This is a genomic window from Afifella pfennigii DSM 17143, assembly GCF_000688515.1.
Classification (GTDB): Bacteria; Pseudomonadota; Alphaproteobacteria; order Rhizobiales; family Afifellaceae; genus Afifella; species Afifella pfennigii.
Genome location: NZ_JHZK01000001.1, coordinates 279,886 through 336,897, shown reverse-complemented (window position 1 = coordinate 336,897; position 57,012 = coordinate 279,886). Strand labels below are relative to the sequence as shown.

49 protein-coding genes (1 of these 49 only partly in view) are annotated in these 57,012 nt (G+C 66.8%); 21 read left to right on the top strand and 28 right to left on the bottom strand.

Annotation, left to right across the window (positions count from 1 at the left end; translation table 11 throughout):
• The 6 genes from Q331_RS0101655 to Q331_RS0101630 all read right to left on the bottom strand — a co-directional run.
• Positions 1-814, bottom strand: partial view of a succinate--CoA ligase subunit alpha gene (locus tag Q331_RS0101655; protein ID WP_026379234.1) — the 5' portion only. Its footprint begins 50 nt before the window's first position; only the first 814 of its 864 coding nucleotides appear in the window; it begins with the start codon at positions 812-814; the stop codon falls past the left edge of the window.
• Positions 811-1,947 carry a succinate--CoA ligase subunit beta gene (locus tag Q331_RS0101650; RefSeq protein ID WP_026379233.1) on the bottom strand — a complete coding sequence of 379 codons (1,137 nt, stop codon included), beginning with the start codon at positions 1,945-1,947 and terminating at the stop codon, positions 811-813. Before Q331_RS0101650 ends, Q331_RS0101655 begins: the two co-directional genes overlap by 4 nt.
• 8 nt (positions 1,948-1,955) lie before the next feature.
• Positions 1,956-3,383, bottom strand: coding sequence for an acylating sulfoacetaldehyde dehydrogenase (sauS, locus tag Q331_RS0101645; protein WP_026379232.1), 1,428 nt, complete (start codon positions 3,381-3,383; stop codon positions 1,956-1,958).
• Between the two features lie 41 nt (positions 3,384-3,424).
• On the bottom strand, positions 3,425-4,948 hold the full coding sequence (locus tag Q331_RS0101640; protein ID WP_026379231.1) for a tripartite tricarboxylate transporter permease: 1,524 nt from the start codon (positions 4,946-4,948) through the stop codon (positions 3,425-3,427).
• Positions 4,949-4,957: 9 nt separating this feature from the next.
• Positions 4,958-5,452 (bottom strand): tripartite tricarboxylate transporter TctB family protein, encoded by a 495-nt coding sequence (locus Q331_RS0101635; protein ID WP_026379230.1) that lies wholly within the window; start codon positions 5,450-5,452, stop codon positions 4,958-4,960.
• Between the two features lie 163 nt (positions 5,453-5,615).
• A complete protein-coding gene (locus tag Q331_RS0101630) occupies positions 5,616-6,608 on the bottom strand; it encodes a tripartite tricarboxylate transporter substrate binding protein (protein WP_026379229.1) in 993 nt (330 codons plus the stop codon).
• A gap of 135 nt (positions 6,609-6,743) precedes the next feature.
• Between Q331_RS0101630 and Q331_RS19500 the strand changes: the two genes are divergently transcribed.
• Together Q331_RS19500 and Q331_RS19495 are read left to right on the top strand one after the other, a co-directional pair.
• On the top strand, positions 6,744-7,625 hold the full coding sequence (locus tag Q331_RS19500) for a LysR family transcriptional regulator (RefSeq protein WP_051630332.1): 882 nt from the start codon (positions 6,744-6,746) through the stop codon (positions 7,623-7,625).
• 54 nt (positions 7,626-7,679) lie between these two features.
• Positions 7,680-8,777, top strand: a complete 1,098-nt coding sequence (locus tag Q331_RS19495; RefSeq protein WP_051630330.1) for a mandelate racemase/muconate lactonizing enzyme family protein — start codon at positions 7,680-7,682, stop codon at positions 8,775-8,777.
• Here Q331_RS19495 and Q331_RS19490 read toward each other — a convergent pair.
• Positions 8,765-9,952 carry an MFS transporter gene (locus tag Q331_RS19490; protein WP_051630327.1) on the bottom strand — a complete coding sequence of 396 codons (1,188 nt, stop codon included), beginning with the start codon at positions 9,950-9,952 and terminating at the stop codon, positions 8,765-8,767. The two genes, Q331_RS19495 and Q331_RS19490, sit on opposite strands and share 13 nt — an antisense overlap.
• 27 nt (positions 9,953-9,979) lie before the next feature.
• Between Q331_RS19490 and Q331_RS0101610 the strand changes: the two genes are divergently transcribed.
• Positions 9,980-10,768 (top strand): IclR family transcriptional regulator, encoded by a 789-nt coding sequence (locus Q331_RS0101610; RefSeq protein ID WP_026379228.1) that lies wholly within the window; start codon positions 9,980-9,982, stop codon positions 10,766-10,768.
• A gap of 2 nt (positions 10,769-10,770) precedes the next feature.
• Here Q331_RS0101610 and Q331_RS0101605 read toward each other — a convergent pair whose 3' ends face one another.
• Positions 10,771-11,760, bottom strand: a complete 990-nt coding sequence (locus Q331_RS0101605; protein ID WP_026379227.1) for a quinone oxidoreductase family protein — start codon at positions 11,758-11,760, stop codon at positions 10,771-10,773.
• A 153-nt stretch (positions 11,761-11,913) separates the two neighbouring features.
• On the opposite strand from Q331_RS0101605, the gene Q331_RS0101600 reads away from it, so the two are divergent.
• Together Q331_RS0101600 and Q331_RS0101595 are read left to right on the top strand one after the other, a co-directional pair.
• A complete protein-coding gene (locus Q331_RS0101600) occupies positions 11,914-12,987 on the top strand; it encodes an amidohydrolase family protein (protein WP_026379226.1) in 1,074 nt (357 codons plus the stop codon).
• Positions 12,984-13,358 carry a Rieske (2Fe-2S) protein gene (locus tag Q331_RS0101595; protein WP_026379225.1) on the top strand — a complete coding sequence of 125 codons (375 nt, stop codon included), beginning with the start codon at positions 12,984-12,986 and terminating at the stop codon, positions 13,356-13,358. Before Q331_RS0101600 ends, Q331_RS0101595 begins: the two co-directional genes overlap by 4 nt.
• Positions 13,359-13,367: 9 nt before the next feature.
• Here Q331_RS0101595 and Q331_RS0101590 read toward each other — a convergent pair whose 3' ends face one another.
• On the bottom strand, positions 13,368-14,252 hold the full coding sequence (locus Q331_RS0101590) for a DUF1206 domain-containing protein (protein ID WP_051630325.1): 885 nt from the start codon (positions 14,250-14,252) through the stop codon (positions 13,368-13,370).
• Between the two features lie 317 nt (positions 14,253-14,569).
• Here Q331_RS0101590 and Q331_RS0101585 point away from each other — a divergent pair, with 317 nt between their 5' ends.
• The 5 genes from Q331_RS0101585 (at position 14,570) to Q331_RS0101565 (ending at position 20,773) form a co-directional block, all read left to right on the top strand.
• Entirely contained in the window at positions 14,570-15,361 is a 792-nt protein-coding gene (locus Q331_RS0101585; protein ID WP_026379223.1) for a GntR family transcriptional regulator, read from the top strand.
• A 103-nt stretch (positions 15,362-15,464) separates the two neighbouring features.
• Positions 15,465-16,499 (top strand): TRAP transporter substrate-binding protein, encoded by a 1,035-nt coding sequence (locus Q331_RS0101580; RefSeq protein WP_051630323.1) that lies wholly within the window; start codon positions 15,465-15,467, stop codon positions 16,497-16,499.
• A 37-nt stretch (positions 16,500-16,536) separates the two neighbouring features.
• Positions 16,537-17,037: a TRAP transporter small permease gene (locus tag Q331_RS19485; protein ID WP_026379221.1), complete on the top strand. Its 501-nt coding sequence runs from the start codon at positions 16,537-16,539 to the stop codon at positions 17,035-17,037.
• 63 nt (positions 17,038-17,100) lie between these two features.
• Positions 17,101-18,372 (top strand): TRAP transporter large permease, encoded by a 1,272-nt coding sequence (locus Q331_RS0101570; protein ID WP_026379220.1) that lies wholly within the window; start codon positions 17,101-17,103, stop codon positions 18,370-18,372.
• 79 nt (positions 18,373-18,451) lie between these two features.
• Complete coding sequence (locus Q331_RS0101565) at positions 18,452-20,773, top strand: DUF3604 domain-containing protein (protein ID WP_084174595.1); 2,322 nt, start codon at positions 18,452-18,454, stop codon at positions 20,771-20,773.
• Between the two features lie 31 nt (positions 20,774-20,804).
• Here the strand turns inward: Q331_RS0101565 and Q331_RS0101560 are convergent, their stop codons facing one another.
• From Q331_RS0101560 to Q331_RS0101500, 13 genes are all read right to left on the bottom strand, one after another.
• Positions 20,805-21,962: a M20 family metallopeptidase gene (locus Q331_RS0101560; protein ID WP_034490584.1), complete on the bottom strand. Its 1,158-nt coding sequence runs from the start codon at positions 21,960-21,962 to the stop codon at positions 20,805-20,807.
• Positions 21,952-23,610: an FAD-binding protein gene (locus tag Q331_RS19480; protein ID WP_051630319.1), complete on the bottom strand. Its 1,659-nt coding sequence runs from the start codon at positions 23,608-23,610 to the stop codon at positions 21,952-21,954. Before Q331_RS19480 ends, Q331_RS0101560 begins: the two co-directional genes overlap by 11 nt.
• A gap of 27 nt (positions 23,611-23,637) precedes the next feature.
• Positions 23,638-24,795 carry a M24 family metallopeptidase gene (locus Q331_RS0101550; RefSeq protein WP_034490582.1) on the bottom strand — a complete coding sequence of 386 codons (1,158 nt, stop codon included), beginning with the start codon at positions 24,793-24,795 and terminating at the stop codon, positions 23,638-23,640.
• Positions 24,796-24,813: 18 nt separating this feature from the next.
• A complete protein-coding gene (locus tag Q331_RS0101545) occupies positions 24,814-25,692 on the bottom strand; it encodes a polysaccharide deacetylase family protein (protein WP_026379216.1) in 879 nt (292 codons plus the stop codon).
• Positions 25,693-25,699: 7 nt separating this feature from the next.
• Positions 25,700-26,833 (bottom strand): mandelate racemase/muconate lactonizing enzyme family protein, encoded by a 1,134-nt coding sequence (locus Q331_RS0101540; RefSeq protein WP_026379215.1) that lies wholly within the window; start codon positions 26,831-26,833, stop codon positions 25,700-25,702.
• Positions 26,830-27,615, bottom strand: coding sequence for an ABC transporter permease (locus Q331_RS0101535; protein WP_026379214.1), 786 nt, complete (start codon positions 27,613-27,615; stop codon positions 26,830-26,832). Before Q331_RS0101535 ends, Q331_RS0101540 begins: the two co-directional genes overlap by 4 nt.
• Entirely contained in the window at positions 27,615-28,526 is a 912-nt protein-coding gene (locus tag Q331_RS0101530; RefSeq protein ID WP_026379213.1) for an ABC transporter permease, read from the bottom strand. The genes Q331_RS0101535 and Q331_RS0101530 overlap by 1 nt, the downstream gene beginning before the upstream one ends.
• Positions 28,523-29,776: an ABC transporter ATP-binding protein gene (locus Q331_RS19475; protein ID WP_051630317.1), complete on the bottom strand. Its 1,254-nt coding sequence runs from the start codon at positions 29,774-29,776 to the stop codon at positions 28,523-28,525. Before Q331_RS19475 ends, Q331_RS0101530 begins: the two co-directional genes overlap by 4 nt.
• Positions 29,777-29,854: 78 nt before the next feature.
• Positions 29,855-30,928, bottom strand: a complete 1,074-nt coding sequence (locus Q331_RS0101520; RefSeq protein WP_026379212.1) for an ABC transporter substrate-binding protein — start codon at positions 30,926-30,928, stop codon at positions 29,855-29,857.
• A gap of 395 nt (positions 30,929-31,323) precedes the next feature.
• Positions 31,324-32,295, bottom strand: coding sequence for an NAD(P)-dependent oxidoreductase (locus tag Q331_RS19470; protein ID WP_051630314.1), 972 nt, complete (start codon positions 32,293-32,295; stop codon positions 31,324-31,326).
• A 28-nt stretch (positions 32,296-32,323) separates the two neighbouring features.
• Complete coding sequence (locus Q331_RS0101510; RefSeq protein ID WP_026379211.1) at positions 32,324-33,112, bottom strand: SDR family oxidoreductase; 789 nt, start codon at positions 33,110-33,112, stop codon at positions 32,324-32,326.
• Positions 33,113-33,124: 12 nt separating this feature from the next.
• Positions 33,125-34,429, bottom strand: a complete 1,305-nt coding sequence (locus tag Q331_RS0101505) for a Zn-dependent hydrolase (RefSeq protein WP_169738451.1) — start codon at positions 34,427-34,429, stop codon at positions 33,125-33,127.
• Between the two features lie 4 nt (positions 34,430-34,433).
• On the bottom strand, positions 34,434-35,621 hold the full coding sequence (locus tag Q331_RS0101500; protein WP_322786480.1) for a M24 family metallopeptidase: 1,188 nt from the start codon (positions 35,619-35,621) through the stop codon (positions 34,434-34,436).
• A gap of 261 nt (positions 35,622-35,882) precedes the next feature.
• On the opposite strand from Q331_RS0101500, the gene Q331_RS19465 reads away from it, so the two are divergent.
• The 4 genes from Q331_RS19465 (at position 35,883) to Q331_RS0101480 (ending at position 40,008) form a co-directional block, all read left to right on the top strand.
• The gene (locus Q331_RS19465) at positions 35,883-36,890 is read left to right on the top strand and encodes a GntR family transcriptional regulator (protein WP_084174589.1); all 1,008 of its coding nucleotides are present in this window, start codon (positions 35,883-35,885) and stop codon (positions 36,888-36,890) included.
• 174 nt (positions 36,891-37,064) lie between these two features.
• Positions 37,065-38,240 carry a M20 family metallopeptidase gene (locus Q331_RS0101490; protein WP_026379208.1) on the top strand — a complete coding sequence of 392 codons (1,176 nt, stop codon included), beginning with the start codon at positions 37,065-37,067 and terminating at the stop codon, positions 38,238-38,240.
• A 43-nt stretch (positions 38,241-38,283) separates the two neighbouring features.
• Positions 38,284-39,210: a dihydrodipicolinate synthase family protein gene (locus Q331_RS0101485; RefSeq protein WP_026379207.1), complete on the top strand. Its 927-nt coding sequence runs from the start codon at positions 38,284-38,286 to the stop codon at positions 39,208-39,210.
• Between the two features lie 12 nt (positions 39,211-39,222).
• Positions 39,223-40,008, top strand: a complete 786-nt coding sequence (locus Q331_RS0101480) for an SDR family oxidoreductase (protein ID WP_026379206.1) — start codon at positions 39,223-39,225, stop codon at positions 40,006-40,008.
• Positions 40,009-40,075: 67 nt separating this feature from the next.
• On the opposite strand, the gene Q331_RS19460 is transcribed toward Q331_RS0101480, so the two are convergent.
• Genes Q331_RS19460 through Q331_RS0101465 form a run of 3 tightly spaced genes read right to left on the bottom strand, consistent with a single transcriptional unit; the run spans position 40,076 to position 43,376 of the window.
• A complete protein-coding gene (locus Q331_RS19460; protein WP_051630312.1) occupies positions 40,076-41,290 on the bottom strand; it encodes a carboxylate--amine ligase in 1,215 nt (404 codons plus the stop codon).
• Entirely contained in the window at positions 41,280-42,458 is a 1,179-nt protein-coding gene (locus Q331_RS0101470; RefSeq protein ID WP_026379205.1) for a glycosyltransferase family 4 protein, read from the bottom strand. The genes Q331_RS19460 and Q331_RS0101470 overlap by 11 nt, the downstream gene beginning before the upstream one ends.
• Positions 42,459-42,515: 57 nt before the next feature.
• The gene (locus Q331_RS0101465; protein WP_026379204.1) at positions 42,516-43,376 is read right to left on the bottom strand and encodes a hypothetical protein; all 861 of its coding nucleotides are present in this window, start codon (positions 43,374-43,376) and stop codon (positions 42,516-42,518) included.
• A gap of 579 nt (positions 43,377-43,955) precedes the next feature.
• On the opposite strand from Q331_RS0101465, the gene Q331_RS0101460 reads away from it, so the two are divergent.
• The gene (locus Q331_RS0101460; protein ID WP_026379203.1) at positions 43,956-45,218 is read left to right on the top strand and encodes a lipopolysaccharide biosynthesis protein; all 1,263 of its coding nucleotides are present in this window, start codon (positions 43,956-43,958) and stop codon (positions 45,216-45,218) included.
• Positions 45,219-45,317: 99 nt separating this feature from the next.
• On the opposite strand, the gene Q331_RS19455 is transcribed toward Q331_RS0101460, so the two are convergent.
• The gene (locus Q331_RS19455; RefSeq protein WP_156953231.1) at positions 45,318-46,940 is read right to left on the bottom strand and encodes a glucosamine inositolphosphorylceramide transferase family protein; all 1,623 of its coding nucleotides are present in this window, start codon (positions 46,938-46,940) and stop codon (positions 45,318-45,320) included.
• Between the two features lie 232 nt (positions 46,941-47,172).
• On the opposite strand from Q331_RS19455, the gene Q331_RS0101450 reads away from it, so the two are divergent.
• The 5 genes from Q331_RS0101450 (at position 47,173) to Q331_RS19440 (ending at position 53,031) form a co-directional block, all read left to right on the top strand.
• Entirely contained in the window at positions 47,173-48,414 is a 1,242-nt protein-coding gene (locus Q331_RS0101450; protein WP_156953230.1) for an O-antigen ligase family protein, read from the top strand.
• 132 nt (positions 48,415-48,546) lie between these two features.
• The gene (locus tag Q331_RS0101445) at positions 48,547-49,260 is read left to right on the top strand and encodes an RraA family protein (protein ID WP_084174572.1); all 714 of its coding nucleotides are present in this window, start codon (positions 48,547-48,549) and stop codon (positions 49,258-49,260) included.
• 46 nt (positions 49,261-49,306) lie between these two features.
• The gene (locus tag Q331_RS19450) at positions 49,307-50,386 is read left to right on the top strand and encodes a hypothetical protein (protein WP_051630305.1); all 1,080 of its coding nucleotides are present in this window, start codon (positions 49,307-49,309) and stop codon (positions 50,384-50,386) included.
• A 35-nt stretch (positions 50,387-50,421) separates the two neighbouring features.
• Positions 50,422-51,486 (top strand): Ldh family oxidoreductase, encoded by a 1,065-nt coding sequence (locus Q331_RS19445; RefSeq protein WP_169738459.1) that lies wholly within the window; start codon positions 50,422-50,424, stop codon positions 51,484-51,486.
• 480 nt (positions 51,487-51,966) lie between these two features.
• Positions 51,967-53,031 carry an Ldh family oxidoreductase gene (locus tag Q331_RS19440; protein WP_245615491.1) on the top strand — a complete coding sequence of 355 codons (1,065 nt, stop codon included), beginning with the start codon at positions 51,967-51,969 and terminating at the stop codon, positions 53,029-53,031.
• 79 nt (positions 53,032-53,110) lie between these two features.
• Here Q331_RS19440 and Q331_RS0101420 read toward each other — a convergent pair whose 3' ends face one another.
• Positions 53,111-55,366, bottom strand: coding sequence for a GumC family protein (locus Q331_RS0101420; RefSeq protein ID WP_026379200.1), 2,256 nt, complete (start codon positions 55,364-55,366; stop codon positions 53,111-53,113).
• Between the two features lie 608 nt (positions 55,367-55,974).
• On the opposite strand from Q331_RS0101420, the gene Q331_RS0101415 reads away from it, so the two are divergent.
• On the top strand, positions 55,975-56,337 hold the full coding sequence (locus Q331_RS0101415) for a hypothetical protein (protein ID WP_026379199.1): 363 nt from the start codon (positions 55,975-55,977) through the stop codon (positions 56,335-56,337).
• A 254-nt stretch (positions 56,338-56,591) separates the two neighbouring features.
• Here Q331_RS0101415 and Q331_RS0101410 read toward each other — a convergent pair whose 3' ends face one another.
• Positions 56,592-56,933, bottom strand: a complete 342-nt coding sequence (locus tag Q331_RS0101410; RefSeq protein ID WP_156953229.1) for a hypothetical protein — start codon at positions 56,931-56,933, stop codon at positions 56,592-56,594.
• Positions 56,934-57,012: the final 79 nt, after the last annotated feature.

The following is a 57,012-nucleotide window of genomic DNA, read 5'->3' as shown; positions in this document are numbered from 1 at the left end:
CGACACCGGCCGCTTCCAGGGCGCGCCGCTTGGAGGCGTAGTCGCCCTTGCCGCCGGAGACGATGGCGCCGGCATGGCCCATCTTCTTCCCCGGCGGCGAGGCGCGCCCAGCGATGAAGGCGGCCACGGGCTTTGCCATGCCGCTGGCGTATTCGGCCGCTTCCTCCTCGGCCGATCCGCCGATCTCGCCACAAATGACCACCGCGTCGGTGCCCTCGTCCTCATCCAGGAACTGGAGCGCCTCGCGCGGCGTCGTGCCGATCATCGGATCGCCGCCGACGCCATAGAAGACGGAGACGCCCATGCCGGCTTGGACCAGATTGAGACAGAGGAGAGTGCCAAGGCTGCCGGAGCGCGAGATGACGCCGACGCGGCCCGGCTTGAAGACGCGCTCGTTGAAGGCCGGCATGATGCCGGCGAAGCTCTCGCCCGGCGTGACGAGGCCGGCCGTGTTCGGCCCGACGATGCGCGCTCCGCTCGCCTTGGCCGCGGCATGCATCTCCATGACGTCGTGGGAGGGGATGTGCTCCGTCAGGCAGACGATGAGCCTGGCGCCGGCCTCGCAGGCGTCGATGGCCGCCGCCCGGGCGCCCATCGGCGGCACGAACATCAGCGCCACGTCGAAGGGCTCTGCTGCCGCCGCCTCGCGAGCGCTGGCGAAGACCGGCCGGCCGAGATGTTCCGTGCCGGCCTTTCGCGGATTGACGCCGGCGACGACGTCGGCGCCGTAATCGATCATGGCCTCCGTCCAGAAGGTGCCCTGCTTGCCGGTCATGCCCTGAACGAGGATTTTGTGATGCTTGCGCAAGATCATGCCGCGGCCTCCCGCGCGGCGGCCACAGCCTGACGCACCGCGTCGTCCATGAGGTCGGCCGGCTTGATGCCGAGCTCGCGCTCCACCAGCGCCACCGCCTCTTCCTCGCCCGTGCCGTGGATGGTGAAGAAGACCGGTATGTCCGGGTCAAGCGCCTTCCAGGCCTTGACCACGCCGTCGGCCATGACGTCGGTGCGGGCGAAGGCGCCGCAGAAATTGACCAAGAGGCTGCGGATATCGGGGTTCTTCAACAGGATGGAGAGCGCCACCTCGGCCTTGGTATAGGCCTCGCCGCCGATCTCCAGGAAATTGGCCGGCTCGCCGCCGAAATGGGTGATGGCGTCCATCGTCGTCATCGTCAGGCCGGCGCCGTTGGCCAGGACGCCGACGGAGCCGGAGAGCTCGATGTATTTGAGGCCGGCGGCGGCGGCCTCCGCCTCCAGCGCCGTCGTCTTCGGCGGGGCGGCCTTCTTCGCCAGCTCTTCCTGGCGCGGCGCGGCGGCATCGTCGAGGGTGAGCTTGCAGTCGAGGGCGACGAGCTTGCCGTCGGCGGTGAGGCAGAGGGGATTGATCTCAACGAGCTCGGCGTCGACCTTGCGGTAGAGGGCGTAGAGCTTCGTCAGCACCTCGGCGACGGCGGCCTCGGCCCCGTCGAGCCCGAGGCCTTCCAGCCCCGCCTTCGCCGCTTCCAGCGACAGGCCCTCGTTGATGTCGACCGGAATGCGGCGCATGGCGTCGGGGTCGCGTTCGGCCGCCTCTTCGACGTCCATGCCGCCCATGCGGGAAAAGAGAACCACCGGATTGCGCGCGGCGGTGTCGTCGAGAACAGCGGCGTAGAATTCGCGGGCGATCGGCACCTGTGCCTCCACCAGCAGGCGCTCTATCGGCCAGCCGTCGATCACCATGCCGAGAATGGCCTCGGCGTAGCGCGCAGCTTCCTCGGGGCTCGCGGCGAGCTTGATGCCGCCGGCCTTGCCGCGCTTGCCGGTCGGGGCCTGCGCCTTGACCACGCAGGGACCGATCGCCTCGGCGGCGGCCGCCGCTTCCCGCGGCGTGGCGACGAGACGGCCCTTCGGCGTTTCGATGCCGGCTTCGTTCAAGAGCGGCTTGGCCGCGTGTTCCTCAAAGTTCATGTTCGCTCTCAAGCCCCGTATTTCTTCCAATAGGCGCCGAAGAGCTCCTCTTCGGACGGCTTGTCCTCGGCAATCGTGGTGACGAGGTGGGTGACGTTGATGAAATGGCGGACATTGAGGTTCTCCGAGATGGAGTTGTTCGCCCAGGTGCCGCCGCCCATCGACAGGGTGAAGGGCAGGCAATTCTCGAAACTGCCGCCATTGCCGAAGGTATGGGCCTGGTTGACGAGGACCCGCACCACGTCGGTGCTCGCCGCCAGCTCGTGCGGGCGCTGCGGGTCGGCGGTGTGGATGCCGACGGAATGGCCCTTGCCCTTCACCTCCAGGATGGCGCGCACGATGCGCCTGGCGTCCTCAAAGTCGCTGGCGCGGTAGACGGTGAGGACGAGGGAGAGCTTCTCGTCGGCGAAGGAGTTCCGCCCGCCGACCTCATCCTCCTCCACCATGAAGAAGCGGGCCCTCTTGGCCTCCTCCGGCAGGCCCATCGCCTCGGCGCTGACATCGGCGTCCTTGGCGATGACATGGCGGTTGAGATGGCCGTCCTGCCACAGGGTGGCGGCGATCTTGGCCTTCTCCCCCGGCGAGGCGCGCCAACCGCCGACGCGCTGCAGCGCGGCCATCGCCTCCTCGTAGACGGCATCGAGGATGACGACGGAGTTTTCCGAAGAGCAGGAGGTGGCGTTGTCGAAGACCTTGGAGGCGCAGATTTTCTCGGCCGCGTCGTCAAGGTCGGCGGTCTCGTCGACGATGACGGGCACGTTGCCGGCGCCGACGCCGATCGCCACCTTGCCGGAGCGCATGGCGCGCTGCACGTTGTTCTGGCTGCCGGTGACGACGACGAGATCGGCGCGCTCCATCAGCGCCTGCGTCGATTCCTTGGAGACGGGCGCGGGCAGGATCTGCACCAGATCCTCCGGATGGCCGCATTTCGCCAGCTCCCGGCGCATCAGCTCGACGGTCCGCGCCGTGGTCTTGGCGCCGGCGGGGGAGGGGGCGATGATGACGGCGTTGCCGCCTTTCAGCGCCATCATCGCCTTGTTGACCGGCGTCGCGGCGGGATTGGTGGAGGGGCAGATGGCGGCCACGACGCCCACCGGCTTGCCGTATTTGACAAGGCCGCGCTCCGGAGCCTCCTCGATGATGCCGACGGTCTTCGCGCGCATCAGGTCGCGCAGCGTGCCGAATGTCTTGCGGGTGTTCTTGACGATTTTGGAGTCCACGTCGCCAAGCCCCGTATCGGCGACGGCGAGCTCGGCGAGAAGGCGGGCATGCTCCGGCTTGTAGATCGACCAGGCGAGCGCGGTGACCGCCTCGTCGACGCGCGCCTGGTCATCGTTCTCGTAGGCGTCCATGGCGCGCCGGGCCCGCGCCAGAAGCTCGGTGACGACCTGCACGGGGTCATCGCGTAGGGGAACGGTCTTGGTTGCGGTGGCCACGTATCTTTCTCCTTCGTCTGTCGCGAAAGGCTCCGGCTCCGTCAGTCCAGGAGCGCTTTCTGGATCTCCTTGCCGCGGATCTCGCTGACGATGCTGGTGACGATCGCCGCCAGGCCGAGCAGGATGAGGATTGCCGCGATCGGCCGCTCGAAGAAGCCGAGCAGGTTGAAGTCCATGAGCTGCATGGATTTGGCGAAGGCGGATTCGCCGAGCTTGCCGAGGATGAGGCCGAGGACGATGCCGGCGGCCGAATAGCCGGTGGCGCGCAGGAAGTATCCGACGACGCCGGCCAGAAACATCACCCAGACATCGATCATCAGGTTGCGCAGGCCGAAGGCGCCGACGGTCGCCAGCATGAGGATGCCGGGCGCCAGCCAGCGGAAGGGAATGCGCAGGATATGGACGACGGTCTTGGTCTGCACCCAGCCAAGGCCGATGATGGCGACATTGGCCCAGAACATCGCCGCGAAGGTGACCCAGACGAGATCGCTGGAATTGATGAAGATGAGCGGCCCGGGCTCCATGCCGTGGATCTGGAAGATGCCCATGATCATCGCCGTCAGCGCGCCGCCCGGCAGGCCGAGGGCGAGAAGCGGGATCATCGCGGCGCCGGTGGCGGAATTGTTGGCGGTCTCGGAGGCGACGACGCCCTCCAGCTCGCCCTTGCCGAAATTCTTGCCATTCTTCGACCAGCGCTGCGCCTGGCTGTAGCCGAGGAAGGCGGCGAGGGTGGCGCCGATGCCCGGCAGAACGCCGGAGAAGAAGCCGATGACGATGGAGCGCAGCATGGTGAAGCGCACGCGCCAGAACTCGGCCAGGCTGGGAAAGTCGAGTGCCGCCTTGGGACGCTCGCGCGTGCCCTTGGAGATGTTGATGGACTGGGCGAGCACCTCGGAGACGGCGAAGAAGCCGAGGATCATCGGGATGAAGTGGATGCCGGCGGACAAATAGTAGGACTGGTATTGAAGCCCGAAGAAGGAACCCTCGTTGAAGCGCGGCACGCCGGCCACCGGATCGGTGCCGACGGTGGCGATGAGCAGCCCGGCGAAGACGGACAGCCAGCCCTTCCACAAGGTCTTGGCGCCGATGGAGGCGGAGACGGCGAGGCCGAAGAAGATCAGCGCGAAGATTTCCGGCGGCCCAAAGGAACGGATGGCGAAGCTGGCGACGAGGCCGGTCGCCGTCATCATCAAAATCGCCGAGGCGACACCGCCGACGGCCGAGCACATGACGGCGGCGCCGATCGCCTTGCCCGCCTCGCCCTTCTGCGTCATCGGATAGCCGTCGAAGCAGGTCGGAGCGTTTTCCGGCGCGCCAGGGATGTTGAACAAGATGGCGGTGATGGCGCCGCCGAAGACGCCGGCGCAGTAGATGACGGAAAACAGCATCACCGCCTCGGTCGGGTCCATGGTGGCGGTGAAGGGCAGGAGCACGGCGCCGAGCGTCAGCATGTTGACGCCCGGAATGGCGCCGAAAAGCATGCCGCCGACAAGGCCGAGGGCGAAGATGAGACTGGTGTGAAAGCTGCCGAAAAGGGCGAGCGTGCCGCCGAAGAAAAGGTCCATGGCGCGCCCCTAGAGCCCGGTGCGCGCGATGGCGATGATCGCGTTGTTGAACTCGTAGAAGCCGTCGAGGCGGCCGTTGGGCAGCGCCACATAGAAGAAGCGCGTGAAGATGAGCAGAATGAGGATGTAGACGATGCCGGTGACGCCCGCGATCACCAGTGGCGAGCGTACCTCCAGCAGCAGAAGAAGGGCGACGATGAAAACCGGCGTGGCGACGTAAAAGCCGATCAGCGGCGTGACGTAGAGATAGACAAAGGGCAGGACGAAGATCGCCGCGCGCTGCGCCAGACGGTGGCCACCGTCCTGGGTGGCGGCGCCGGTGGCGGAGGACGGCTCTTCGGCCTCCTCGCCGCGGCCGGCGAGCTTATAGACGAGCTGGCAGGTGGCGCCGAGGGCGATCAAGAGGCAGATGGCGCGCGGCCAGCCGGTGGCGCCGAAAGAGAAGTTGGCGATGTCCTCGTCGAAGAAGCGGGTCTGGGAGTAGGCCAAGCCCGCGATCGCCATCCAGATCAGCCACTCGATGACGGGCCCGCTATGACTTGCGAGCGTTGCGGGCGAATTTCCGGCACCCGAACGAGCATTGCTCAACTTCGTTTCCTCCTTGTCGTCGCACAGGCATAAGAAAAGCCGGCAGAGCGCATGCCCCGCCGGCTTCTTTCCCGCTCGCTCAGTTGCTCATTTCGGCGAATTTTTCCTTGTAGGTCTGAGCGGCGTTGTTGATCAGCTCCACCGCGCCCTCGCGATCGCGATAGGAATCGATCACGTCCATGAACTTGTCCTTGTTGAAGTTCTGGAAGCTCTCGGTGTTGAAGCCCGCCTCGCAGACGGCCTCCAGGTAAGCGACGCGATCCTCAGGCGTGCCGGCCTTGACGTAGAAGCCGCGGAAGCGGGTCAGCGGCTCGAACTCGGCGCCCACCTCGCGGATGGTCGGGGTGTCGGAGAAGAGTTCCGGACGCTCGTTGAGGAAGGTGACGATCGGCTTCATCTGGCCGGCCTCGAGGAAGTTGCGCACGTCGCCGGGCTGCTCGAAGAGAGCGTCGACATGGCCGCCGATCAGGGCGCCATAGCGCTCGGCGGGCTTGTCGAAGGAAATCTGCTTGGTCTCGATGCCGACCACTTCCTCCAACTGGTCCATGCTGATGCGCTCCATCGACTTGGCCTTGCCGACATTGGCGATGGAGACCTCGCCCGGATTGTCCTTGGCGTAGGCGACGAAGCTCTCCCAATCGGAGAAGCGCTCGTCGTCGCTGCGGATATAGAGCTGGTTGAAGGTGATCTGCGCCATGCATAGCGGGATCCAATCCTCAGCCGGATTTTCCCTGATCTCGCCGGAAGCATAGGCGGAGACGGCATCGTCGATGGCTTCCATGATGGTGTAGCCGTCGGCGCGCGCCAGCATGAAGTCGGGGATGGCCGCCGTGCCGCCGCCGCCGGGCTTGTTGACGACCTGGAAGCTGAGGTCGGAGACTTCCTCCATGGCGCTCGCCATGGCGCGGGTCAGCTGATCGGAGCCGCCGCCGGCGCCGTAGGGCACGATGATGGTGATGGGGCGATCGCCAAATCCGTCCGGCTTGGCCATTTCCTGCGCGATAGCCGAGCCGGCCGTCAGGGCCAGCAGACAGCCGCCGGCAATCGCAGCCCGCGATAGAATGCTCGTCATTGGAGCTCCTCCCTGTTGAGCCGCTTGTTCTTGGCGCGGCCTAATTGTTGAATTTTGATGCTAACAAGGGTTTGTCCCTCCGAGGAAGTGGAAAAACTTGGTATTAAATTCAGAATTCGTGAAGAAAGGGACGGGATGTCCATTCGACAATGCCGGGCGGTGCGCGCCATCGCCGATCACGGCTCCTTCGCCGCCGCCGCAAGGCGTCTCAACATCACCCAATCGGCCATCAGCATGCAGGTGACGAGCTTTGAGGAACGCCTCGGCGTGACGCTCTTCGACCGCACGCATCGTCCGCCGCGGCTGACGGAGGCCGGACGCCTCGTGCTCGCCCATGCCCGCGCCATCGTCGGCGAATACGACGCCATGCTGGAGGCCTTGTCGGAGGATTACGCGCATGGCGGCGCGCTGAGGATCGGCGTCATCCCGACGGTGCTCACCAGCCTGCTGCCGGCGGCGCTGATGGTGCTGCGCAATCGCGGCGCGACGGCGCCGACGGTGACGGTGACCTCGGCGCTTTCGGGAGACCTCGCCACCTCCGTGGAGCATGGCGAGCTCGATGCGGCGCTCATCCACCGGCCGAAGGAGCTGCGGCCGGGCCTTGTCTGGCGCGAGATCAAGCGCCAGAAGATCGTCGTCATCGCGCCGGGCAGCACGCGCGAGCCGGACCTTGCCACGCTGTTCGCCGCCCAGCCCTATATCCGCTTCAACCGCGCCGCCTGGGTGGCGCCCCTCATCGAGCGACGGCTGAAGGAGATGGGCCTGGAGCCCAACACCACCGCCGAGTTGCAATCGATCGACGCCATTCGGCTCCTCGTCGGCCTCGGCTTCGGATTTTCGATCATCCCCTCCGTCACCGACGGGGCCGACGATCCCTCGCTGCGCATGATGGAGTTCGGCGATCCGCCGCTCTACCGCACCATCGGCTTCGTCATGCATGCCTCGCTCGCCGAAAGGCCGGTGGCCCGCATCGTCGGGGACGCCTTTGAGAAGGCGGCGCATCATCAATCGTCTTGAAAAACGAAACGATTCTGATCATTTTCCCGGCCCCACAGCCCGGAAAGGCCCGGAATGCTCTCGCGACAACAGCCGTCCGACCAGGCGTCGATCGCGCGGATCGAGCTCTATCGGCTGCATGTGCCGCTGAAGGTGCCCTATCGGCTCGCCTTCGGGCCGCAGCACGGCTTCGACTGCGTGCTGGTCAAGGTGACGGACCGGGAAGGCCGGTCCGGCTGGGGAGAGGCGACGCTCCTGCCCGGCTACACCGAAGAGACGGCGCAAAGCGCCTTTGCCCTGGCCTCGGAGATCGCCCCCTATCTCATCGGCTGCGCCGGCGATGAGGCCGAGCGCAGGATCGCGCACCTGCCGGCGAAGCTTTCCTTCACCGCCTGCGCGCTGCGAACGGCGCTGGAGCAGACCGCCGAGCATCCGATTCTGGGCACCGCCGGGCGGGCGCGGCTTCTCGGCGCCATCAACGAAAAGCCGGAAAACCGGGCGGCGCTGGAGGCGGAGATCGAACGCCTCATCGGCGAGGGCTACACCACCTTGAAGATGAAGGCCGGCTTCGATTTGGAGCGCGACCTTGCGGCGGTGGCGCTCGTTCAGGAAATCGTCGCCGGACGCGCCATGCTGCGCATCGACGCCAATCAGGGCTTTACGCGCGAGGAGGGCGTCGCTTTCGCCGCGGGCGTGGCGCCGGAGGGGGTGGAACTCATCGAGCAACCCTGCCAGGCGAGGGACTGGGAGGCGGCGGTGGCGGTGAAGCGGGCGGCCAAGGCGCCGGTGATGCTGGATGAATCCATCTACGGGCTCGCCGATATCCAGCGCGCGGCCGAGCTCGGCTGCGCCGACTTCATCAAGCTGAAGCTCATGAAGATGGCGGGGCTCGACCGGCTGATCGAGGGGCTGGCGATGATCCGCGCCTGCGGCATGCAGCCGGTGCTCGGCAATGGCGTGGCCACCGATCTCGGTTGCTGGATGGAGGCGGCCGTGGCCGCCGTGCATATCGACAATGCCGGCGAGATGAACGGCTTTTTGCGCGTCGTCGACGGCATCATGGACCCACCTTTGCTCGCCGAGGGGCCGGAAATCCTCCTCGACGGGAGGCGGCGTGTGCCCGATCCCGACAAGCTTGCCGCCTATAAGGTCGCCGAGGCTCAATTCGCCTGAGGCAGGGGCCGCGCGGCAAGGCGCGTCAGCAGAAGGGTTGCGGTGCCGGCAAGCGTGGCGGCAAACGCGAAACCGCCCCAATAGGCGCCGACGAGCATCGTCGCGGAAGCGAAGAGGCCCGGCCCGAAAATGCCGCCGAGGAAGACGAAGGTCATGGTGCCGGCCGTCGCCGCGCCGACCTCGCTCGGTTCCGCCGTCGCCGCCACTTCGGCGAGATAGACGCCGTTCCAGCTGAAGGCGCCGGTGGCGAGCACAATGAGAGAAGCGGCGAGGGGCAGGAAACCCAGCTGAAGAACCCCGCCGGCGGCGAGAGCGCAGATGAGTGCGGCGGCGGTCATGACGAGCGCCGTGGCGCGCAGGACCGGGCCGCCGCCCAGCCGGTCGGCAAGCGCGCCGAGGCCGATGCGCAGGGCGATGCTCGCCGCCATGGCGAGCGAGAAGGCGATGCCGGCGCGGTGGAGGCCGGCATCGGAGGTCCCCACCAGGAAGGTGACGAAGACGGCGGAGAGCGCGAACTGGATGCTGGCGAGGCAGGCGGCGACGACGGCGAGCAGCCGCAGCGACGGTTCGCGGGCGATGAGGCGCAGCGGCGTCAACGGGCTGGCGGCGGCAAGGCCGGTGCGATGCGCATCGAGGCGCGCGCGCCAGGGCTGGACGGCGAGCGCAAGCGCAAGGCAGATGCCGGCCATGGCGAAGAGCGCCACGTTCCAGCCGAAACGGGCGGCAAGAAAGGGCAGGAGGATGCCCGCCGTGGCGCCGCCGATCGGCACGGCCGTCTGCTTGATGGAGAAGAGGAAGCCGCGGCGGCTCGGCGGCGTCACCGCCAGAAGCAGGCTGGAGCTTGCCGGATTGCCCGGACCGTAGGCGAAGCCGATGAGAAGGGCGCCGAGAGCGATGCCGGCGAGCGTGCCGGTGCCGGAGACGAGAAGCGCCAGCGCGGCGATGGCGGCGAGCGCCTGGCTGAGGCGTACCGAGCCATGGCTGGCGATGAAGCGCGGCGCCATTTGACCCGATATCAGGGCGCCGATAAAGACGAGCGAGGTGTAATAGCCGACAAGTTCCGGTCGGAAATGGAGCGCCTCGGTCATCTGTGGCGCCAGGACCGGCACGGCGAGCGAAGCCGCCACCACCGCGGCCTGGGTCACCAGCATGACGATCAGCGCCGAGAGGGTCATGGCCCCCGCCAGAAAGAGACGAGCGTGATGGCGCAGGAGACGGGCGAAAGGGACGAGCCGCGCTCCGCCAGCGCCGTCAGCAAGGCGTTCAGGCTCCTGGAAATCCTCGCCGCGGCGGAGGAGCCGCTGCCGCTCCACGAGCTGGCGAGCCGCGCCGGCATGCCGAAACCCTCAGCGCTGCGCATGCTGGCGCAGCTCGAGGCGTGCGGCACGGTCAAGCGCGACCTCACCGGCAAGCGCTACGCGGTGGGCGAGACCCTGGCCGCGCTCGCCTCCACGACGATTGCCACGCTGGCGCGCCAGGGCAGCGCGCGCGACATCCTGCGCGGGCTTGTCGCCCGTACCGGAGAGACCTGCAATCTCGGCGTCCTGGAAGGCGACAAAATCCTCTATCTGGAGCGGGTGGAATGCGAGGAGCCGCTGCGGCTGCATCTTGGCGCCGGCTCGCGAGTGCCGCTGCATGCCACGGCCGTCGGCAAGCTTTTCCTCGCGCTTCTGCCGGAGGAAAAGCGGCGGCTGCTGCTGGAGGGGCTGGCAATGCCGAAGCTGACGGCCAAGACGCTGACCCGCAAGGCGCTGGAAGCGCAGCTGCCGGAGATCGCCCGCGCCGGGGTGTCGCTCAATCTGGAAGAGGCGAATATCGGCGTCATCGGCGTCGCCGTGCCGGTGCTGGACCGGCGGGGCCGGATGATGGCGGGGCTCGCCATCCATGCGCCGATTTCGCGCTTCGGCGAGGAAAGGGCGCGCGCCAGCGTGCCTGCCTTGCGCGAGGCAGCGGCGCAGATCGCCGCGAGCTTTAAGACGGGGACGCGGTGAGCTCACGCGATCTCCAATAACAGCTTGCCGCGCGTGGTACGGTTCTCCAAGGCGCGGTGCGCCTCGGCCGCCGCCTCGAGCGGGAAGGTGCGGTCGATGACGACATTGAGGCGGCCGGAGCGCAACATGGCGAAGAGATCGGCGGCGCGCCCGGCGATCTCCTCCGCGCTCGCCATGTAATCGGCAAGGTGCGGACGGGTGAAGAAGACCGAGCCGGCCTCGGCGAGCTCCAAAGGCTCGATGCTTTCCACCGCGCCGGAGGCGCCGCCGAAGAGGATGCAGGTGCCGCGGCGCCTCAGGCTGCGCAGGCTCCCTGCAATGGTGTTGCGGCCGACGCCGTCATAGACGACGGCAACGCCCTCGCCGCCGGTCAGCTCCATCACGCGCTCACGGAAATCCTCCTTGCGGTAGAGGATCGCATGGTCGGCGCCGCGGGCCCTGGCGATCTCCGCCTTGTCCTCGCTGCCGACGGTCGCCAGCACTTCGGCGCCGCGCGCCTTGGCGAGTTGCACCAGAAGCTGGCCGACGCCGCCGGCGGCGGCATGGACGAGGCAGCGCTCGCCCGGCCGCAGAGGGTAGGCGGAATGGGTGAGATAATGTGCCGTCATGCCCTGCAGCATCAGCGCGGCGGCCGCCTCGTCGGAAATATCGTCGGGAAGCCGGGCGAGGCGCCAGGCGGGCACGGCGATGAAATCGGCATAGCTGCCGCGGGCGAGCGAGAAGGCGACGCGCTCGCCGGCGCAAAGCCCTTCGACCCCCTCGCCGATGGCCTCCACCGTGCCCGCTCCCTCCATGCCCAGCACCATGGGCAGCGGCGTCTTGTAGGTATCGGAGCGTTTGTAGACGCCGGAGCGCATGTAGACGTCGATGTAATTGACGCCGGCGCGCCTCAGCCGGAGAAGCGCCTCGCCCGGTCCAGGGCGCGGCGGCTCCACGCTTAGGGCCTCGATCGCATCGGCTCCGCCGAATGCCCTCACGCCCATCGCGCGCATGCGACCTCCTCTCCAGTTTACGCAATGTATCGTTTCAATTTTTCACGTTAGTGCAAAGGCGCGCAGGGGCACAACCGCTCGCATTGGCTTGAGAAGAATTCCAAGAAACGATACGCTTCGTTCCGTTTTTCGATGTTTCAGGCGGGAGGCGTCATGCCGCTGATCGATACCGATGTCCATGAGAGCTTCGCCGGGGTGAAGGATCTCGTGCCCTATCTGAAGCCGCCCTACAAAGACTGGATCGCCGCCGGCGCCTGGCGCGGCTTCAGCCAGCCCTTCGCCTATACCTCGCCCGGCAACGGCAACCGCGCCGACGTTACCAACCCCGACGGCTCGGCCTCGGTTTCCGATCCGGCGCTGATCAAGCGCGACGTGCTCGACGCCTACGACGTCACCTATGCGCTTCTGACCGGCTACTTCTATCCGACGGGCCTGAAGATGCAGTACGGCCTCGCCTCGGCGATGGCGGCCGCCTACAACGACATGGTCGCGGAGAAATGGCTCTCCTTCGACGACCGCCTGCGCGGCTCCATCCAGGTGAACGCCCGCGATCCTGAGGCCGCGGCGCGCGAAATCGATCGCATGGCGACGCATCCGGCGATGGTGCAGGTGATGCTGCCGGTGGTCGACGACATCGCCTACGGCCATCCCTACTACCGGCCGATTTTTGCGGCCGCCGACCGCAACGACCTCGTCGTCGCCTTCCACCACACCGTCTTCGCCGAAGGGCCCTACGGGATGGGCCTCAGCTATATGGAGCGGCATTCGCTCATCCCGCTGGCCATCATGGGGCAGGTGATCAGCATCATTCTCAACGGGGTGTTCGACGCCTTCCCGAAGCTGCGTTTCATCATGCTGGAAGGCGGCTTTTCCTGGCTGCCGCATGTGATGTGGCGGATGGACCGGGAATACCGCCAGGGCAGGGTGGAGGTGCCGTGGATCAAGAAGCTGCCGAGCCAGCATGCGCGCGAGCGGCTGCGCCTGGCAACGCAGCCGAGCGAGGATATCAGCAACGAAGCGTTCTTGAAGGTTGTCGACCTCATCGGCACGGACGAGTTGCTCGTCTTCGCCACCGACTATCCGCATTTCGATTTCGACGACCCCGACGCGGCCGTGCCGAAAGGCCTGCCGGAGGAATTGCGCCAGAAGATTTTGTGGAAGAACGCGGCGAGCCTTTACGGCTTCGACGTTCCGGGCGCGGGCGCCGTCGCGGAGGCGGCGGAATGAGCGCGGCGACACGCTACGATGTCTGCGCGGCGGAGGAGGTGAGGGTCGGGGCGCTGACGCCGGTGCCCTTTGGGCGCGCCACGCTGGTTCTGACGCGGCTTCCCTGCGGCAGCCTGAGGGCGCTCGCCGGGCGCTGCCCGCATCAGGGCGCGGCGCTCCAGTTCGGTTGCGTGACCGGGCTGATGGAGGGCGAGTGCGACGGCGCGATAGCGGAGAGCCGGGCCGGCGAAGTGCTGCGCTGCCCCTGGCACGGCTTCGAGTTCGACCTAGCCAGCGGAGAGCCGGTGGTGGCGCCGCCGGCGGCGAGGCGCATGCGGCTGCGCTTCTTCGATGTCAGCGAAGAGGCCGGGCGCGTCATCGTCAGCAAGTAGACGAGCGCCTCAGGCGAGGTCCAGCATCTCGGCGACGAGCCGGCCCGTGGCGATCTGCCGATAGCCGGCTTCCACGAAGCAATAGCCGGAAAAGGCGAGAAGGCCGAGCGCCGTCAGAACGAACAAAATGCCGCCGAAGGGCAGATTCTGAATGGCGACGAGCGCGTCCTCAAGACCGGGGGCGCTGGTGGCGTCGTAGATGCCGCCCGCATAGAAGGCGAGGACGCCGATCACCACGAAAATCAGTCCGCGGGCGATAAGGCCGAAGGAGCAGACGGGCTTCAGGAAGGGCGCGCTGCCGGGCTCAAAGACGATGTACTTCTCGTAGCCGGCGCGCCAGCCCTTGGCGATGTGTGCAAGGCCGACGCCGATCGGCACCAGCGACAGGGCCAGCGCCGCCCAGCGCCCGCCCTTGTGGCCGAACAGCCATTGCAGCCAGCCGCTTGTGGGATCACCCGAACCGCCGCCGGAGCCGCCGGAGCCGCCGGAGCCGCCGATGGCGACGATGAGGCTGACGACGAAGACGGCGAGCGCAAGGTGGATGACGCCGCTGAAGAAGAGGGCAAGACGGATGACGAGCGCCCTCGGATCGGTGCCGTGGCGGTCAAGATCGGCCAGCGACTGGGCGAAGCGCCAGAGCGCGAAGGCGACGAGACCGAGGCCCAGAAGGGAGACGAGAAGGCTGCCGAAGGGCTGGCCCAGCAAGGTGCGCAGAGCACCATGCGTGCCTTCGGTGCTGCCGGCGCCGATGGCGGCGAGAAAGGCGAGGCCGCCGACGAGCAGATAGACCATGCCGCGCGCCGCATAGCCGGCGCGCGCGCCCCATTTCAGCCTTCGCGATATCTCCGTGCCGATGGCGTCTCTCCCTGCAAGGTTGAGGCAACGCCGGGCCATCGGGGCGGTTCCGCGGCGCGCCGCCGGCGCGCCGGGCCAGGCACGGCGGCCGGGCGGCAAACTCCAAGTCCTATAGATGAATGTTGCCGATCATCGCGGCTTCGGCGCCACGCCTGCAGTCGACCGCACCGCTCTATCCTGCGAGACAAGCTCGATTTTGCGAGGAAAGAGACGAAGTTTGACACAACCGTGCGGGCCTGTCGCGCAGAGGCGAGGGCGACAAGTAGAATTTCCTATAGAGGAATTGACATGACGGTCGTCGTGCGTAACCTGAAAAGGTTCCCATTCCCTCAGAGGACTGAGAACAGGGAGGCAGCATGAAAGATAAGGCCGCGAGCCATAAGCTGCTTGAAAACACCGCATCGACCGCCAAGCACCGGCTGATTTCCGACCGATTGCTGAGCGAGATCGAGGTGGGCAAGTGGCGTCCGGGCGATCAGCTGCCTTCCGAGGAGCAACTCGCCGCCGATACGCAGGCAAGCCTCGGAACCGTGCAGCGGGCCCTGCGGAACCTCGTGGAGATGGGCGTGGTGGAGCGCCATCACGGGCGCGGCACCTTCGTGTGCGGGGCGCGGGCGCCGGAACGGCATCTGACGCATTTCCGCTTTCTCGCCGAAGGCGGCAAGCAACTCCTGCCGGTCTATTTCAACATCCTCGACATCGACACGATCGAGGAAACCGGGCCCTGGCAGGACTTCCTCAAGGAGAGCGAGGGGCGCTTCGTGCGCATCCGCCGCATCGCCTCCATCAACCACGAATTCGAGGCCTTCAGCGAGGTCTATCTGCCGGCCGAGCGTTTCGCCGGCGTGGCACGCATGAAGCGCGCCATGCTCGACGGCGTGTCCATCCGCGACATGCTCGCCGAGCGCTTCAACGCCCCCACCATCAAGATCCGCCAGACGATGCTGTGCCAGGCGCTGCCGCCGCGCGTGACGCGCCTCATCGGCGTGCCGGCCGGCCAGTACGGCATCGTCTGGTCGATCGGCGCGATGAGCTACCGCGACGCGCCGATCACCTGGCAGCGCATCTTCCTGCCGCCGAGCGACCGGGTCCTGGAGATCGCGCCCGGTCCGGCCTTCGAGATGGCGACGAAAGCTGCAAGCAACTGAGAAGGCCCTGGGCCCAAAAACGAGAGCAGGCAAGGCGAGCCTGCCGAGAATGCCCGACCCGCCGTGCCGGCGGTTCCCACAGCCTGCAAGAGGAGAAATTGCAATGAGTTCTTCCCATCCGCTGCGCCTTGGCTCCGGCCTGACGCGGCGCCTCGCCATCCTCGCCGGTGCCGCCCTCATCGCCTCCGCCTCGCTCGGCGGGGCGCTCGCCCAGGACATGCCGGAGATGGAGCTGAAATTCGGGCATCCCTATAACGAGGATCACCCGCTGGCGAAGGGCGCGCAGCGTTTCGCCGACACCGTGGCGGAGCGCAGCGGCGGTAAGCTCACCGTCACCGTCTATCCCAACAGCACCATCGGCTCCTCGCGCGACCTGGTGGAGGCGATGCAGATCGGCGTCGTCGATTTCGCCCTGGTGCCAACGACGAATGTGGCGAGCTTCTATGCGCCGCTCGACATCTTCTATCTGCCCTTCCTCTTCCGCGACCGCGAGCATGCCTACGCCGTCTCCGACGGGCCGGTCGGCCAGAAGCTCTACGCCGATATGCTGGATAAGATCGGCATCCGCACGCTGGCCATGTTCGAGAGCGGCTTTCGCACCATCACCACCCGCGACAAGAAGATCGAGAAGCCGGACGACATGAAGGGCGTCAAGTTCCGCGTCGTCAACAACCCGCTCAACCTCGCCACCTTCAAGGCCCTCGGCGCCAATCCGACGCCGATGGCGCTGTCGGAGGTCTTCACCGGCCTGCAGCAGGGCACCGTCGACGGCCAGGACAACCCGATCGGCAACGTCAAGGCCTTCGGTTTCGACAAGGTGCAGGACTACATCACCCTCTCCAATCACCAATGGGCCGGCATCATGTTCCTGGCCGACGAGAAGATGTGGCAGGAGCAGCCGGAAAACGTGCGGGCCCTGTTCCAGGAAGCGGCGCTGGAAGCCCAGGAATGGGAGCGCAAGGCGCTCAACGAGCAGGAGGGCGAGTATCTGAAGGAGATGCAGGCGAACGGCATGACCGTGACGCGCCTTTCGCCGGAACAGAGCAAGGCCTTCCAGGACGCCATGGCGCCGGTCTGGGAGGAGTACCGCGCCAAGCTCGGCGAGGAGCTCATCCAGAGCGCGGTCGAGGCGAAATAGCGGGCCGTCGCCCGGCCGGCTCAGCGGAGACAATCCTATGGCGCTCCTTCGCAGGCTCTTCGACCTCTCCGAGGTGGCCCTGGCGGCGATCTGCGTCGTCATGCTGGCGGTGATGGTGGCGCTCGGCATCGCCACCGTCTTCTTCCGCTTCGTCCTGGAAAGCTCGCTCGCCTTCCCCGAGGAGCTCATCCGCTACCTCTTCGTGTGGATGATCTTCCTGGGGGCGGCGATCGCGCTGAGGCGCGGCGCGCATGCGGCGATCGGCGTCTTCGTCTCTCACCTGCCGAGGCCCTTCCAATACGCCGCCCTCTACCTTGCCGCGGCGGTGAGCGCCGGCTTCTTCATGGTGCTCTTCGTCAAGGGCATCGCCCTATCCAGGCGGGTGGTGCCGCAGATATCGCCGGCGCTGGAAGTCTCCATGGCATGGGTCTATGCGGCCGTGCCGGTCGGAGCCGCCTTCATGCTCCTCTACACGCTGGAATCCTTCCTCAAGCAGCGGCGGATGACGGTGGCGGAGCTGGAACGGGCGGGAAGCTAGCTTGACATTCTCATCCCCCCTGCCGGCGGCTCGTGCCGGCGACAGCCCCGAAGGCCTCACCGCATGACGACGACAGCCATCTTCCTGGTGCTGCTCGGCCTGATGTCGATCCGCACCTCGATCGCCGTCTCGCTCGGCATGGCGAGCCTCGTCGGCCTGCTGCTCAGCGGCATCGACCTGGAGATTATCGTGCAGCGGATGGTCGCCACCAACAATTCCTTCCCGCTTCTGGCCATCCCCTTCTTCATCCTGGCCGGCGAGATCATGTCGACGGGGGGCATGTCGCGCCGCCTCGTCGATTTCGCCGGCTCGCTGGTTGGGCATCTGCGCGGTGGGCTGGGGGCGGTGGCCATCCTCGGCTCCTCCTTCTTCGCCGCGCTCTCGGGTTCCAACGCAGCCACCGTGGCGGCCATCGGCGGGGTGATGAACCAGCCGATGGCGGAAAAGGGCTACCGGCCGGCCTATACCGCCTCCACCATCGCGGCGGCGGGCGTGACCGGCATGATCATCCCGCCGAGCATCCTGCTCATCCTTTACGGCGTCGTCACCGGCGTCTCCATCGCCGACCTTTTCCTGGCCGGCGTCGGGCCGGGCATCCTCATTTGCCTCAGCCTGCTGTTCCTCAACTGGTTCATCACCCGGCGCGAGAATGTGGAGAAGGTGCCCTTCCAGGGCATTGGCGAGATCTTCCGCACCTTCCGCGCCGCGATCCGACCGCTGCTCATGCCGGTCATCATCCTTTCCGGCATCTATGGCGGCGTGTTCACGCCGACGGAGGCTGCCGTGGTGGCCGTCGGCTATGGCCTTTTGGCCAGCTTTCTCTTCGGCGAGCTCACCTTCGCCTCGCTCTACCGCGCCTTTCTGCGCGCTGTCGTCTCCTCCGCCGTCGTCATGTTCATCATGAACTGCGCCGGCGTCTTCGCCTGGCTCATCACCATCAACCAGATACCGCAGGGCATCTCCGCCTTCCTCGCCTCTGCGACGGCGAGCCCTCTAGTCTACCTCCTCTTCGTCAATCTGTTCCTGATCTTCGTCGGCTGTCTGATGAATGCGGCCGCGGCGATCGTCATCTTCACCTCCATCCTCTATCCGGCGGCGATGAGCTTCGGCATCGACCCGGTGCTGTTCGGCATCATCATGGCGGTGAACCTGTCGATCGGCACGGTGACGCCGCCGCTCGGCGTCGACCTGTTCATCGCCTCGGCGATCACCAAGGTCTCCATGGAGCGGATCGTGGCGGTGATCTGGCCCTATGTCCTCATCCTCATCGTCGATCTTCTTCTCATCACCTACTTCCCGCCGATCTCCACCTTCCTGGTGAACGTCTTCAAGTGAGCCCGGTCAACGCGACCGCCATCGATGCGGGCGGGCGCCGCGCCGCCGCCCGCAAGCCCAGCAAGAGGTCTTAAGCCAAGTGACAGAGAAAACCGCCGAGAGCCGACAAGCCCGCCCCTGGGAGGAGATGGATAGCGGCGTCATCCGCCACCCGATCCCGGTCGACCAACTCGGCCATGCCAGGATCGAGCCGGCCGGCGCCTTTACGGCCGGCTCCTATGCCTCCTTCACGCTGACCTATACGGCCGGCACCTTCGGTATCGACGATTCCGGCAGCCTGCGCGTCTGCTTCCGCTTCGCCTCCGACCAGGGCAACCCGCAATTCGACGATCCCGCCGGCGCCAATTACTGCACGGTGGAGGCCTCCAACGGCGCCGTCCTGCAAGTGCGGTGGGATCCCAAGGGCAATGTCCGCCCCTGGGACCGCACGTTGTGGATCAAGGTCGTGAAGGGCTATCTGAAGGAAGGCGACCAGATCGTCATTCGCTTCGGCGTCACCGACCATGGCGGGAAGGGCATGCGGCTGCAGACCTTCTGCGAGGACACCTTCGAGTTCCGCGTCCTCGTCGATCCCATCGCCACCTTCAACTTCCAGACCCTGCCGGAACAGCCTGCGATCGCCATCGTGCCGGACGCACCGGAGCGCTACGTGGCGGTGCTGCCGACGCGGCGGCGGCCAGGCGAGAAGTTCTCTCTGAAGGTGAAGGGCGAGGACAAATGGGGTAATCCCTCCGACCGCTGCGATGCCGTGCTGACGGTGGAGGCGAGCAGCAAGATCGACGGGCTGCCTGACGCCATCGAGATGAAGCCCGGCCCGTTCGCGTTCGAGCTCGAAGGCCTTTCGGTCGCCGAGCCGGGCGAGGTTTCCGTGTGCCTCAAGGACGCAGCGGGCCGGCTCGTGGCGGAGACCAATCCGCTTGTCGTGGAGGATGTGCGCCTCATCCATTTCTGGGGCGATCTGCACGGCCAGTCGGAGGAGACGATCGGCACCGGCTCGGCGCGCGCCTATTTCGCTTTCGCCCGCGACCGCGCCTTCGTCGACGCCTGCGGCCATCAGGGCAACGACTTCCAGATCAGCGACGCATTCTGGGCCGAGCTCGGGCGCATCACCCGGGAGTTCGACGCGCCGGGCAGCTTCATCGCCCTGCCGGGCTACGAATGGTCCGGCAACACCGCGCTCGGCGGCGACCGCAACGTTTTCTTCCCGGTCGAGGACCGGATCATCCGCCGGTCCTCGCACGCCCTCATCGAGGATCGGGCGACGGCAAAATACGATTGCACGACGGCCGGCGAGCTTTTCGAGGCGTTCGCGGAGGCGGGCGAGTTCGACGTCGTGTGCTTTGCCCATTGCGGCGGGCGCTACGCCGATATCGGGATCGCCCATGACGGGCGGTTCGAGAAATCGGTGGAGGTGCACTCCTCCTGGGGCAGCTTCGAATGGCTTTTGCACGACGCGTTCGCCTTCGGCTACCGCGTCGGCGTCGTGTGCAATTCCGACGGCCACAAAGGCCGGCCGGGGGCAAGCTACCCCGGCGCCGGCAAGTTCGGCGCCATCGGCGGGCTAACCTGCTATCTGATGGAGGAGCTGTCGCGGCCGGCGCTGCTCGACTGCCTCGCCAAGCGCCGCCACTACGGCACCACGGGCGGACCGTGCGGGCGGCCGGTGATCGACCTCAAAGCCAGCTTCAGCGAGGAGGGCACGCTCTATCACGACGATCCGGCGCTCGGCCCGGCCGAGGGCAGACCGGCGCGCGAGGCGCTGATGGGCGACATCGTGCATCTGCCCGCGGGCGAGCTCGAACTCTCCGTGTCCATCGCCGCGAACTCCTCGGTGGAGCGCGTCGACATCTTCAACGGCAGGGAGCTGGTTGAGACGGTGCGCCCCTACGGAGAGAAGGATCTGGGCCCCCGCATCCGTCTTCTGTGGGAAGGCGCGGAATATCGCGGCCGCTTCCGCGAGGTGATCTGGGACGGCACGGCGCGCTTTGAGGGCAACCGCATCCTCTCCGCAAGGCCGGTCAATTTCCTCAACCGCGACAAGAGCCTGGTGCAGGAAGGGCCGGACAAGCTCTCCTGGAAGGCGCTGACGACCGGCAATTTCGGCGGTTTCGACGTCGATCTGGAAAGCGGCGAGGCGGGGGGTCTCAGCCTGAAGACGCCGCTTATCTCCTTCGACCTGCCGCTCGCCGAGATCGGCTACGAGGACAAGGTCTTTGATGCCTCCGGCGAGCTGCCGCGCTTCGTCACCGTCTTCCGGCTGCCGGCCGAGAACGCGCATCGCCATCTTGCCTTCACCCGCAAGGTGGCGCTCAGCGAGAAGGGCGACAACGCCGTCTATATCCGCCTGACGCTGGAGGACGGCACCCGCGCCTGGACGAGCCCGATCTACCTTTATCGCTGAGTAGGCTTCGCCCGCCCCTGCCGGGCCGGGACTATTCGGCTTCGGCGAGGCGGGCGAGGAAGGCGGCGAGCACCCGGCATTTGCCCTCCAGGCTCGCCACCTCGATATATTCCTCGTCGCTATGGGCGCGGGCGCCATGGGCGCCGAGCCCGTCGAGGGTCGGGGTGCCGGCGGCGGCGGTCAGATTGCCGTCGGAGGCGCCGCCGGTCTCGGCCGTGGCGAGCGGGTAGCCGACCTCCTCGGCGACCGCCTGCATCTTCTCCACATAGGCGGCCGCCGCCGGGCTCAGCTCCATCGGCGGACGATGGAAGCCGCCGGAAAGGCGGGTCCTGGTGCCCGGCACGTAGGCGATGCGCACCGCCGCCTCGATGCCGGCAGTGACGCGGGCCTGCTCCTCGGCGTCGGTGACGCGGCAATCGACCGAAAGCGTGGTGCGGCCGGGCACGACATAGGGCTTGGTGCCGCCCCGGATGACGCCGGGCGTCACCGTGGTGCCGGCGGTCTCCTCGTTGAGGGCGTTGATCGCCAAGACCTTATAGGCGGCCTCCACGATGGCGTTGATGCCGTTCTCCGGCTCCGCCCCCGCATGAGCCTCGCGGCCGGTAATCTCCAGCTGGAAGATGGCGACGCCCTTGCGGGCGACGGCGATGGCAGGGCCTTGCCGCCCCGGCTCCAGGACAAGAGCAAGGTCGTGGCGCCTCGCTTCCCTCTCGATCAGCTTGCGCGAGGCCGGCGAGCCGATCTCCTCGTCGCTGTTGAAGATGAAGGTGACTGGCAGCGGCACCTCGCCGAGCGCCTCTCGTAGCGCCTGAAGGGCGAATAGGCCGATGGCGAGGCCCCCCTTCATGTCGAGCACGCCGCAGCCGGTGGCGCGGCCCCCGTGGACGCGGAAGGGGCGCTCGGCCGTGGTGCCGGCGGCGTAGACGGTGTCGAAATGGCCGACCATCAGAATGCGCGGGCTCTTGCCCTTGCTCTCCAAGCGGCACACGCGGTTGTCGGCGAAATCGCTCTGCTTGTCGCGCCGGCAGGTCATGCCGAGGCTTTCCGCCTTCTGTTGCAGAATATCGCCGACGCGGTCGGTGAGCTCCTTGTCCTCCGTCGGGGAATCGAGATTGACGATTTCCTCCAGGAAGGAGACGAGTTCCGGCTGAAGCGCCTTCACGGCGCCGGTGATGGCCTCAAGCTGCATCTTGTGCCCTCGCCAGGGATTTGAAGCGGAAACGAAGACTGCCATCCTCGCCGCGGCTCAGGAAGAGGCTGCCGCGCCATTTGCCATCCTCGCGCACGGGAAAATCCTCGCGGAAATGCGCCCCGCGGCTTTCGGTGCGGGCCGCGGCGGCGGCCAGCGACAGCTCCGCGGTCGCCGCCAGGGAGAGAAGCTCGTGCCAGGGCCGTTGGGCCTTGAGGCTTGCCGGGCGGGCGGCGGCCATCTCCTCGCGGAGCGCGCGCACCTCGTGGAGCCCGGTCTGCAGCGCCTTTTCGTTGCGGATGATGCCGAGGCTGCGGTCGGCGATGCGGCGGAGACGGGCGAGCTCGTCGGCAAGACGGGTTTCGTGAAGATCGCCGTCGCCGCCGAGCCGGGCCCTCTCCTCGCGCAAAGCCGCCTCGATGGGTGCGGCCTTCGGCGCGCGAGCCTTCTTGGCGGCGTCGCGCCCGGCCCTGGCGCCGAAGACCTGGGTCTCCGGCAGGGCGTTGGAGTTGAGGCGATTGGCGCCGTGGATGCCGCCCGCCACCTCGCCGGCGGCATAGAGCCCGTCGATGCTGGCGCGGCCCTGCGCGTCGACGGCGACGCCGCCCATCCAGTAATGCGCTTCCGGGGCGACGATGAAGGGGTAGCCGCGGTAGTCGATGTCCAGCTTGGCGAGATACTTCACCAGCTTGGGGTTGGAGCGGGCGAAATCCTCCTCGCCGAGCGGCGAGAGGTCGAGGCGCGCGCCGCCCTTCACGCCGCGGCCGGCGCGGATCTCGTTGAAGATGCCGCGGGCGGCGACGTCGCGGGTGGTGATTTCGGCGCCGTCCGGATTGAAGGCCTGCATGAAGCGCTCGCCGGCCGCGTTGTAGAGCCTGGCGCCGAGGACGAAGGTGGAGGGCTGCACCGACACCCGCGCTTTGTCGAAGGGGTCGATGCAGCGCCAGGGATAGAATTGGACGAACTCCATATCGCGCAGCGCCGCCCCGGCCGAGGCGGCAAGGGCGAAGCCGTCGCCGGTGACGTCGTTGGGGTTGCTGGTGACGGAAAAGAGCCGGCCCGCCCCGCCGGTCGCAAGGAGGACGGCGCCGGCGGCGATGCCGAGAAGCTCGCCCGTCTTCTGGTCGAGGGCCAGGGCGCCGGCGATGCCGGCATCGCCGAGAACGAGCCGGGTGACCATGAGGTTTTCCAGCGCCGTGATGCCGGCCTCGCGCGCCCTTTCGGCGAGCGGCAGCGTCAAATCCGTGCCGAGATGGTTCGGGGTGAGGAGGACGCGGGCGCGCGAATGGTCGCCGCTCGGCGACAGGCGGAAGCCGCCGTCCTCGCGCAGGAAATGCCCGCCGAAGCCTTCCAGAGACAAGGCCTCGGCCGCCGCCTCGCCGCAAAGGGCGGCAACCAGCGCCGGCTCGCCGATATCGGCGCCGCCGGCAAGCGTGTCGGCGGCGTGGCAGGCGGGGCTGTCGCCGGTTCCCTCCAGCGCGGCGGCGTAGCCGGCGGTGGTCATGGCGGAGGCGCCGCTCTTGCCGAGCTTACCCTTGACGGCCAGCGTGACGCTGGCACCGGCGGCGCGCGCGGCGATGGCGGCGCGAAGCGCGGCAAGGCCGCCGCCGACGATGAGGATATCCGTCTTGAGGATGTCGCCCGCCATTGCCGTCCCCCTATCGCCTTTGCCGCCTCAGCACCGGGCGAGCTCGCGCGGGGCGGAGGTGAGCGCCTCCACGCCGGTCTCGGTGACGAGCACGGTGTGGGAGAAGCCAAGGCCCGCCTTGCCGTAGAGACGCAGCGCGATGGGGATGTGGAAGGTCATGCCCGGCTCCAGCACCGTCGGGTCGTCTTCCTTGAGGCTGGCGATGGCCCCCTCCACCCAGCTGGAGAAGCCGATGCCGACGGAATAGCCGGCGCGCTTGCGGTAGTTCTCCCAGAGGCCTTCGCGGACGATGATGTCGCGCGCGGCGCGGTCGACCTCGGCGGAGGTGGCGCCCGGCTTCACCGCGGCGATAGCTGCCTGAAGGGCCTCCAGGCAGACCTTCGCCATCCTGTCGACTTCCGGCGAGGCATCGCCGACGACGGCGCCGCTCATCAAGGGGGCGTAGTAGCGGTTATAGACGCCGGACAATTCGATGAGCACCGCGTCGCCCTGGCGGAGCGTGCGGCGCATATAGCAGGTATGGGGGATGCCGGAGCGCTCGCCGGTGGTGACGATCGGATCGCGGGTGAGGTATTCCGAACCGGCGCAGGTCATGGCGTCAAAGGCGGCCGCGGCGATGTCGTTGTCGGTATGGCCCTCGACGATCTGCGCAATCGCCGCTTCCGTCCCGATGTCGGAGAGGCGGGCCGCCTCGCGCATATAGGCGATCTCCTCTGCCGATTTCTTCGCCCGGCAAGGCTCCACCAGGCCGGAGCCGTCGACGAGGCGGGGCAGCGCCGCCGTCAGCTTGAGATAGGTGGCGACCTGGAAGAAATAGCTTTTCTGCTCCACACCGACCGTGCCCGCCGCGAGGCCGCGGCTCTCAAGCTCGCGCAGGGTGACGGCGACGGGGTCCTCGGTGTCGTCCCAGGCGACGATGTCGGTCACCCAGGCGTAGCGATAGGCGAGCATCGTCTCCAGGTAGCGCAGGATGAGGAAGGGCTCGCCCTCAAGCGGCACGACGAGAAGCTGGTAATTGTGGAAGCCGAAGGTCTGGTAGCCGGAGACGTAATAGATGTTCTCCGGACCGGCGAGCATCAGGGCGTCGACACCGCGCTTTGCCATCTCATTGCGCAAAGCGGCGAGGCGGCCATCATATTCCTCCATTGAGAAGAACAGCTCTTTTTCGATCTTGTCGAAGGGCATCGGCGGGTCCTGGCGCTGTCAGGCGGGAAGGGGGCGTGCGGGCGTCGGAGCGGGTCCGTGCAGGCGCAGGGCTTCCTGCGCAGAGAGCAGGCGCACGCCGCGTGCCTCGGCGTGACGCAGGAAGGCAATCGCCTGCCTGCGCCAGGTCGGATCGGCGATGCCGAAGCCGTGGGCGAGGAAGTTGACGAGCTCGGGTCGGCCGCGCGCGGCGCCGCGCGCGGAAATGGCGTCAAGGACGCGGATGAGACCGGCAAGATCCGTGCGCTCGTTGAAGAGGTAGTTGCGGTCAAGCTCGGCGTTCTCGCCGTCCCAGCCGAGCGGCACTTCCAGGACCGGCAGGCCCTTTCTGGAAAAGAAGTCCGGCTCGGCGGCGGCAGCTGGCCAGTCGATGGAACGGCGCTTGTCGAAAAGGCCCGGCCCGGCGGAAAGATCGAGACCTATTCCCGCCTCGGCGAGGATCGCGGGAAGGGCGGGATGGAAGGAGAAGCTGCCGGAGCGGAAGGCGGCGAGGGGGATCTGCGCGGCGCGGGCGCGTTGCAGCGAGGCGGCAATGACCTGCCGCAGATGCTTCTCGTCGTCGTAGAAGGTGGTGCCGTTGGCGCGCTCCTCATGCGGATGCAGCGCCAGCGCCAGGCCCGCCGCCACAAGGCGCCGCCAGATCGCCGGATAGGGGCCCTGGAAGAAGTCGCTGCGGTAGCGCGGGCTAGTATGCAAGGTGACGACGGCGCGCCCGCCCGTCTCGGCGACCGCGACGTCATGGATCGTCTCAAGGCGGGTGCGCATCAGCGTCGCGTCGGGCGGCGCGGTGCTGGCGGAAGCGGGATAGAAGCCCTTGCCGCCGCCTGCCTCGCTCGGCGGGTCGGCGTCGATCAGCCAGATGAGATGCACCTCGCCCATCGCCGCCTCAGCCTGGCGGGAAGTCGGCGATGGGGGTCAGCGCGGCCTCGTCGACATCGATGCCGAAGCCGGGCGCGTCCGGCAGAACCATGGCGCCGCCTTCCACCTTGAGGCCGGTGAAGGGCTGGGCGGCGACGCGCTGATAGCCCCAGAGCTCGCAGGAAAAGGGGTTTGCGGCGGCGGCGCAGTTGAGGCCCGCCGCCGTCGCCAGCATGCCCTCGTCCATCTGGCCGATCATGTAGGGCATGCCGGCCGCCTCGGCGGTGGCGATCATGCCCATCAGCCGGCGGATGCCGCCGGCCTTGCAGAGCTTGAAATGGAAGCCGTCGACGGCGCGGGTCTCAATCAGGCGCAGAAGCTCCTGCGGCGTGCCGCAGGATTCGTCGGCGATGACCGGGGCGGCGACCGCCTCCTTCACCGCGCGCATGCCGGCAAGGTCTCCGGCGGCCACCGGCTGCTCAATCCAGGCAAGATCGAAGCGCTCAAGAAGCCGCAGCGCTCCGATCGCCTCTTTAGGTCGCCAGCCCTGATTGGCGTCGACGGCAAGAAGCGCGTCCTTGCCGGCCGGGTGGTCGTCGAGGACCCGGCGGATGGCTTCCAGGCGCGCCAGGTCGCGCTGCACCGGGCGCAAGGCGACGCGCACCTTGATCTTGGTGACGCCGGCATCGAGATAGCGCCTCGCCTGGTTCGCCGCTTCCTCTGGCGGGCAGAAGGGCAGGGTGCCGTGGAAGCGGATGCGCCGCGCCGTGCCGCCGCCAAGAAGCGCCTGCACCGGCACGCCGAGCCGCCTGGCGATGACGTCGTGCAGGGCTACATCGACGACGGCCTTGGCGGTGGCATTGCCGAGGATCGCCTTGTCCATGAAGGCCAGCACGTCGGCGAGGCTGGCAAGGCGGGCCTCAAGCAGGCGCGGCGCGAGCACCTCCGTCAGCGCGGCGAGGACGCGGCCCGGCGTCTCGCCGGTGACATAGGGAACGTTGCCGCGCATCTCGCCCCAGCCGGCGATGCCGTCCGCATCGGTCAGCTTGACGAGGATCTCCTGGAGGCGGTCGATACGGCCGGAGGAGGCGTGCTCGAAGGGCTCGGCCAGGGCGAGGTCGGCGCGGAAGATTTCGATGCGCGCGATCGGGGCGGGGCTCATTTGCCGCCGCCGAGAAACTTGAAGACGCCGACGGTGCGGTCGAGCGCCACGAAGAGGACGACGCCAGCCAGCGCCAGCATGAAGGAGATGGCAGGGATCGCCGGGGTCATGCCGCCCACATACATGCGCTGGAACATCTCCACCGGCAGGGTGCGCTCGCCGATGGAAGACAGGAAGAGCGCCATCGTGACGTTGTTGAAGGAGAGGATGAAGGTGAAGATGAAGGCCGCGATCATGCCGGTCTTGAGCTGCGGTGCGATCACCTCGGCGAAGGTCCGCGAGGGGCCGGCGCCGAGGATGGCGCTGCTCCATTCCAGCCGCTTGTCGAGCGAGGTGACGCTGACCAGCACCGTGCGGAAGGCGAAGGGTATGGTGATGATGAGATGGGCGACGACGAGGCCGAGGAAGGTCTCCGCCAGACCAAGTTTCTCGAAATAGACCAGCAGCGCCAGGACGAGGACGATCTGCGGGATCATCTTGGGCCCGATGATGAGCGTTTCCATCGCCGTCTGGCCGTAGAGACGGCCGCGCTCGATGGCGAAGGCGCAGGGCAGGCTGATGGCGACGGCGGCGATGGCGGCGGTCAGGGCGAGGACGAAGCTGCGCAGGATGGATTGGACCAGCAACTCGTCCTGGAAGGTGGCGAGGAACCATTGCAGGCTGAGCCCCTCGGGCGGGAAGCGGATGATCCCGGCGGAAGTCAGCGCCACCGGCAGGCTGATGAGGACCGGGGCGGCCATCAGCGCAACGACGAGATAGACGAAGATGCGCAAGGCGAGCATCACACCATCTCCCATTCGCCGCGCCGCGTCAGCCGGTTGGTGAGGGCGATGAAGGCATAGGTGATCACCGCCACGACGATGAGCAGCAGAAAGGCGAGCGCGGAAGCCATCGGCCAGTTGAGAAGCTCGCTGGCGAAGGAGAAGATCGACAGCGGGATGACCTGGGCGCGCGGGCCGGCGATGAGGATCGGCACCAGATAGGAGGAAACGGAGAGCGAGAAGACCAGGATGGCGCTCGCCACGATGCCCGGCATGGTGAGCGGCAGAAGCACGGTGCGCAGGATCTGGAAATTGGAGGCGCCGGCGATGCGCGCGGCGGCGATCTTGTCCGCCGGCACGTGCTGCAGCGAGGAGACGAGGATGAGGATGGCGAAGGGCAGATGCTCCCAGGTGAGCACGGCGACAAGCGCCCAGAAGCTCCTCAGCCAGCGCAGCGGCCCGTCGATGAGGCCGAGCGCGGTCAGCGCCTGCTGAAAGACTCCGAAGGGCAGAAGCAGGATGTACCAGCCGAGGATGCCGACGATGACGTTGACGAAGATCGGCAGAATGCAGGCGACGGAGATGAGGGTGCGCTCCCAGCCGCTGGTGCGCGAGAGATAGAAGGCGACGGCGTAGCCGATGAGAAGGGCAAAGACGGTGCTGTAGACGCCGAGCTGCACGGAGTTCCACATCATCTGCAGATAGAAGGGATCGCCGAGGATCTTGGCGTAGTTGGCGAGGGTGAACTCGCCCGCCTCGCCGCGCGGCCCGCCGGTGAAGGGCGCAAAGCTCACCGACAGAAGATCGATGAGCGGGATGACGAAAAAGACGACGAGCAGAAAAAGCAGCGGCGCCAGAAAGGCGAACCAGCCAAGACGCAGGCGCCGGCGCGGCGGGGTCTCGCCGGGCAGGACGCCACCGGCACTCGTCACGTCCCGGCCTCCGTTTCCTCGGGCGCGTTGAGCGCGATGACGCTCGCCTTGGGAACGACGATCTCGGCGGCCTCGCCGCGCCGAAAAACGCGGCCGTCCGGCTGGGGCAGCGCCAGAAGATGGATTTGCGCATCGCCGGCGGAAAGCTCGTAGGTGATCGAACTGCCCTTGAAGATGCGGTCGGTGACTTTCGCGCTCCAGCGGCCCGCCTCGGCGGCATCGGCTCCGCCCGGCTGGGAACCGGCAGCGGCGATGGCGAGCGATTCCGGACGCAGCGCGATCACCGCCTCGCCGCCTTCGCGCCACCAGGGCGCGGCGGGGGCGACGAGCGACAAGGGGCCGATGGCGAGCTTCGCCTCGCCGGCCGACAACGCCTCCACTCTCGCCGTCAGAACATTGGCGTCGCCGACGAAGGTGCAGACGAAGCTGGTGCGCGGATCGGCATAGACGTTCATCGGCGTGTCGATGCGCTCAATGCGCCCACCGCGCATCACCGCGATGCGGTCCGACATGACAAGCGCCTCTTCCTGGCTGTGGGTGACGAGAAGGGTCGTCACGCCGAGGCGCTCGTGAATGCGCTTCAGCTCCACCTGCATCTCCTTGCGCAGAGCCGCGTCGAGATTGGAGAGAGGCTCGTCGAGGAGGAGTAGGTCGGGCTCGGTGACGAGCGCGCGGGCGAGCGCCACGCGCTGCTGCATGCCGCCGGAGAGCTGGGAGGGGAACTTCGTTTCGGTGCCGGGCAGGCGGACGAGATCGAGCATCTCGCCGACACGCCGGCGGAGGGTCGTCTTGTCTCCGGTGCCGGCCATGCGCAGGCCGTAGGCGATGTTGTCGGCGACGCTCATATGCGGAAACAGCGCCCAGGACTGGAAGACCATGCCAAGGCGCCGGCGCTGCGGCGGCAGGTCGTTGGCGATGATGCCGCGCAGGCAGACGGTGCCGGTGTCGGGCGCGAGGAGACCGGCGACGATGTTGAGCGAGGTGCTCTTGCCGCAGCCGGAGGGGCCGAGCAGGGTCAGAAACTCGCCCTCGGCGATCTGAAGGTTGAGATCCTTCAGGACGGGGAGGGCCTGGAAGGACTTGCTGACGTTGTGCATGCGCAGGATCGGCCGGGCGGCCGCTTCCGGCGCCGATGACCGGGGCTCGTTCAAAGCCGGGGCGCCGGCGCCCGGCGCCTGCCGCGCCTGTGTGTCCGGGCGAGCAAGGCCGGTCAGAGGAGAGCGCAAGGCGGCCGTCTTCGTGGATGGCATCTTTCGGCCCCGGATATCATGCGAGCTGCGGGCAAGGGACCCGGCCGATTGTCCGGCCGGGCCGTTTGTCAGGCGCGGCTATTGCATCTCGCGCTGCCACCTCTCGATCCATTCGGGGCGGTGCTTGGCGATCTCGCGCCAGTCGAAATTGACCAGCTTGTCGAAGTCGTTCGGGCCGAGGTCCATGTTCTGCCTGTCCTCGTCCGACAAGGCTTCCCAGGCCGCCGGCAGGGGGCTGGCGAGGCCGCCATTCTTGATGCGCTGCAGCTGGAAGTCCTCGCTGTAATAGAGATTGAGGTACTCGTAGGCGGCATCCTCGCAGGGGGCGCCCTTGACCAGGGAGACGCCGCCGCCGACGAGCGGCCCGCCTTCCTCGGGCATCACCCAGCGCAGCGGCAGGCCCTGGGCGCGCAGCGCCGGCGCCATGTTGGAGCCGGTCGTGCCCATCCAAACCTCGCCGAGCTGCATCAGATTGGAGAGCTCGGAAGACCAGGTGTGGACGGTGTGCATGTTGTCCATCAGCGATTTGGCCTTGTCGAAGCCGGCCTCAATGTCGCTCTCGCCGCCGCCTTGCATCTTCGACCATTGGACGAGGGCGGCGGTGCCCCAGGTGCTGGCGGGGGCGGTGATGGAGATGCGGCCCTTCAGCTCCGGGCGCGACAGGTCCTCCCATGAGGTGGGGGGCGGGATGTCGTTCTTCTCAAACTCCTCCGCGTTGTAGAGAAGGCCGACGCCGATGACATTGGTGGCGAGGATGTTGGTCTCGCCCTCCGGCGTCTTGGTATAGGCCCAGTCGTAGAGGTTTTGCGCGTTCGGCGCGCGCGACAGGTCGATGGGCGTGCACAGGCCCTGGTCGCAGGCGGCGATGCCGACGGCGACGTCCCAATGGGCGATGGTGATGCGCGGCTGCGGCATCTGGGCGGAGATGCGCTCCACCATATTGGCCGAGCCGATGGCTTCGGCGACGAGGTCGACGCCGGTCGCCTCCTTCAGCCGCGGGGCGATGTAGTCCATCACATCCTCGCGGTGGTTCGGCGAAATACTGAGAAAGACCTGCATTTCGGTGCAGGCGTCCTGGGCCTTGGCCGGCGCTATGGAGCCGGTGGCGGCTGCGAGGGCCGCGGTGGCAACAATGGCAGTAGCGATCTTCATCGTGACACCCCTCTCGGTGGCTTATGCCTTTATTCCCGCAGATATTTAACGGCAGGCCGGACAGGCCTGTCCAGAGAGATTTTGCATTTTATTGAGCAAATGCGCCAATCAATGTACGTTGCCGCGGTCGTGTTCGCGGTCGAGACGGGACGATTCGACGGTTGCTCGGCCGGCAAGCGGAAGCGACGAAAATGCTTCACAAGTAGAGTATTATTTCACGCATCTAATGCATATTTCTTTGTCGTGGCTTGCGTAAAACAAGAGCTTCTGCTCACCGATTGGGCGGAAATATGCTTCCTGGAGTGGCGGCCGGCCCATCGGGAGGGCAGGAAATGAATTGTACTAAAATCGTAAATTAATACAATGAATGATGCCGATGCCGGCGGCGCGCTCGGCTAACGGTCCGAGCGCGGCGAGGCCCGGGGACCGTCGAGCTGGGCGGCCTCGCCAGCAAGAACAGCGACAATGCGCCCCGCGATCTCCTCCGCCGTGCCTCGCAGAGCGGCTTGCGAGGAGCCGGCGATATGCGGCGTCAGGATGCAATTGGGGGCGCGCAGCAGCGGGCAATCCTTCCGCATGCCTTCCTGCGCGAAGACATCGAGGCCGGCGCCGGCGAGCCGGCCCTGCCTCAGCGCGTCGGCCAGCGCCGCCTCGTCGAGGAGATCGCCGCGTGCCGTGTTGAGGAGGATGGCGCCGGGGCGCATCGCACGGAGTTCTCCTTGCCCGATCATGCCGCGCGTGGCCGGACGCAAGGTCCGGTGCAGGCTGACGATATCGGCTTCGGCGAGGAGGGCGTGGAGGGAGGCGGCGCGGCGAAAACCGGCAGCTTCGATCTCGCCCTCGCCGGCGCTGTCGCTGAGGACCAGCACCTTCATGGCGAAACCGGCCCGGCCGATCGCGGCAACGCGCCGGCCGATGCCGCCGAAGCCGACGACGCCGAGCACCTTGCCGGCGAGGTCGCCAATGGAGGCGTGGTGCTTGAAGGCGAAATCGCCGCGCCGCGCGGCGGCATCGGCGGCGGCAAGCCGCTTGGCAAGGGCGAGCATCAAGGCGAAGACGTGCTCGGCCACCGCCTGGCGGTTGGCCTCCGGCGAATTGACCACGGCGATGCCAAGGCGGGTGGCGTGCGCCACGTCGATGGCGTCGGTGCCGACGCCATGCGAGCCGATCACCTTAAGGCGCGGTGCCCGGTCCATCGCCTGCGCGGCAAGGCCGAAGCCACGGGTGATGACGGCATCGGCCTCGGCGATCTCGGCGGCGACGATTTCCGCCTCGGGGCGCGTTGCAAGGCGCACCGCAATCCCGGCCGCCTCAAGACGCTCGATGCCTGCCGGGTGGATCGGCTCGGTGAGGAGGCAAAGGCTCATGGCATCGCCCGCATTTGGCCCCCGCCGTTCAGAGGATCGAGCGGCCCCTGCCGCCGTCGATGGCAAGGGTGGAGCCGGTCATGAAGCCGGCCTTGCGGGAGGCGACGAAGGCGACGAGCTCGGCGAACTCCTCAGCCGTGCCGATGCGCTTCAACGGCATGTCGCCGGCGATGCTTGCCGTCGCCTCTGCCCGCGACAGGCGCTCCTGGCGCATCAAGGCGTCGATGCGGGCGGCGACGCGGCCGGTGTCGAAATAGCCCGGCGCGACAGAGTTGACGCGGATGTTCTCGCCGGCATGAGCCTGCGACAAGGTCTTGGCGAGCCCGGCCACGCCAAGGCGCATGGTGGTGGAAAGAAGCAGATGCGGCGGCGGCTCGCGGATGGTGGCGGAGGTGAGGAAGACGATGTCGCCGCCGCCGGCCTGGCGCAGCAGGGGCAGGGCGCCGCGGCTGAGGCGTACCGCGCTCATCAAAAGGAGCTGGAAGGCTTCCTGCCAGGCCGCCTCGTCAAGCTCCTCCAGGCCGCCATAGGCGATATGGCCGGAATTGACGATAAGGATGTCGATACGGCCGAAGCGCTCGGCGATATCGGCGAGGAAGCGCTCGATATCGGGCCCGCAGGCGAGGTCGGCCGCAACCGCCAGGACCTCGCCGCCGAGGCCCTCAAGCCCGGCGCGCGCCTCGGCGAGCGGACCGGCGCTGCGCGCGCAGATCGCCAGACGGCAGCCCTCGCGGGCGAGGCGCTCCGCGCAGGCATAGCCGAGGCCCCGGCTTGCCGCCGTCACCACCGCCACCTTGCCGTGAAGACCGAGATCCATGCCGTCGCTCCTTCACGCGATCCGCGCCACGCCCTCGGCCAGAAGCCGGGTGGCGGCGGCGAAATCGTCCATCTCCATCGCCTCGTCGGGATTGTGGCTGCCGTTGCGGTTGCGCACGAAGAGCATCAGGCTCGGCACGCCGGCGCCGGCGAAGGTGGCGGCGTCGTGGCCGGCACCGCTCGGCATGACGAAGCGCTCCAGGCCGAGCGCGTCCTTGGCCGTCAGGAAAGTCTGTATGAGCGTTCTATCCATGAGGGCCGGGGTGGAGCCGGTCGGCGGCCCGGTGTCGATGCGCACCCCGTGCTCGGCCGCCACCTCGTCGACATGGCGGTGGGCGAGGGCGCGCGCCGTCTCCAGCGTCTTCGCCTCGTGGCTGCGTATATCAAGCGACAGGCTGACCTCGCCGGCGATCTTGCTGAAGGCATGCTGGGCCGGGTCGGTGTAGAACTGGCCGAAGGTGAGGGTGAGGTCGCGCCCCTCAGCCTCCAGGCGCAGCCATTCGCGGTGAAGGCGGGTGACGAGATCGGCGGCGGCGACCACCGCGTCGTGGCGGTACGCGCGCGGCACGGCGCCGGAATGGGCGTATTCGCCGAGAACGCGCATCTGCCGATAGCGGAAGGAGCCGCGGATCCCGTCGACGAGGGCGACGGGCCGGTCCGCCTCAATCAGCACCGGCCCCTGCTCGATATGCAGCTCGACATAGGCGCGGATCGTCTCCGGCCGGATCTGCGGCACGCCGGCGGCGACCTCCTGCGGCCGCAGGCCGAGATCGCGCATATGCTCGGCAAGGCTGCTGCCGGTATCGGAGCGCGCAAGCTCCAGCGCCTCGGGCGGCAGCAGGCCGAGCGCCATCCTGGAGCCGATATAGGAGAAGGGGAACCAGTTGCTCTCCTCCGCGCGCAGGGCGAGGACGGCAAGGTCGTCGGCGAGGCTGCAGCCCGCCCGGCTCCAGGCGGCGGCGATGGCAAGACCGGCGAACACGCCGGCGGCGCCGTCGTAATTGCCGCCCATCGGGACCGAATCGAGATGCGAGCCGAGCAGGATCGTCCGCCCCGTCGCGCCGTGGCCGGGAAGGGTGAGATAGAGATTGCCGCCGGCGTCGACGTGCTTTCGCAGCCCCGCCGCCTCCCCCTCGGCGGCGACGAGATCATGGGCGCATTGCTCGCCTTCGCCGAAGGCGGCGCGGGTGACGCCGCGCCCGTCGGCCGTCTGACGGCGCAGGCGCTCGAAGAGGCGCTCGGCGAGGCCGATATCGGGCTCCGGCGCGGTGGCGCCAGGCACCGCCGCGGCGGTCGGGATGCCGGCGCCGCCGCCCACCGCCTCAGACCTCGACCAGATCGCGCGCGATGGCGCTGAGGGTGCGCGGCGCGCCGTCGCGCACAAGCACCGTCTCACTGACGGCGACGGTGAACTTGTTGTAGGCGCGCAAGGTGATCGGCACATGGAAGGCCATGCCCGGCTGGAGCGGCACGTCGACGCCGCGGAAGAGGCTGAGAATATTGCCCTCGCCCCAATCGGGGGCGAAGGAGATGCCCATGCTGTAGCCGCTGCGCTTGCGGTAGCCCTCCGTATAGCCGGCCCTGTCGACGACCCTCTGCACGGCGTTGTGCACATCGGCGCAGCTGTTGCCGGGGCGCAGCTCGTCGATCGCCGCCTGAAGGCCCTCGGCGCAGACCTTGTACATGTCGCGGGCAAGCTCGGGCACCTTGCCGACGGCGACGGTGCGGAAGAGGGCGGCGTGGTAGCGGTTGTAGCTGGCGGCCGTCTCCAGGACCGCGATGTCGCCGGGCTCGATGCGCCGGCGCAGCCAGGTGGTGTGCGGAATGCCGGAGCGCGGGCCTGAGGTGACGAAGGGCTCCATGCCGACATATTCGGAGCCGGCGGCGATCGCCGCGCCCATGATGGCGGCGGCGATGTCGTTCTCGCTGGCACCGGCGAGGGTGGCGGCCAGGCCCGCCCGCATGCCGGCATCGTTGGCGCGGCCGGCCTCCTCCAGCTGGGCGATTTCCAGCGCCGACTTCACCCGGCGCAGCGGCTCCACCAGGCCGCTGCCGTCAAGGAGCGGGCCGCATTCTTCGACGAGGCGCTCGTAGAGAGCGACGGTGAGGAACCAGGCATTGCGATCGATGCCGACCTTCCTGCCGAGCCAGCCGCGCTCTCTCAGGGCGGCGGCAAGCGCCTCGGCGGGCGCCACGTCGTCGGCATAGCCGGAAATGTCGGCGAGGAAGGTCTTGAGGCGCGCATTCATCGCTTCCAGGCCGCGCAGGACGAGGAAGGGGGCGCCGGAGGCCGGCACGCAAAGCGCCTGGAAAGTGTAGTAACCGGGCGTCTGCTGGCCGCAGAGATAAAAGATGTTCTCCGCCCCGCACAGAACCAGGAGGTCGAGGCCGCGTTCGGCCATCGCCTCGCGCAGGGCGCCGAGGCGCCGCTCGTACTCCTCTGGCGGGAAGACGGATTCGGCGCCCTGCGGCACCTCCTTCATGAGCTCGGCAAGTTCGCTAGAGGGCACGGAAAGCTCCTATGTGCGCGGCATGGCGGGAGATTTGACGACCTTTCATCCGATAAATTGTATCAAGATGTTGTAATCGTGCAATTTGGCTCGAATCGATAACGGGTAGAGGTTGTAATTTGAGCTTTTCGATATGTGCGTGTCGATGCCTTTCAAATTGCTCGCGGCGCGTCGCCTTGGCAATTGCGGGAAAAAATGGGAGCGTATATCCAGGGTAGAATCTTCTATTCAGGGGCGAAAGTCTCACCTGCGAGGAAACGAATGGCTCCGCAAAAGAGGGCGAAACACAACCGAAGCGGTCCCGACAGCCGGTACGTTCTTGCCAATCAGATTCTGGATATCGTGCGCGACCGCCGCCTGGAGAAAGACGAGCGGCTGGCGGAGGTGGCGCTTGCGGAGCAACTCGGCGTGTCGCGCACGCCGGTTCGCGCCGCGCTGAAACTCCTGGCGCGCGAAGGCATCGTGCTCGCCCGCCCCAATCAGGGCTTCTCGCTCCAGAAGGGCTGGACGGAGCTGAAAAGCACCATCCTGGCGGCGCCCAGCAGCAGCGAGGACGAGCTTTATTTGAAGATCATCGGCGGGCGGCTTGACGGCACCATCCCCAAAAGCGTCACCCAGGCGAGCCTTCTGGAGCAATTCGACGTTAGTCGCGCGGTCTTGCTGCGCACGCTCTCGCGCATGGCCGAAGAAGGGCTCGTCACCAAGAACAAGGGCCGCGGCTGGACCTTCCTGCCGGCCATCGACACGGCCGTGGCGCTCAGGAACAGCTACGATTTCCGCCTGGTGGTGGAGCCGGCCGTCTTCGAGCTGGAGACCTTCGAGATCAACATGGTGGCGCTCGATCGCGCCCGCTCGCGACATCTGTGGCTGTTGGAGCAGGGCGACGACCTCAACGCCACCAGCCAGCAATTGTTCGAGGTCGACGCGCAGTTCCACGAGATGATCATGGGCTTTGCCAATAACAGCTTCTTCCTGCAGGTGGTGCAGCACCAGAACCGCTTGCGGCGGCTCCTGGAATACCAGGGCTATTGGGATCTGCGGCGGGTGCGCACCTGGGTGAGCGAGCATCTGGAGATCCTCGACGCGCTCTATGCGCAGGATCTGAAGAAGGCGGCGGAGCGGATGCGCAAGCATCTTGGCAACGCCTATAGCGCCGCGGTGAAGCTCGGGGTCGCCAAGGGCTCGGAGAGCGCCGGCCGCAAGGGCGAGCGCCGGCCCGCGCGGCGGAGCGTCAAGACGCAGCAGGCGGTCGCCGGCGGCCGAACCTGACGACATTCGCGGCCCGGCGCGAGGCCGCCCGCCGTGGCTTGACAGGCGCCGGCGGCGTTGTACCGTCTGCGCAATAAAGCACAATTCGGCGGGAGCTCCCTATCAGGAGAAGCGGTCCGCCGGCGGCGGGGCTCCGATACGGGGTCGGGCACGGTGCGGCTCGAAGGGGGAGGCATGGCGGAAGAGCTCGATGCGGCACGCATGAAGGGCGATCTCGCCCGGCTGGTGGCCATCGACACGCAGAACCCGCCCGGCCGCGAACGGGAGGGCGCGGCGTTTGTCGCCGATCTCCTGCGCGCGGCGGGATACGAGGTCACGCTCGACGAATTCCGACCCGGCCGCAGCAATGTCGTGGCGCGGCTTGCCAACGGCGCCGGGCCCAGCCTTGCCTTCAACACCCATATCGACGTCGTGCCGGCGGGCGAGGGCTGGAGCGATCCGCCCCTCAAGCTGACGGAGCGCGAGGGGCGCCTTTACGGCCGCGGCGCCTGCGACGCCAAGGGACCGCTCGTTGCCATGGTGGAGGCGATGCGGATGCTGGCGGGCGAACGCGCGAGTTGGAGCGGCACGCTCATCGGCGTCTTCGTCGCCGACGAGGAGGTGGCGAGCGCCGGCGCCCGGCATTTCGCCGCCGGCGCGCCGCGCATCGACTATGCCGTCATCGGCGAGCCGACCGGCAACGCCACGGTGATCGCCCATAAGGGCAGCATGCGGCCGATCGTGCGCGTGCACGGCGTCTCGGCGCATTCCGGCACGCCCGATCTCGGCACCAACGCCATCTTCCAGGCCGGGCGCCTCCTGCCTCTCATCGAGGCCTTCCACCACGACGTGGTGCGTCATCGGGCGCATCCGCTGGTCGGCCAGGCGAGCCTGACGGTGACGCGGATGAATGGCGGCGTCGCCGACAATGTGGTGCCCGATCGCTGCGAGATGATGCTCGACCGAAGGCTGGTTCCCGGCGAGGACGAGGAGACGGCGAAAGCGGAGATCGCCGAGCTTCTGGTGAAGGCCGAAAAGAGCGAGGGCATCCGCGCGGAAATCGTGGAGTGGCGTCCGACGACCGGCGGGGCGGCGGAAACCGATCCCGGCGAGCCCATCGTCGCCGCCAGCCTTGCGGCCGGCCGCCGCCATGGCGCCAAGGTCCTGGAGCCGCTCGGTTTCGCCGGCGGCTGCGACCTGGTGCATTTCAATGCCATCGGCGCCAGGGGCGTCGTCGTCGGGCCAGGCTCCATCGCCGCCGCGCACAAGCCGGACGAGTTCGTCCCCATTGAGGAGTTCGTCGCCGCCGCGCGCATCTATCGCGACATCGCAGCCGCCATGCTTTGCGGCAGCCCAGCAAGAGCTTCTTGAAGCTTTGGCCCGCCGGCCCGGCGGGAAAACGAAGGATTGCGACATGAAGGATATCGCCGAGAGCCAGGAAAGACTGAAGGGCCTTTTCAATATCGCCGTCACGCCCTTTGCCGATGACGGGACGATCGACTTTTCCGCGCTTGAGGAAAATCTCGGCCGGGTCATCGACCTTGGCTATGACGGCATCCTCATCGGCGGCACCTATGGCGAGTTTCCGACGATGCGCCTTGAGGAGCGCGCCGAGCTCTTTGGCCGGGTGATGGAGCTCGTCGGAGACCGGCTGCCGGTGATGCTGTGCACGGCCGATTCCGATCCGCGGGCGGTGGGCGAACTGACCGAGCTCGCCAGCTCGCTCGGCGGCGCGCCGATGGTGACGGCGCCCTATGTCTCGGAAGTGACGGAGGACCAGATCGTCGCCTTCTTTCAGGCGATGGCGCCGCGCTCGCGCACCGGCATCGTCATCTACAACGCGCCGGGCATCGGCATCACCCTGTCGCCGGGCGTGCTGGAGCGCCTTGCCGAAATCGACGGCATCGTCGCCCTCAAGCAGGGCGATCTGTCGCCGACGGCCATCGACGTCCTCGCCAGCCGCCTGAACGGCCGGCTGCGGCTTTTCTGCGCCTCCGACCTGGCCTTCCTGGGACCGCTCAGCGCCGGCTTCGACGGGCTGAGCTCCACCAATAGCTGCGCCTTCCCCGAACTGATCCGGGCCGCCTATGCGGCGCTCGCAGCGGACGAGGCGGCGCGCGCGGGCGAGTTGCAGCGCCTTTGGTATCCGTTTCGCGCCATGGCGCGGCGCCACGGCCAGCCGCAGAGCACCAAGGCGGCGATGAATCTGCGGGGCTTTCGCGGTGGGCGGGTGCGCCCGCCGCTGCGCGACCTGGATGCGGGGGCAAGGCAAGAACTGGCGCCGGTCGTGGCCGCCATCGCGGAAGCCTCCGCCGGTATCGGCCGCAGCAACGCGGCCTGAGGGAGCGATAAGATGGATCTGGGAATCGGCGGCAAGACGGCGCTGGTGCTCGGCGCCGGCGGCGGGCTCGGCGGCGCCATCGCCACGACCCTGGCGGAGGAGGGGGCCAAGGTGGCCCTTGCCGACCACAGCGAAGATACGGCGAAGGCGCATGCGGAGGCGATCGAAAGGGTGGGCGGCACGGCCATGGCGCTCTCCTGGGAGCTCGCCGATCTCGCCGCGATCGACGCCAAGGCGCGGAAGGTGGAAGAAGCGCTCGGGCCCGTCGATATCCTCGTCAACATCACCGGCGGGCCGCCGCCGACGCCGGCCGCCGGCAACGAGACGGAGCTGTGGCGCAGCGAGTTCGAGGCGATGATCCTATCCGTCATCGCCATCACCGACCGGGTGCTGCCGGGCATGCGCGCGCGGGGCTGGGGCCGCATCGTCACCAGCGCCTCCTCCGGCGTCGTCTCGCCGATCCCCAATCTGGGCATCTCCAACGCCCTTCGAATGACGCTTCTCGGCTGGTCGAAGACCCTGGCACGGGAAGTGGCGGGCGAGGGGGTGACGGCCAATATCGTGGTGCCCGGCCGCATCGCCACGAAAAGGGTGCGCTTTCTCGACGAGAAAAAGGCCGAGCGGGAGGGCCGCACGCCCGAAGAGGTGGAAAGGGCGAGCCTTGCCGCCATTCCGGCCGGGCGCTACGGCGAGCCGCGCGAATACGCCGATGCCGTCGCCTTCCTGGCCAGCAAGCGCGCCGCCTATATCACCGGCTCGATCCTGCGCGTCGACGGTGGCCTCATCGCCAGCATCTGAAGGCGCGCGGGGCCGCGCCAGCGCGGCCTCGCCGGCGAGGCGCGTCTTGTGCCGGCGGGGCAGAGCCTCAGCCTGAGGCGGCGTGGCTCGGGGTTTCCTGCTGGTGCCCCTGGGAGCGACGGATGCGCCCCAGAAGACCCCGCCCGGACATCAGGAACGGCATGGGGTCGCTCATCCAGAAGACCGGGAACACCTGCGGCAACGCCATAAGGCTGCGCAGCCAGCCCAGGAACGACAATTCCCCGCGCCGGCGCAGCTGGAGGAAGGCGAGAAAATCGCGGGGAGGGCTGACCATGCCCAGCCGGGGATTGAACTTTGTCTGAAGGGGCATCCGCTGACCGGTCAGATAGCGATAAAGAACCCAGTCGATGGACAGCCCCGATCGCACCACGAGCTCGTGGCCGGCGACAAACCTTGTGTTGTTCTCGATGACCTTCAGGATGCCGTCGCGCGGGTCGCGCTTGAACTCCACCTGGCCGATCCCGCGGAAGCCGATCCCGGCGAGAAACCGGCGGCTCGCCTCGGCGACCTCCGGAACGTCGTCGGTGCGGTGGGAGGTGGCGCCGCCGCGATTGGTCGGGTAGCGCCGCACGATGCGCTTGGTGAAATGGTAGAGGTATTCGCCGTCCTTATCGATATAGGTGTAGTAGCTGCACAGGAGGTTGTCCGGGCCAGGGATCATCTCCACGATCATCACCTCCTGGCCGGCTTCCCATGCCTGGCGGACGCGCGCGCGCAGCTCCTCGACGCCGTCTTCCACGATGAACAGCTTGCGGCCGAAGATGCGGGCGAAGTGATGCGAATGGAGGGGCTTGACCATCGCCGGAAAGCGGACGTGGCCGAGGGCCTCCTCCAGATCCGCCTCGGTCTTCACCTTCCAGAACTCCGGCACTCCGACGCCGACCGACCTGGCCATCTCCAGCGTCTTCTGCTTGTCGAGCATGGCGAGATGCATCTGCGGATCGAAATCGTCGAGAATGTATCTTTGCGCCAGCTCGTCGCGGTGCTTGCACACGAATTCGATAGCCTCGTCGTTGCAGGCAAAGACAATATGCCCTTCGAATTCGTGCCCGCGCAGAAGCGTGTCTTCCCAGAATCTGAGTGGCGCGACGTCCTCCGGGACGGGCACGGAACGGTGGCAGTGCCGGGAATACATGCCGAGGCAGTTCGGCGGACCGCTGACGGAAACGCGCACGCCGTAACGTGCGAGATTGCGAACGACGGAGAGCGTGTTCTCCCGGCCGCCGAGGCAAAGGACCGGGGTGGAGGTGTCAATGCTCATGAACGAGGGAATCCGATGGGGTGAGGGGTTCGCCTACGATGGCCTCGAAATAGGAACGCTCCAACTCGGCGGCGCTCTCCAAGCTGCTGCGGCTCAGCATCGCCTCGCGGGCGCGCCTGCCGACCTGCGGGTCGAAGTTCTCCAAGACCCATGAAAGCCTTTCCGCGATGGCTTCGGCATCGAAACCCTCGGTCAGATAACCCGTCACGCCGTCGGTAATGAGCTCGCAGGCCCCGTCGGTCGGGGTGCAGATGCAGATGAGACCGGCGCCCATGGCCTCGATCAGCGATTTCGGCATGCCCTCGCGCGTGGAGCACAGAACGCAGAAGGTGTAACGGCTGTAGAGGGCGAGGAGTTCATGATTTGGAACGACGCCCTTGAAATTGACGCGCGCAGCCTCGCGCTTCGCCAAGGCGCGAAGCTCTTCATCCAGCGATCCGCGCCCGTAAAGGTCGACCTCGACATCAAGCTTCGCGCTGGCGCGGATGAGGGCCTCGATGTTCTTCACCGGCTCCAGCCGGCCGACATAGAGGATAGGAAGATCGCGGCTGTAGGCCTGGACCGGATCGCAATGCGCCATGTCGATATAGCTCGGAAGCAAGTTGATCTGCGCCTTCGAGGAATAGCGCCGATAGTAACCCTGCATGACGGAGGACGAGACGACCGTCATGTCGGAAAAGCGCACCAGCAGGAACTCGATGACGGAGGCGAGCCAGTATTTGAGCGTGGCGTTCTCCGAACGGAAGCGCACGGAGAGCGGATAGCCGAGCCTGAACAGCAAGGGCCGCCGAAAGAGCGCCTTGGCGATGAGGGCGGTCCAGGAGCCGGTCACCTGCGCGGTCTTGTAGGCCGTCGCGCGCGCCAAGACCTTCCTGTGAACGAGCGGCCCGAGCAAAGAGTAGAAGAGGGCGCTGAAAGGGCCGCGCCAAGACGCGGGCGGCGCCAGGACATGCAGCCGCGGATGGACTTCGCCCTTCTCTTGCAGGGCTTGCAGGTCCTGCGGGTCGTCCCGGCCGTACATGAACCAATAGACGTCGTCGAACGTGCCGTCGGCGATCAAGCGCTCGTAAATCGCCATGTTGCGCAAGAGCAGCCCAAAACGCTGGCCCCGCTCGATGGTCGCCCCGAACTCGGTGAACAGCACGAGGCTTCGTCCTGCGCGCGCCATCTCGTTGCAACTCCTGCGTGCTGGTCCTGGCGAGAAGAGCAACTCGCGGCTCGGTGGCTATTTGGTCGTGGTCGTGTCGTAGGCGGCGAGCCGCGCCGATGCGGGCGCGGCGGGGGCGGGGGAGGGGTTGGTTGCGGCCGCATGGGAGTTATCGCGCTGCCCGGCGGAAGGACCGGCCGATCTGCGGCCGCGGCGAAGCAGCGTCTGGGCTTGCGTCAGAAGCCATCGCGGGATGGACACGTAGTGGTATTCGAGCCGCCTGGTGCCGCCGAAGCCTTCCTTGAAACGGGCGATGCCGCGGATTTCCGGATCGGGGCTCTCGGGGCGGTAGCCACCGAAGTCGTAGGTTTGAAAGCCTTCCTCGCGGAAAAGCATCATGCAGCGGTGATGCAGCAGGCGGTTCGCCCGCCCCAAGAAATTCCGCTTCGCCGTATCCTCCTGAGAGCGGAAGGTGGAGACGGAATGCAGGAGCCGTGCCCGCTTTGCCTCCCGGTCGCAGATATAGCTGTGCATCGCCAGCCACTTATCTTCAAAGAGCGCGCCGAAGGCCCGGATGTCGGTGTTCCATCCCTTGGGCCGCTTGCCCAATTGCGGGCGCCCGATCGCGCCGGTGATGGCGTTGTAAAAGCCGGCATATTCCTCGTAATCGCTGATCGGGGAAACGATGACGCCGTCTCTGCGCGCCCGCTTGATGTGGGAGGCCGGGGTCTTGGAGATGGCCGCGTTGATGTCCTCTTCCGATTGACGCAGATCGATGAGAAGGGTCGGAAACGTTTCCCGGATGAAGAGAGGATGGAAGCTAGAACTTCCGCACTGGTAGAACTTGCTAAGAGTGAGGGCTTGAACAGACCTTGGCGCGGGGGCGAACCAAATGTCGTGTTTGGTCAGCGCGCCCTTACGTTCGGATAAAACCAGCATCACAGCCCCCAATAGGCTCGGTTACTACACCATGCGCCTTGCCCCACCGCACAGATCAAGCTCGCTTTGAGCAAGCAAGTTGCCCCAGCGGTACCGTCTTTTCAAGGTGACTGAGGTTGCGCTGAACCTAGGTTGTAGGCGTCAATCTCCGCCCGGCAAGAGGTGCCAGGTTACCGCCATCTATAGTTTTCAATTGGCCGAAAGGCTGTTGGTAGAGTATGCATTCGGACCGCCCTGGCATCAGATGAACCAGCGGCCAACCAGGCAGCGCGCCGAGAGTGCGCCCGCCGCGCAAGGGACGGAGGTCGGACTGAGCGATGCTCCGATATCGGCTGATCGCCGAGGATCGATCCCGGGACGCCGCCGCTCCGCGGACGGCGCTCCGGGGCAGCGGCTTTTTGGTTTCATGGTAAACGACGTCGCCGGCTTTCTCCGCATGCCGCTTGCGGCGACGCGAGGGTGTCGGGCGCAAGCCTTGCGGCAGGTCGCATGGCGGCCGGAGCGGCGCCCGGGACCGTTTCGTTTTCCTCAGCCTCTCGGGATGCGGGCGCCGTGAGCTTGTCTGTCGAACAGGGCTGGATGGGACGCCTTAAGTCCTTCGCCTGGTACACGATGTCCAATGCCCCGTGGGCGCTCGGGACGTCGCTGGCTCCCGGCCTTTCGAACTATATCACCATCCTCATCATCGCCTGGCTGGTGGATCTGGAGGCGGCGGGACGGTTTCGGATCTTCCTGTCGATCGTCGGGTTGCTGTCGCTGTTCTCGCTGGAGGACACCAGCAAGATCGTCATCCGCTACGTGCTCAAGGGCCACGAGGAGGTCTTCCGGCCTCTCCTGCTGCATCGCATGCGGTGGTCGTTGATCGGCGTCGTGCTCGGCCTGGGCGTCAGCGCCTATCTTTTTGCCAAGGACAATCCGCTGGCGCCGGCGATCCTCGTCGCCTCGTTCTGGATTCCGATCCGCGCGCCGACCGAGATGTACGAGCAGATCAACCAGGCGCGAGGCTGGTTCCGGCTGAACTGCTTTCTCACGTCCTTCAAGTACACGCTGATCGCGCTCACCGCGCTGTTCATGCTGAGCGTCGGGTTCTCGGAGATCGATTTCTTCATCGCAGGCCTTTCCCTGCACTGTATCGTGAACATGATCTATCTCTCCCGCTACCGGGACCTGTTCGTGCGCTCAGACGACTATCCCAAGGAGATTTTTCGCGAGAGCAACCATCTCAGCGTCAGCGGCGCGCCCAACCTGCTCCTGGAGCACGCCGACAAGTTCCTCGTCGCCTATCTGTTCGATCTGGATACGCTGGCGGTCTACACGATCGCGATCTCCACGGGGCGGCTGTTGCTCAATCTGGTGAAGCCGACCCTCACCATCTATTTCAGCCGGCTTTCGCGGCTTGAGCCGACCGCGATGCAGATGAGCGTCGCCTTCGTGGCCATGACGGCGGTGGGCGTGGCCGTCGCGGTTCTGTCCAAATACTATTTCATGGAAGTGCTGCCGGGATTCTACGAGACCGCCTATCCGATTTCCTTCGTCATCTTCGCCGGGATGGGCATCTACAGCGTCGGCGTGTTGGCGCAGTATTCCTCCATCTTCTTCAGGGACGGGCGGATCGAGGTCCCGGTCTATTCCAACCTGGCGCGCTTCGGTATCACCGGCGCCTATATGGCGATCCTGGCGATCCGGCCGGGCGAATGGACCTTGCTGCTGTTGGCGGCCTCCTATCCGCTGCGCGAGGCCGTGACGCTGTTCACCAACCGGTATTTCCGCATGCGCCTGGCCAAGAAGGCGCAACAGGCGCCGGAATTGCAGACCGCCGAACAGGGCGAGCGGGTTTCCTGAGGCTCCGGCGCCGGAGGTCGGCCGGGCGAGGGCGGGCGCAAACGCGGCGCAGGGTGTCGCGGGCTGCAAGGCGCGGATGCGCCGGCGCCGTTGCCGGCCTCAACCGTATTCGCGCAGCCCATCGATCACGAAGGTCTCGCCGCTGTAATCGAGGTGATGGCAGCCATTGATGCCAGGGGCGAAATCGGGCTCGATGCGGCGGAGGAGCCGCTCCGAATAGGTCTTGGGGCTGAGCTCGGTCACCTCCATGATCGACAGGGCCGAACCGTAGCTGAAGGAATTGTCCTGGGCGAAACGCAGCAATCTGCCGCTGCGCCTGCTCACCCTGCCGCCGTTGCGCGCCAGGCGGGCATCGACGACGACCGGGTTCCAGGCATGCGGGACGAGTTCCTTCAGCTCAGGGGAGTCGATCTGAAAGACGTGCAGCTCCGAATTGTGGTCGTTGAAGGTGTCGGTGCCCATATTGGTGAAGAGCCACCATTGGCCGTCGACCTCAACGATGCTGCTATCGGCGCAATTGGTGCCTTCCAGCGCGGTATGGCGCATCTCCCATCGCAGCGGGAAGTCGACGCATTCCCAGACCTCCAGACGCCGCCGCGAACTGGTCTCCGGGATCATCAGAAGCCGGCCCTCGTGCTCCATGACGAAAGGGAAGGAAAGATGGTCGCCGCCGCCCATGACGTCCCCGAGATAGGAAAAGCCCCCATCGGGCCCGAGGCGGCCGACGCAGAGCTTGCCCTTGCGGGTCTCGTAGACGAAGCTCTCGTAGAAGATGTAGATGCCGTCGTCGCCCTTGGCGCGGTAGAGAAACGGGTCGGCCCAATATTCTCCCGCGGTCGGGCGAATCTCGCGCAGCTTGGCAAGGTCGGCGCTCAAAAAATCGCCCTCGCCGACAAACAGCGACCAGGAATTGTAGCGCATCCGGGCGAAGCGGCGCGCATGCTTGTAGGTCATCATGCCGTAATTGCGGCCGACAGCGCCGAGATAGGCCAATAGATCCGCGTTGGTGATGCGAGAGGGCGTGCTCGCGGCGGCCTGGACGCCGGATGCGCCGGTCACGCCGGGCTCGGCCTGGCTCGCCGCCCCGACGAGGAGGCGCCGCACTTCCCGTTGCACCAGAGCGGCGCTCTTCTCGGCAAGAAAATCCCGGTTCTCGCTAAAGGATTTGCGGGTCTGGAAGAAAGCGCGGGCGGCGGCCTCCTCCCGCCCGTCCGCGCCGATCCTCGCGAGCACGATTTCCGACACGCCGTTGCGTGCGCGGATATCCCAGAAGCCAATCGGGCCGCCGGCGCCCTCGGCGGCGCGAGGCGGGCCGAGCCGCCACATGCCATGGCGTGCCAGCCGCGCCAGGCGCGGCGGGGCGGACCGGCTGAGATCGAGGATGAGATCAAGGCTCGGATCCGCCTTGGAAGGCTCGCCCTGCGGGGCGGCAAGCTCACAGCTCGGCAGGGAGGGGAGCGGCGCGCGCCGCCTGCGCGCCGCCCGGGCGCGCGGCAGGATCTGCGCCTCGGCCTTGCCGATCCTTTCCAGGAGCTTGGATGTCGCGCCGTTGTGCGGCGGGCCGCCTTGCGCCTCCGCCGGGCCCTGCGAGGGCGGCAGGGGCGCGAGCATGAGCTCCACTTGCGGATCCTGCTGGAGCCGACGCGCCACGGCGGCGACGGCTGGGAACGCCTCTTGCGGGCGGTCGACAAGAAGAGCGATCTTGAATTTCCCGGTTGCCACCAAGTCTACCTTTCCGGATCGGCGCGGTTACGATGGGCGCCTAAGCAGGGCAAGCTTCCCGCATGGTCGGCGAGCCACGTTTGGCTGTATAGGGGCGCGCCGCGACGCAGCCAAGCGACCGTCAAAAGTGTCAGGCGCATTGCCTCTTCAATTGACGCTGCCACAGGGCTAAGCTCCTGGCGGGCGAGCACGCATCGCTTCGCCGTCGCTATTGCAGCAGGCGCCGCTTGACGTGATCCATTACCTCAAACTCCTCTATATCGCCGTCATCGGCACTTACACGCTGTTCGGCCATTGGAACGTGGTCCTGCCGGTGCGCGCGGCGCTCGTCATGTTCCTGCTTCTTATGCTCTTCGTCTGCGTGCACAACGCCTTCATCGAATTCGTGGTGAAGAGAGCCGGCCTCATCCTGGTCATCATCTCGATCTCGGCAATCGGGATCTTCGTGACCAGTCTGAACGGCAAGGGTTTCGACATCCTGCTCGAATACACCTTGCGCAACGGCGTGCAGCCGCTGGCCATTTTGATGAGCAGCTATCTCATGGCCCAGTTCGCCGGGCCGATGTTCGTCGTCAGAACATTTCTTTTCTTTGCCGGGCTTACGGGCGTCTTCGCCATCTTCCAGGCCGTCGGCTTCGATTTCGCCTGGCAGGCGCGCGAATGGCTGGCCAGCTTTCAGGATCATGAGCCGGCGCTGCGCTCCTATATCGCCGCGCGCGTGCGCCCCTTCGGCCTGTCGCTGACGCCGATCGTCTTCTCCTATCATATCGCCGCCGCCTATGTGGTGGTGCAGATGATCTATGAGCGCGGGCTCATCGGATCGCGCGTCTATTTCGCGCTCACCCTGGGCAACCTCGCCATCGCGGCGGCCAACGGCACGCGCTCGCTGCTGCTCGGGATCCTCATCGCCGCGGTGCTGCGCGAGGTGGTGAAGATGCGGGTGAAATCGCTCCTCACCCTGGCGGTCGTGGGCCTTATATGCGGAGCGGGGCTGGTGATCCTGCAGAACTACGATTCCCGGGTCGTCAGCTTCGACGATGAATCGGCTCTTGGGCGCTTCACGCTCTACCAGTTCGGTCTTCGCCTGGCGGCCGATTTCCCCTTCGGCCTCGGCTGGTCGGCGGATGTCGGGGAATATGCATCCTTCTACTGGGAATATGTGGCGACCGGCGTCAACGCCGAAGCGATCTTCCGCCTTGACGTTCACAATGCCTATCTGAACTTCTTTCTCACCTACGGTCTACTCGGGACTATCGTCATCGTCGCTTGCTTCCTGATCGACCCGCCGCGATTCATGCACATCATCTGGATTTTCTTCGCGTATTTCATTCATGGATTCTTCCACAATAACGGGGTGTTTCTCGGCGATTATTTCGTCTGGGTCGCCTTCGGGCTCTATCTGTGGCTCTACCAGCCGGCGGAGGCGGGAGCGCCGGCGCGAAGCCGCGTGCCAGCCGTCTCCCCCTCCAGGTAAGCGCTGCCCCCAGAGGCGCGGGCGGGGCGAATACTTGCATTTTTACCAGATCAGGATTCCGCTCCCGCGTCCGTCTCGACAGCGCCAGAGTGGAACGGTAACGTGACTGCTCTTTCAGCAAAGGAATATCCCGTGGCGCAGAAGCCGAAATCAGCCGAAATGCTACCGGGTCCAGGGTTCCGGATCCGCAAGACAATTGAGAGGCCGCCTGCCGAGCTCGTCGCGCGTTATCGCGAGTTCGATACAACTGACGTTTCCGATCAGATGAACCGCATGTACACGATGTCACCCGACATTCACCGGATGACATTGGAGAAGGATCGGATCGTCGGCACTGCCTTAACGGTCAAGGTGTTTCCCGGCGACAACCTTATGGTTCACAAGGCGCTGGATGTCGCCCAGCCGGGCGACGTGGTGGTGGTCGATACGAGCAGCAGCGGCAACAACGCGGTCGTTGGAGACACAATTGCCAACAAGGCCATGCATCGCGGCATCGTGGCGTTCATCGTCGACGGGCTGGTGCGGGACATCACCGCCGTCCGCGAAGTGGGCCTGCCGATGTTCGCGAGAGGCTTCACGCCGTTCGGGCCATTGCATCGCGGCCCCGGCGAACTCGGCTACAGCGTCAGCTGCGGCGGCGTCGTCGTCGATCCTGGCGATATCATCGTCGCCGACGACAATGGCGTGGTGGTGGTGCGCAAGGGCTTCGCCAACGAAATCCTCGATCGTCTCGATGCCAACCGCGTGCAGATGCGGGACTATCTGGAGGATGTGAAGCGCGGCATCTTCTCCAACAAATGGGTCGACGACCAGCTCGGCGCCGACAAATGCCATTTCGACGATTGATGCCGGGCGCGGGAGCCGGATCTCGGTCCCTCCGGCGCGCAAAGCGATGAATCTGCAATCCCTGGCAGCGAAGCATTCCGGCAAGCTGCTCAGTGTAGGGGATTTGGGCTACAACCTTCAGCTCCTGCGCTTCTCGGGGCTGCGCAGGACGTTCTACGAGGATTTGTGGCGCAAGGCCGCCGACGCGACGGGATGTGAGCTGACGCCGACCGGCTATGGCTATCTCAGAGTGCAGCGCGGTACGCTCGTCACCTTCGTGGAGCGCCACCGCGTCATGCTCGACGACCACCTGACGCTGAACATCATGGGCAACAAGGCCATCACGCATGGCCTCCTGCGCGAGAAGGGTATCCGCGTCCCGCAATGCCGCGAGTTCACGCTGCGAAGCCTCGGCGTCGCGGAGGCGTTCCTGGAGGAGCATGGCGGTCCGCTGGTAGTGAAGCCCGTGGGCGGGACCGGCGGCGGTCGCGGGGTCACGACCTCGGTGCGCAGCAAGGGCGCGCTACGGCGCGCGGCGCTCCTGGCGGCCCGCTACCATCCGCGCATGCTGGCCGAAGAGCAGGTGGAGGGGGCGTCCTATCGCCTGCTGTATCTGGACGGGCGGTTTCTCGATGCGGTGCGGCGCGATCCCCCCCATCTCACTGGCGATGGCCGCAAGAGCGTGCGCCAGCTCATCCGGCAGGAGAACAAGCGACGCCTGAGCGAGCAGCCGGTCTCGGCTCTCAGCCCGCTGAGGGCGGACGCCGACTGCGCCTTCGAGCTTGGCGCGCAGTCGCTCTCCTTGAGCGCCAGGGTGGAGGCCGGCAGACGCTTTCGGGTCAAGCGGATACCGAACGAGAACGTCGCCGCCGAAAATCACAACGTTCGGGGCGAGGTGCACCCAGAACTTATCGCCATGGGCGGCAAGCTTGCCGGCGATCTCGGCGTGCGCTTTGCCGGTCTCGATGTCATCGCGCAGGACATCTCGGCGCTGCCGGCAGAGGGCGACATCTATGTCAACGAGGTGAACACGACGCCGGGTTTGCACCATCACTATCTCATCGCGGAGCAGGAACGGGTCGTGCCGGTGGCTGAAATCCTCCTCAACCATCTATTTTCCACCGAGCAGGGTGTCATTCGGCTGTAGAAAAGAAAGAGGCGGGAAGAAAGGGTCGTCCATTGGTGGAGACGAGACAAGAAGAGGCGCTCACCGGGGCTGTGGGTGCCGAGGCGCTGCACGGCTTCGTGCGCGACCTCCTGCTCGCACATGGCGTGGATGCCGAACAGGCGGAGGCGGTGGCGCGGGTGACGGTCTGGGGAGAGATGGTCGGGCGCCCCAACTACGGCGTGGAGCGGCTGAAGATCCTCCTGAAGCGCGTCGGCCAAGGCTTGATCTCCTGCCCTTGCGATTTCCGTCTTCAGCGCACCTCTGAGGCCACCTCCGTCATCGACGGGGCAGGCGGTTTCGGCCATTTTCTCGGCGAAATGGCGATGCGGCACGCTATCGAGCTGGCCGATGCGTGCGGGGTGGCGGCGGTCGGCGTGCGCGACAGCAATTTCTTCGGGGCCGCCGGCTACTACCCCAATCTGGCGGCCGAGAAGGGCATGATCGGGCTCGCCTTCAGCAACTCGCCGCCGAACGTTGTCGCCCATGGCGGACGCCAGCCGGTGCTGGGCACCAACCCGCTCGCCTTCGCAGCGCCGATGCGCCAGGGCCGCAACCTCCTCGTCGACATGTCGAGCGCGGCGGCGGCCGCCTCGACCATGCGCGAGCTTGCCCGCAAAGGCGCCCGGCTTCCGGAGGGCTGGAGCGTCGACAGCACGGGAGCTCCCACGACAGATCCGGCTGAGGCGCTGAAAGGCTCCATGATGCCGATGGCGGGCGCCAAGGGCTTTTCCTTGTCGCTGATGGTGGAGATCCTCGCCGCCGTCCTGACGGGCGCCGGTTTCTCCCACCAGGTCGGCTCCATGTATCGGGACCATGCGCGCAGAGGCAACAACGGCCATTTCTTCATTGCGCTCAATGTCTTGGCGTTTATGCCGCTGGAGAGCTTCCTGGCGCGCATGGACGAGCTCGCCGAGGCCGTATCGGCCTCCGGTGCCGGCCAGGAGGTACGCCTGCCGGGCGCCGCCCGGTGGGATGCGCGGGAGGCCAACGCGAAGGGCGGCATCAAGATCGACGCCGGGGTTGCCGGGGACCTTGCCGCGCTTGCCGCCCCGCACGGCCTCAGCCCCCCATGGGCCTAGGTGGCGGGGAGGGTTCGCAGGGGCCGAGATCGTGGGGGCCGAGATCGTGGGGGCCGAGATCGTCGGGGCCGAGATCGTCGGGGCCGAGATCGTCGCAAGGCGCATCGGCCTGAAGGCCGACTTCCTCCGGCGCCACACCGGGTAAGCAGGCGGATGAGGTTGTGCGCAAGGAGGGACATGCGTAGTTCATTTCCGCGGCGGCGCGCGTGGCCGCTCAATCGGCGCGCGCCTGGCCGGCCTCGATCTCCTCGCCCTGGACATCTCGGCGGCGCCGGCGGAGGTTGACGGTCACGTCAACGGGGTGAGCACGGCCTCAGGCCCGTGTGATCATCTTCATCGAGCGGTGCCGGAACGGGTCGTGCCGGTCGCCGCCATCCTCCTCAGCCATCTCTTGTCCAGGAAGCAGGGCGTCATCCCACTGTAGGAAAGAAAGAGGCGGCTGTAGGAAAGAAAGAGGCGAGAAGAAAGGGTCGTCGTTTGGTGGAGACGAGACAGGAAAGGCAATCCGTCGGGGCTGTCAGCGCCGAAGGCCTTCGCGCCTTCGTGCGCGACATCGCGCTTGCGCATGGCGTGGACGCCGAACAAGCCGAGGCGGTGGCGCGGGTGATGGTCTGGGCGGAGATGGTCGGGCGCCCGAACCAGGGCGTGGAGCGGCTGAAGGTCCTCTTGGAGCGGGTCGGCCAGGGCTTGATTTCCTGCCCCTGCCGCTTTCGTCTCAACAGCACCTCCGCGGCCACCGCCGTGATCGACGGTGCCGGCGGCTTCGGCCACTTTCTCGGCGAAGTGGCGATGCGGCACGCCATGGAGCTGGCGGATGCGTCGGGGGTGGCGGCGGTCGGCGTGCGCGACAGCAACTTTCTCGCCGCTGCCGGCTACTACGCCAATCTGGCGGCCGAAAGAGGCATGATCGGCTTTGCCTTCAGCAATTCCTTCCCCAAGGTCGTCGCCCATGGCGGGCGCCAGCCGGTGCTGGGCACCAATCCGCTCGCCTTCGCCGCGCCGATGCGCCAGGGCCGCAACCTCCTCGTCGACATGTCGAGCTCGGCCGCGGCCGCCTCCTCGGTGCGCGAGCTTGCCCGCAAGGGCGGCCAGCTTCCGGAGGGCTGGAGCGTCGACATGACGGGAGCTCCCACGAGAGATCCGGCTGAGGCGCTGAAAGGCGTCATGTTGCCGATGGCCGGCGCCAAGGGCTTTTCCCTGTCGCTGATGGTGGAGGTCCTCGCCGGCGTCCTGACGGGCGCGGGAGTCTCCCACGGGGTCGGCTCCATGTATCGCGATTTCACGCGGGCCGGGGACAACGGCCATTTCTTCATCGCGCTCAATGTCTTGGCGTTTATGCCGCTGGAGAGCTTCCTGGCGCGCATGGACGAGCTCGCCGAGGCCGTATCAGCCTCCGGTGCCGGCCAGGAGGTGCGCCTGCCGGGCGCGGCCCGCTGGCAGGCCTTTGAGGAGAATGCCGCGCGGGGCATCGAACTCGACCCGGACATCGCCGACGAGCTCGTCGCGCTGGCCGGCCCGCACGGCATTCGCGCCCCATGGGCGTGAACGCGGCGGAGCGTGAGCGCGATTGAAAGCGGGCGCGGGAGCGAAAGCGGCCGCGAGGAGAACGCCGGCAGCAGGCGCCTCAGCCGGACAGGTCGGCGCCGTTCAGCACCACGCCGGACATCTTCAGCGACAGGATCGATGCAAGATGCGTGGAGCGTTCCACATCGGCGAGCGAGGACTTGCCGGCGCGCAGAACCAGGATGGCGGAATCGACCGCATCCAGCAAAAGACGGGCTTCCACATCCTGAAGCAGCGAGCCGCCGTCCACGATGATGAGATCGTAGCGGTCGCGAAGCTGCGACAACACCTTGCGGAGCCTGTCGCTTCCCAGAAGCTCCGACGCCCTTTGACCGTCGATGCGCGCGGGCGCCGGCAGGATGGCAAGCGTCTCAAGGCCCGAGGCGGCGACGATCGCGTCCTCCGGCTTGCAGGTGGCATCCAAGACGTCGGCGATGGACCGCTCGCGGCCGGAGGCCATCAGCCGCGACAGGGTCGGCTCGCGCAGGTCGCAATCGACGAGCAGCACCCGGCGCCCGGTCTGGGCCAGGTAATAGCCGAGATTGGCGGTCGTCGTCGTCTTCCCGTCGCCCTTCCTGGGCGAGGCCATGGCCACCACGGCGTCCTCGGCGGTATGGCGCAGATCGAGGAGCGTATGGGCCAGGAGGAAGATCGACTGCCCGTAGTTGGAGGCCGGATCGCGCAACAGGTGATCGTGGCGCGAGCTGCCCCAGCCGGCGCGAATGCGCGGCAGCGGGGCGAGGAGCTTGAGGTTGAGCCTTTGCTCCACATCCTCCGGGGTCCACAGGGAGCCGGCCAGATGGTCGCGCAAGATGGCGCCCGTCAGGCCAATGCCGAGTCCGCCGACGAGGGCCACGAGCAGGGTTAGCTTGGTGTTGGGGCTGGAGGGCTCAAGCGGCGGGGAGGCGGGTTCCACCATGCGGATATCCGGATAGAGGAGGCTTTCCGCCACCCGCGTCTCCTTCAGCCGGGCGAGAAGCGATTCATAAAGGTCGCGCGATGCCTTGGCCTCGCGCTCCAGATCGGAGAGGCGGATTTGCTGGCCGCTGCGCTCGTAGACCAGCTGCTTCATGGCATTGAAGTTTTCCTCAAGGATCCTCACCCGGGTCTGCGCGACGTCGGATTCGTAGCGGGCATTCTCCACCAGTCGCGCGGTCTCCTCGGCGATGGCGCCGCGGATATCGTCAAGCTCCGATTGGGCGATCTCGATGCGGTAGTCGGATTCGCCGAATTCGCGCTTCAGCGAACCGATCCGGCGCACGATCTCGCTTTCCTGGCGCTTCAGATCGCGCACGACCTGCGAATCGAGCACCCGACCGATGAAGGATGCGTCGCCGCCCTCCTCGGCGATCATCTCCACCTGACGCAGCTCGGCCCGCCGCGCCGCGGCGTCGGTCTCCGCCTCGTTCAGGCGCACCAGCATGTCGCTCAACTGCCGGTCGGCGATGGGAACGTCGCCGACGGCGGCAAGATCGTGCCGCTGCCGGAAGCTCTGAATGGCCTGCTCGCGCGCCAGGACCTGCTGGCGCAGCTCCTCCACGCGCTCGTTGAGAGCGGAAGTGGCGTCCCTTGCCGAAGCGAGCTGCGTCTCGCGCTGGTCGTCGAGATATTCCTGCACGACGCCGTTGGCGATGCGCGCCGCCTGGTTCGGATCCTCGTCCGTGGCGCTCACCAGGATGAGGAGCGAAAGGCCCTTGCGCCGGACGCTCAGGCTTTCCTCGAACTGCTTGTAGAGAGAGGTGGGAATGGCGTCTTCCGCCGCCGTCTCCTCGCCCTCGCCAGCCTCACTCTCGCCCGCGGCCGGCGTTGCCGGGCTGTCGGCCTCCGCGGGTGCCGCCGTCCTGAAGAAGCCGAGCAGGGAGGCGATCGGGCCGGGCGTCGGCGGGGGGCCCGCCGCAAGGTCGAGACGCTTGATCACCCGCTCGGCGATACGCTGGGATTGCAGCAGCTCGACCTGGCTGTCCATCACCGGCCCGATCATGTAGGGCCCGGCATCGAGCCCGGGCACGACCGCCTCGTTGCGCAGGATTCTGGGCTTTTGCAGCTCGACGATCAGCTCGGCGGTCGAGGTGTATTCGGTCGGCGCGGCCGAAAGATAGGCGATCGCCAGCGCGAGGGTGCCGATGAGAGGAAGCGCCACAATCAGCTTCTGGCGACGAAGCGCCGCCAAGATGCGCGTCAGATCGAGCGCTTCCCTGTCTTGGGAAATCTGTGGGAAACGGGTGTGCGGGAGATGCACGACATCCTGATCACGCCGTTCAACCCGCCCCTCACCATGCACGTTCATCGCCGGCGTCTCTTCGATCCTATGTTCCATGCCCCCCCGGGCATTCCTCGGCTTCCTGTTATGAGCCGGCTTCTTGTTATGAGGCGAGGCGGTTGGGCTCCTCGCGCGAGCCTCTGACGGCATGCCGCCACCGGGAGGCCCGTTCCCCGGCGGTTCCAATCCTACATAGTATTGTATCCTGCGAAACAGTTCTTTGATAGAGGCGGCGAGCATCGGCCGGTCCAGCGCGATCGCTAGGGCGTGGGGGGCGAAACAATTCGCCTTCTTCGTCTCATCCGCGCCTTGTCCGCGCGTGCAAGAACTGCTTGTGCGACCCGCCTCGAACGGGCGCCTCTAGCACAGGCGGCCCTATGCCGCGCAGGCACGCCATCGCCTTGTTTGAAAAGGCCCCTCCCCACCGATCCGGGACATACCCGAGCCGCCTTTTTGCATTGTCATCTTCGCCGTCCGGCAAGACCGCGCCGCTTGATACCACGAAGTCCGCTTCAGCTTCGACGGATTATGCGTCTCGGCCCGCCTGGACTTGCCAATTTGCTTAAGACGAGACGCGGGGCGACGGATTCGGCAGGTTGTTTAGAAGCAATCTTCTTTCTTTCTCGCGACTCAGTTAACGTTGCGTTAGGCAGGGGAAGACGATCATGGCGAAATCATATCCGATCGACTTCGGTGAGGCAGTGCTTCTCGTCTGGCGACACGAAATCGTCAGTGCAAACCGACCGGGCAGGGGCGATGACGGCACAAGAGGCGATTTCTCGCTCGCCGGTGCCGTGCGGCTCGTCTGCGAGACCTGGCCGGCGAGCGCACGCGACGATGCCTGCATCTTCCGGTGCGACGGCTCGCTTCTTCGCGGCGCGGACATCCTCGCGCTTTACCGGCGGCGCGATTTTCCTCACATGCGCGGGCCGCAGGAGCGGGTGCCCATCGGGCGAGGACCGGGCAAGACGCGGCGGCCGGCGCGCGCCGGGGCCAGCGGCAGAACGCAGAAGAAGATGCTCGCCTGAGGCTTTTTGCGGCGCCAATCCTCTCCCTCTTAGGGCCTACCTAGGGCCTGTCGCACAATTTCCGGCGGTTCGTTTGGGCGGCAAGGGGGTGGCGCTCTCGGCCGCTTAAGCCGCTTAAGCCGCTGGGGGGGGCGGTTTTTTCGGCGCGATCGGCGGATTTAGGGTGCAGTCAGAACGTCAAAGCCGTTTATCGTCCGAAGACGAAGGCAAGGGCCGCCAGGATGATCGGGGCTCGACGGGCGGCAGGGCGCCGCTCAGTTGCGCACCCGCGGCAGCTGCGGGCGGGCCGTCGGCGGGTTGAGAACGCCTTCCAGCGGCACGTCCTGGCAGTTGATATCGAGATCGTCGCAGGCCGCCTGGCGGGCGCTCCGGTTCTGCTGGCCGGAAACGTCCTCTTCCAGGTCGCCGTCGTCGCTGGCGCCCGGCTTCTGAGCGCCGGCTCCAGGCTGGGGCACGGTCAGGGAACCGGCGCCGGGCTGGGGCCGCGCCTTGGGAGAGATTTGCTGGACATCGATGGATGAGGATTGCGCCAAACCGAGGGTCGGCCCAACCAAGCTGGCGGTCGCCGCCAGCGCCAGCAGCAGACGCATCGTCACATCATGCCTCCCTGATGCCGCTGCGATCTCCGCAGGAACGCCCGCCGGATCGCGATGCGCAGCGCCAAACCCCTGCGCG

Excerpts from the sequence above, each read along its gene's own strand:
- Q331_RS0101650 (WP_026379233.1), bottom strand. The coding sequence starts at position 1,947 with ATGAACTTTGAGGAACACGCGGCCAAGCCGCTCTTGAACGAAGCCGGC.
- Q331_RS0101640 (WP_026379231.1), bottom strand. The coding sequence starts at position 4,948 with ATGGACCTTTTCTTCGGCGGCACGCTCGCCCTTTTCGGCAGCTTTCAC.
- Q331_RS0101635 (WP_026379230.1), bottom strand. The coding sequence starts at position 5,452 with ATGGCGATCGCGGGCTTGGCCTACTCCCAGACCCGCTTCTTCGACGAG.
- Q331_RS0101630 (WP_026379229.1), bottom strand. The coding sequence starts at position 6,608 with ATGACGAGCATTCTATCGCGGGCTGCGATTGCCGGCGGCTGTCTGCTG.
- Q331_RS19500 (WP_051630332.1), top strand. The coding sequence starts at position 6,744 with ATGTCCATTCGACAATGCCGGGCGGTGCGCGCCATCGCCGATCACGGC.
- Q331_RS19495 (WP_051630330.1), top strand. The coding sequence starts at position 7,680 with ATGCTCTCGCGACAACAGCCGTCCGACCAGGCGTCGATCGCGCGGATC.
- Q331_RS19490 (WP_051630327.1), bottom strand. The coding sequence starts at position 9,952 with ATGACCCTCTCGGCGCTGATCGTCATGCTGGTGACCCAGGCCGCGGTG.
- Q331_RS0101610 (WP_026379228.1), top strand. The coding sequence starts at position 9,980 with ATGGCGCAGGAGACGGGCGAAAGGGACGAGCCGCGCTCCGCCAGCGCC.
- Q331_RS0101605 (WP_026379227.1), bottom strand. The coding sequence starts at position 11,760 with ATGCGCGCGATGGGCGTGAGGGCATTCGGCGGAGCCGATGCGATCGAG.
- Q331_RS0101600 (WP_026379226.1), top strand. The coding sequence starts at position 11,914 with ATGCCGCTGATCGATACCGATGTCCATGAGAGCTTCGCCGGGGTGAAG.
- Q331_RS0101595 (WP_026379225.1), top strand. The coding sequence starts at position 12,984 with ATGAGCGCGGCGACACGCTACGATGTCTGCGCGGCGGAGGAGGTGAGG.
- Q331_RS0101590 (WP_051630325.1), bottom strand. The coding sequence starts at position 14,252 with ATGGCCCGGCGTTGCCTCAACCTTGCAGGGAGAGACGCCATCGGCACG.
- Q331_RS0101585 (WP_026379223.1), top strand. The coding sequence starts at position 14,570 with ATGAAAGATAAGGCCGCGAGCCATAAGCTGCTTGAAAACACCGCATCG.
- Q331_RS0101580 (WP_051630323.1), top strand. The coding sequence starts at position 15,465 with ATGAGTTCTTCCCATCCGCTGCGCCTTGGCTCCGGCCTGACGCGGCGC.
- Q331_RS19485 (WP_026379221.1), top strand. The coding sequence starts at position 16,537 with ATGGCGCTCCTTCGCAGGCTCTTCGACCTCTCCGAGGTGGCCCTGGCG.
- Q331_RS0101570 (WP_026379220.1), top strand. The coding sequence starts at position 17,101 with ATGACGACGACAGCCATCTTCCTGGTGCTGCTCGGCCTGATGTCGATC.
- Q331_RS0101560 (WP_034490584.1), bottom strand. The coding sequence starts at position 21,962 with ATGCAGCTTGAGGCCATCACCGGCGCCGTGAAGGCGCTTCAGCCGGAA.
- Q331_RS19480 (WP_051630319.1), bottom strand. The coding sequence starts at position 23,610 with ATGGCGGGCGACATCCTCAAGACGGATATCCTCATCGTCGGCGGCGGC.
- Q331_RS0101550 (WP_034490582.1), bottom strand. The coding sequence starts at position 24,795 with ATGCCCTTCGACAAGATCGAAAAAGAGCTGTTCTTCTCAATGGAGGAA.
- Q331_RS0101545 (WP_026379216.1), bottom strand. The coding sequence starts at position 25,692 with ATGGGCGAGGTGCATCTCATCTGGCTGATCGACGCCGACCCGCCGAGC.
- Q331_RS0101540 (WP_026379215.1), bottom strand. The coding sequence starts at position 26,833 with ATGAGCCCCGCCCCGATCGCGCGCATCGAAATCTTCCGCGCCGACCTC.
- Q331_RS0101535 (WP_026379214.1), bottom strand. The coding sequence starts at position 27,615 with ATGCTCGCCTTGCGCATCTTCGTCTATCTCGTCGTTGCGCTGATGGCC.
- Q331_RS19475 (WP_051630317.1), bottom strand. The coding sequence starts at position 29,776 with ATGCCATCCACGAAGACGGCCGCCTTGCGCTCTCCTCTGACCGGCCTT.
- Q331_RS0101520 (WP_026379212.1), bottom strand. The coding sequence starts at position 30,928 with ATGAAGATCGCTACTGCCATTGTTGCCACCGCGGCCCTCGCAGCCGCC.
- Q331_RS19470 (WP_051630314.1), bottom strand. The coding sequence starts at position 32,295 with ATGAGCCTTTGCCTCCTCACCGAGCCGATCCACCCGGCAGGCATCGAG.
- Q331_RS0101510 (WP_026379211.1), bottom strand. The coding sequence starts at position 33,112 with ATGGATCTCGGTCTTCACGGCAAGGTGGCGGTGGTGACGGCGGCAAGC.
- Q331_RS19465 (WP_084174589.1), top strand. The coding sequence starts at position 35,883 with ATGGCTCCGCAAAAGAGGGCGAAACACAACCGAAGCGGTCCCGACAGC.
- Q331_RS0101490 (WP_026379208.1), top strand. The coding sequence starts at position 37,065 with ATGGCGGAAGAGCTCGATGCGGCACGCATGAAGGGCGATCTCGCCCGG.
- Q331_RS0101485 (WP_026379207.1), top strand. The coding sequence starts at position 38,284 with ATGAAGGATATCGCCGAGAGCCAGGAAAGACTGAAGGGCCTTTTCAAT.
- Q331_RS0101480 (WP_026379206.1), top strand. The coding sequence starts at position 39,223 with ATGGATCTGGGAATCGGCGGCAAGACGGCGCTGGTGCTCGGCGCCGGC.
- Q331_RS19460 (WP_051630312.1), bottom strand. The coding sequence starts at position 41,290 with ATGAGCATTGACACCTCCACCCCGGTCCTTTGCCTCGGCGGCCGGGAG.
- Q331_RS0101470 (WP_026379205.1), bottom strand. The coding sequence starts at position 42,458 with ATGGCGCGCGCAGGACGAAGCCTCGTGCTGTTCACCGAGTTCGGGGCG.
- Q331_RS0101465 (WP_026379204.1), bottom strand. The coding sequence starts at position 43,376 with ATGCTGGTTTTATCCGAACGTAAGGGCGCGCTGACCAAACACGACATT.
- Q331_RS0101460 (WP_026379203.1), top strand. The coding sequence starts at position 43,956 with ATGGGACGCCTTAAGTCCTTCGCCTGGTACACGATGTCCAATGCCCCG.
- Q331_RS19450 (WP_051630305.1), top strand. The coding sequence starts at position 49,307 with ATGAATCTGCAATCCCTGGCAGCGAAGCATTCCGGCAAGCTGCTCAGT.
- Q331_RS0101420 (WP_026379200.1), bottom strand. The coding sequence starts at position 55,366 with ATGGAACATAGGATCGAAGAGACGCCGGCGATGAACGTGCATGGTGAG.
- Q331_RS0101415 (WP_026379199.1), top strand. The coding sequence starts at position 55,975 with ATGGCGAAATCATATCCGATCGACTTCGGTGAGGCAGTGCTTCTCGTC.